The following is a 55,888-nucleotide window of genomic DNA, read 5'->3' as shown; positions in this document are numbered from 1 at the left end:
TGGATGCGCTTCTGCGCGATGATGCGCAGGCCGGCCTCCTCGAACTTGGCGTTGATCCTGCCGGTCAGGTTGCGACGGGTGGCGTCGGGTTTGATGATGCTAAGGGTGCGTTCCACAGCCATTTTCAGCCTCTTTTCAGGGTGATGCCACCGGGACACACCCCGCGCGGCTTGATCGCGGCTCCGATAGCATGGCGCTCTGGTCTTGAAAAGCCGCGATTGACTGTGCCCCGCGCATCGGGCATCCCGCGGCCATGCTGCGCATCGACGACATCACCTACGCCATCGCCGGTCACCGGCTGTTCGAGAACGCCTCGGCCCTGATTCCCGAGGGGCACAAGGTCGGGCTCGTGGGGCGCAACGGCACCGGCAAGACCACGCTGTTTGGCCTGATCCGGGGCGAGATGGCGCTGGAGGGGGGGGCGATCACCCTGCCGCCGCGCGCGCGGATCGGCGGCGTCGCGCAGGAGGTGCCGGGCAGCGATGTATCGCTCCTCGACACCGTGTTGAGCTTTGACACGGAACGCACTGAATTACTTGTACAATCCGAAGCCGAGACCGATGGCGCCCGGATCGCGGAAATCCAGACCCGGCTCGCCGATATCGACGCCTGGTCCGCCGAGGCGCGGGCGAGCGCGATCCTCAAGGGGCTGGGCTTTGACGATGCCGAACAGCAGATGCCGTGCAGCGCCTTTTCGGGGGGCTGGCGGATGCGGGTGGCACTGGCCGGTGTGCTCTTTGCCGCGCCCGACCTGCTCTTGCTCGACGAGCCCACCAACTACCTCGATCTCGAAGGGGCGCTGTGGCTCGAAAACTACCTCGCACGCTACCCGCATACCGTGCTGATCATCAGCCACGATCGCGGACTGCTCAACCGGGCCGTCGGCTCCATCCTGCACCTAGAAGACCGGAAACTCACGCTTTATCAAGGGGGTTACGACAGATTTGCCGAGACCCGCGCCGCGCGCATCGCGGCCGCGCAATCCGAAGCCAAGAAGCAGGAGGCGCGGCGCGCGCACCTGCAATCCTATGTCGACCGGTTCCGCTACAAGGCCGACAAGGCGAAGCAGGCGCAGGCGCGGATCAAGGCGCTGGCGCGGATGCAGCCCATCGCGGCCCCGCAGGAAGCGGCGCTGAGGCGGTTCACGTTCCCGGAGCCGGAGGCGCTCTCGCCGCCGATCCTGCGGCTGGAAGGGGCGGCTGTGGGCTATGACGGCAAGGCGGTGCTGAGCCGTCTCGATCTGCGCATCGACCAGGATGACCGGATCGCGCTTCTGGGTCGTAACGGCGAGGGAAAATCCACGCTTTCCAAGCTTTTGGCGGGCAAACTTGATCTTATGGACGGTCGCGTCCACAAGGCCGGACGGCTGCGTGCGGGGTATTTCGCACAGCACCAGGTGGACGAGCTGCATATCGACGAAACCCCCCTCGATCACATCCGCCGGATGCGCCCCACCGAGCCCCCCGCGCGGCTGCGCGCGCGGCTGGCGGGCTTTGGCATTGGCCCACAACAGGCTGAAACAATTGTGGAAAACCTGTCCGGTGGACAGAAGGCGCGGCTGTCGCTGATGCTCGCCACGGTGGATGCGCCGCATATGCTGATCCTCGACGAGCCGACCAACCACCTCGATATCGAGAGCCGCGAGGCGCTGGTCGAGGCGCTGACCGCCTATACCGGCGCGATCATCCTGGTGAGCCACGACATGCACCTGCTGAGCCTCGTGGCGGACCGGTTGTGGCTGGTGGGGGACGGCACGGTGACACCCTACGAGGGTGATCTCGACAGTTATCGGTTGATGCTTCTTGCCCCTCAGGACAACATGAGGAAAGCCGCGCAAAAGCCTGCAAAGAAAAAAGAAAAGCCGTCCCGCGACACGGTCCTCCGGCTGCGGCAGGAGGTGCGCGCCTGCGAGGCGCGGGTCGAGAAGCTGATGGAAATGGAGGGCAAGGTGGCCGTCAAGCTTGCCGATCCCGACATCTACGAGGACCCCGGCACGCTGGCCACATGGCAGCGCAAATACGCCGAGATCGAGGCCGGAATCGCCCGCGCCGAGAGCCTGTGGGAGACCGCCCTGTCGCGGCTTGAAAAGGCCGAAGGCTGAGCGCGATCCGCACGGTTCAAGGTGCGAACCGCACGGTTCAGAGCGAGCTGCGCGCGGTGCCGTCAGGATTCGGCAACCGCCGCCTTTGGGCGAATCCCAGGGCACCGACCATGACCGCCACGGCGAGCGCCGCCACCCGGCCGCCGGGCGTGACGATCCAGACACCGGAGAGGATCAGCGCGAGTGTCGCCGCCACCCAGATCGCGTCCCCAATGCTGAAGAACAGCACCTCCGCGCGCCGCGGCACGCGCCCGCCGCGCACACTCAGCCATAGGAGCGCGGCGTTACCGATGAGCCCCGCCCCGAGCACGGCGATGAGCCAGGCGGGCGGCGTGCCGAGCGCCGCCGCCACCACCCCCGGCATCGCCAGGAAGAGCATCCCGAATCCGAGGCACGACGCTGCGTTGAGGCGCAAGACGGTTGCAAGTGTCATGGCGGACCTCCATCATTGTCAACATGATTGACAAGATATCGGAGCGCCAGCGAATGTCAACAAAGTTGACGAGCGGAAAGGTGACGACGGACATGGCGGACAGCTTGACCCTGTCCCTCTACCACGCCGCGCGCGGCTATCAGGACCGGGTGACGCGGCGGCTGTCGGAGGTGCTGGCCCGCGCACACGGCATCGCGCTCAGCCCCGCGCAGCTCGGCTTTCTGGCGGCGCTGATCTGCGGCGAGACGACCACCTCGGAGGTTGCCCGCCGCACCGGGGTGAGCCGGCAGGCGGCGCACCGGCAGGCGGCGGCGCTGGCGGAGTTGGGGTATCTCGCGCTGACCCCCGATCCGGCCCGGCGCAACCAGAGCATTGTGACGTTTACCGGGACCGGCGTGCGGCTGATGGCGCTCTGCCGCGAGATCCTGGCGGGGTGGGACCGGGCGCTCGGGGAGGAGGCCGAAACGCTGGCGCGGGCGGCGGCGATCATGGCGACGGCGCTGACGGAGGGGGATGGCTGAGACCGGTGCCCGGGGGGCGGGATTTGGCCTGGAGGGGACATTCAGCGCGCCGGGTGAGGAGCCGCGCGAGGGTCCGACCGCGGGTGGGCGCTCCAACGATGAAACGGCGCGCTTTATGGTGCCATATACTCCTGCGTTATCAATAACTTGAGACGTAGAAAAGCGCCCGCCCGTCACGCCAAAGGCGTGCCGCTTATACCGGCGCACCTCCGGTGCGACGGGGCGGGTCATGCCGGAGGCATGCCTTCGGCATGACCGCTCGCGCGGCGGCGGGCAAGCCCGCCTTGATTCCGCGCGGGGTGGGTGGCGAATGGCAGGTATAGGCCATCCCCCCCCCCCCGCGCCGCCTCGATGGCCACGCCCGGCCCCGCCGCCGTCACGCTCCGGGCTCCCGGTGCCGGGGTCCGTGCGCTCTTTCCTCTTGTCCGCTTTCCCCCTATTCCGGCGGCATGATCCTGCGCGCCCTCCTCCTCGCCATGTCCCTCGGGCTCGCCGCCGCCCCGGCGCGGGCCGATTGCGTGGTGCTGCTGCACGGGCTGGCGCGCAGCGACGCCTCCTTTCTGGTGATGGAGGAGGTTCTGGAGCGCCGGGGCTTTGACGTCTATCGCCCCGACTATCCCTCCACCGAGGATCGCATCGCCCGGCTGGCCGGGGATATCCTGCCCTTTGCCTTCCGGGTCTGCGGCGAGACGACCACCCATGTGGTGACCCATTCCATGGGCGGCATCCTGCTGCGCTACTGGCTGGCCGGAACCCGCCCCGGCAACCTGGGCCGTGTGGTCATGCTCGCCCCGCCCAACCACGGCAGCGAGCTGGTGGACGAGCTGGGCGGGCTGGAGCTTTTCGAATGGCTCAACGGCCCGGCGGGGATGCAGCTCGAAACCGGCCCCGAGGGCCTGCCCGAGACCCTGCCGCCGGTGGATTTCACGCTCGGCGTGATCGCCGGAAACCGTTCGCTCAACCCGTATTTCTCGTCGCTGATCGAGGGGGCGGACGATGGCAAGGTCTCGGTCGCCTCGACCCGCGTGGCGGGCATGGCCGATCACATCACCCTACCGGTCACCCACACGTTCATGATGAACAATCCGCTGGTGATCGCGCAGGTGGCGGAGTTCCTGATCCATGGCCGGTTCGATCACGACCTGACGCTGCCGGACGTCATCTTCGGGCGCGGCGAATGAGCGGGCTGGAGATCACGCTCACCGGGGCAGACTTCCTCTGGCCCGGCGGCCCCGGTCCCGGCCCGCTCACGATCCGCGACGGGCGGATCGCCGACACGCCCGCGCCGCGCCGGGTGGACCTCGCGGGGTTTCTCGTGCTGCCGGGGATGGTGGACGCCCATGGCGACGGGTTCGAGCACCACCTCGCGCCGCGGCGCGGCGCGCTGACCGAACCGGCCCTCGGCCTGCCCGCCGCCGAGGCGGAGCTGGCGGCGAGCGGCATCACCACCGCCATGCTGGCGCAGTTCGTCAGTTGGGAGGGCGGGATGCGCGGGCCCGAATTCGCCGCCCGGATGCTCGCCGCGCTGGATCGGGCGCGCGACACCCTCGCCACCGACCTGCGCGTGCAGCTCCGGCTGGAGACCATGTTCCTCGACGCCTACCCCGCGCTTGAGGAGATGGTCGCGCGTCACCGCATCGGCTATGTCGTGTTCAACGATCACGTCCCCCACGCCGCATTGGCCGCGGGCAAGCGCCCGCCGCGCCTGACCGGTCAGGCGCTCAAGGCCGGGCGCAGCCCCGAGGCGCATCTTGCCCTGCTCCGGCACCTGCACGGCAACGCCGCCGGCGTGCCCGCCGCGCTCGACGCTCTCGCCGCGCGGCTCATCGCGCAGGGCGTGCGCCTCGGCAGCCACGACGACAGCACCGCGGCGGAGCGCCGCGCCGCCCATGCCCGCGGCGCGCATATCTCCGAGTTCCCCGAGAGCGTGGCCGCGGCCGAGGCGGCCCGCGAAATGGGCTGTGCGGTGGTGATGGGCGCGCCCAACCTGGTGCGCGGCGGCTCGCACAAGGGCAACGCGGGCGCGCGCGAGATGGTGGCCGCCGGTCTGGTCACCGCGCTTGCCTCGGACTACCACCCGCCGTCGCTGGCCCGCGCGGCCTTTGCCCTCGTCGATGCCGGTCTGTGCGACCTCGCGGCGGCGTGGCGCCTTGTGTCGCGCGGGCCCGCGCGGATGCTGGGGCTGGAGGATCGCGGCGCGTTGCGCCCCGGCCTGCGCGCCGATCTGACGGTGATCGAGCCCGCCACCCGCCGCGTCGCGGCCACGATCAGCGGCGGGCGGGTGAGCTATCTCGCGGGCGAGGCGGCGGCGCGGTTCCTTGGCTAGAGCGCGCCGGCGTTCAGGCGCAGTCACGCGACACGCTTGTCTTATGCTGAACCCGGCTCTTGTGCGAAGAAAGAGCCGGCGCGCGCCATGCCATTTATGGCGGTGGCGGTGGCCGGAGTGTCCGGACGTGACCGCGAACCCGACGGGCAGGCGAGGTGCCTCCACCGCAGCATGGGTTTTCGGGGTCGGGCCGTCTATGGAGCGGTCGAATTCGGCAGTTTCAGGCCGCCGTTTCGAGAGGTCGCGGCGACGTGCGTGGAGATATGCGCGACTGCATCGTGAGGGTTGCGATTGGCCTGTTGCGGCCATTCGCCTCCCTGGTCCCGGCGCGGAATCGAGGCCGAAGGCCGCCGCGCCCGATCCGCACCGGCAAACCCCGCCTGTTAGCGCCACCAAGATTGCAGGCCGCGCGCCCCTCGCCTAAGACGGCGGCAAATCACGAGGATCGAGGGAGTCGCCACCATGTCGCAGGCCGCGCAGAGAGAGCAGATCGCCATGGGCGAGGGATTCATCGCCGCGCTCGACCAGTCCGGAGGCTCGACGCCGAAGGCGCTGCGCCTCTACGGCATCCCCGAGGACCGCTACGCGACCGAGGCCGAGATGTTCGACCTCGTCCACGCCATGCGCGCGCGCATCGCGCAGGCCCCGGCCTTTGCCGGCGACAAGGTGCTGGGCGCGATCCTCTTTGAGATGACCATGGACCGCGAGATCGGCGGGAAACCCTCGGCGCGGTACCTGTGGGAGGAACGCGGCGTCGTGCCGTTCCTCAAGGTCGACAAGGGGCTGGCGGAGCCGGAAAACGGCGTGCGGCTGATGAAGCCGATGCCCGGTCTCGACGCGCTGCTCGACCGCGGCGTGGCGGCGGGCATCTTCGGCACCAAGATGCGCTCGGTGATCGACGCCGCCGACGCCGCCGGGATCGCCGCCGTCGCGGATCAGCAATTCGCGGTGGCGCGGCAGATCCTCGGCCACGGCCTCGTGCCGATCATCGAGCCGGAGGTGACCATCTCGATCCCCGACAAGGCCGAGGCCGAGACGATGCTGAACACCGCGCTCACCGCCCGGCTCGACGCGCTGCCCGAGGAGGCCGAGGTGATGCTCAAGCTCACCCTGCCCGAGACCGCCAATCTCTACGCCGGCCTCGTCTCGCACCCGCGCGTGCTGCGGGTGGTGGCGCTGTCGGGCGGCTACAGCCGCGACGAGGCCAACGCGCGGCTGGCGCGGAACAGCGGCATGATCGCCAGTTTCAGCCGCGCGCTGACCGAGGGGCTCTCGGCGGACCAGTCCGACGACGCGTTCAACGCCACGCTCGCGGCCTCCATCGACAGCATCCGAAGCGCTTCGATGGCGGGCTAGAGTATCCGCTTGATCAAGACGGATACTCTGGCTGTTTGATTTCGCATGTTCGAGGAGCTCAAAACCGGGTCCCGTTCCCGAGCAACATGCTCTAGCCGCGCACGAGGGAAGGTCCGCGTAGCCGGAATTTTCAAAAAATTCCGTTCAGGAAAGTTTTGAACTTTCCTGTCTGCCGCCAGTGGCGCGCCCCTCAGCCGCCCTTGAGCCGCTTGAGAAGCACCACCTCGCTGTCGGGCGCGATGGGCTGGAACCAGCTATCGTTATAGATGCGCCCGTCGATGGAGACCGATACGCCGCGTTCCAGCTCGGGGCGCAGGCCGGGGAATTTCTCCCCCAGCCCGTCGAGCAATTCGCGCAAGGTCCGGGCCTCGACCTCGACCTTGCGCGCGCCCTCCGCCTGATCGGCGAGCGAGCCCCAGAGCAGCACCTCGACCATCAGCCCTCCGCTTTGGCCTGAACTGCCGCAAGCACGCGCGGCGGCGACATCGGCAGTTGCGTCATCCGCACGCCCGCCGCCGCCGACACCGCATTGGCGATGGCCGCGAGGGGCGGCACGATCGAGGTCTCGCCCACCCCGCGCACGCCGTAGGGGTGGCCGGGATTGGGGATCTCCAAGATCACCGTGTCGATCATCGGCAGGTCCGAGGCCACGGGAATGCGGTAGTCGAGGAAGCCGGCGTTTTGCAGGATGCCATCCTCGCCGTAGATGTACTCCTCGTTCAGCGCCCAGCCGATGCCCTGCACGGCCCCGCCCTGAAACTGCCCCTCGACGTAGGAGGGATGCACCGCCTTGCCGGCGTCCTGAAACACCGTGTAGCGCAGGATCTTCGTCGATCCGGTGTCGCGGTCAAGCTCCACATCCACCATATGGGTGGCGAAACTCACCCCCGCGCCTTCGGCATTCACCTCGTGATGCCCGGCAATCGGCCCGCCGGTATTCGAGGCGATGGCGGCGATCTCCTTGAGCGTCATGGGCGGGAATTTCCCGGCATTGGGCCCGGCGGGGCGCGCGGCACCGTCTTCCCATTCCACGGCCTCTTCGTCGATGCCCCAGACCATCGCCGCGCGGCGGCACATCTCCTTTTTCGCGGCTTCGGCGGCCTTGATCGTGGCCAGCCCCACGGCAAAGGTCACGCGGGAGCCGTCCGTCACCTCGTTCTGCCCCAATGATCCGGTATCGGCGATGATCGTGCGGACCTGATCGTAGGGGATGCCCAATTCCTCGGCCGCCATCATCGTCATCGACGCGCGCGAGCCGCCGATATCGGGGTTGCCTTCCGACACGGTCACCGTGCCGTCGGGCGTGATGTTGAGCGACACGCAGGTATCGCCGCCGAAGTTGAACCAGAAGCCGCAGGCGACGCCCCTGCCCTGATTTTTGCCCAGAGGGGCGGACCAGTGCGGATGCGATTTCGCCGCCTCCAGCGTCGCCTTGAGGCCGATGGCGGGATAGGTCGGGCCGTAGGACGCCCTGGTCCCCTCATCCGCCCCGTTCATCAGCCGCACTTCCAGCGGATCGAGGCCGAAACCCCTGGCCGCCTCGTCAATCGCGCTCTCGATGGCGTAGGCGGCCATCGGCGCGCCGGGGGCGCGGTAGGCGGCGGCCTTGGGCCGGTTGGTGACCACGTCCCAGCCCACGGTCTTGACGTTTTCCAGATCATAGGGCGCAAAGCCCGACATCGCGCCCATGTCCACCGGAGAGCCCGGATAGGCCCCGCCCTGATAGCGCAATTCGGCGAAACCGGCGGTGATCTTGCCGTCCTTGGTCATGCCGATCCTGACGTCGATGGAGGTCGAGGAGGTCGGCCCGGTGGCGCGCAGCACCTCGGAGCGGCTCATCACCATCTTGACCGGGCGGCCCGCCTTCCCGGCCAGCATCAGTGCGACCGGCTCAAGGAACACCACCGTCTTGCCGCCAAAGCCGCCGCCGATCTCGGAGGCGGTGACGCGCAACTGCCCCTGCTCCATGCCCAGAATGGCGGCGCAGGTGTTGCGCACCATGTAATGCCCCTGGGTGCAGACCCACAGATCGGCGCGGCCATCCGAGCCCATCGTGGCGAGACAGGCATGCGGCTCGATATAGCCCTGATGGGTGGCCGCGGTGCGATAGGTGCGCTCGACCACGCGGTCGGCCTGTTTCAGCCCCGCCTCGATATCGCCATGCCCGAATTCCGAGCGCGCGATGACATTGGCCGACATGCCCGCAGGCACGGTTTCCTGTTGGCGGCCCTCGTGCAGCACCGGCGCGTCGGGACGGGTCGCCGCGTCCACGTCCGTCACATGCGGCAGCACCTCGTATTCGACCTCGATGAGCTTGAGCGCCTTGCGCGCCACCGCCGGGCTGCTGGCCGCGACGGCGGCCACCGCGTGGCCATCGTACATCGCCTTGTCGCCCGCCATGCAATTGTCCAGCACATCGGCCACGTCCTCGGGCACGTCGCCGAAATCGGCGCGCGTCACCACCGCCTTGACGCCCGAAAGCGCCTCGGCCCTGGACGTGTCGATCCTGACGATGCGCGCATGGGCGTGGGGGCTGCGCAGGATGCGCCCGGTCAGCATGCCCGGCAGAACCATGTCGGCACCGAAGCGCGCGCGCCCGGTCACCTTGTCGATCCCGTCGGGGCGGTCGGGGCGGGTGCCCACGACCTTGAATTCGCGGGGTTTCCTGGTGTCATCCAATGCCATTACGATGCCCTCCGCATGTCCGCCGCCGTTTCCATCACGGCGCGGATGATCTTGTCATAGCCGGTACAGCGGCACAGATTGCCCGCCAGCCAGTAGCGCACCTCCTCCTCGCTCGGGTCGGGGTTGCGCTCCAGCAGCGACTGCGCCGCGACGAGGATGCCCGGCGTGCAGATGCCGCATTGCAGGGCCGCCATCTCGATGAATTTCTGTTGCAACGGGTGCAGTTGATCGCCGGTGGCCATGCCCTCGATGGTGGCGATGTCGCGGCCCTCGGCCTCGGCCCCCAGCATCAGGCAGGAGCAGACCAGACGGCCATCGACGGCCACCGAACAGGCCCCGCAATCGCCGGTGCCGCAGCCTTCCTTGGTGCCGGTGAGGCCCAGCCGGTCGCGCAGCACGTCGAGCAGCGTGTCCTCGGCCTCGCACAGGAATTCGGTGTCGTCGCCGTTGATCCGGGTGGTTACGTGTAGCTGGCTCATGCTGTCTCTCCTTTCGCGCGCGCCGCCGCGATCACCGCCGCGCGGCGGGCCAGGACGCCCGCCACATGCTTGCGGAAATCGACCGTGCCGCGCTTGTCGTCTATGGGTGTGGCCGCCGCGGAACAGGCCGCCGCCAGATCGCTGAGTGCCGCCTCGTCGAGCACGCGGCGCGTGATCGCCTGCGCCGCGTCCCCGACCAGCATCACCTTGGGGCCGACCGCGCCGAGCGACACCCGCGCCGCGCTCACACGATCCTCCTCGTCGAGGCTCAGCGAGATGCCGCAGCCGACCACCGCGATATCCATTTCGGTGCGCGGGATGAAGCGCAGGTAGGCGTCGCCCGAGCGCTGCCCGCGCGCGGGCAGCAGGATCGAGGCAATGAATTCGCCCGGTTCCAGCGCCGTCTTGCCCGGCCCCTGCGGCACGTCGATGACGGCCAGATCGCGTGTGCCCTGCGGCCCGACGATCCGCGCCACCGCCCCGGCGGCGACCATGGCGGGCACCGAATCGGCGGCGGGCGAGGCGTTGCACAGGTTGCCCGCCAGCGTGGCGCGGCCCTGCACCTGCGTCGAGCCGATCAGCCCCGCCGCCTCGACCACGCCGGGCCAGTCGGCGACAAGCCCCGCATGCTCGGACATCTCGGCACCCGAGACCGCCGCCCCGATGCGCCAGCCGCCGTCTTCTGTGCGAATGTCCTTCATCCCGTCGATGCGCTTGATATCGACGATCATACCGGGCTCGATCATCTCCGAGCGCAGCTTTACCAGCAGGTCGGTGCCGCCCGCCAGAACATGCGCGCCCGCCTGACCCGCAAGGGTGGCGACCGCGTCCTCCACGCTCAAAGGCGCCTCGTATCGCATGGCTTGATCCTTTCGCTCTGCCGTCCGCACGGGCGATCCGTGCGGACCCGTCCGACCGCGACTATCCCGCAAACGGACCCCATGTGCAAACCGGTTCGTGCCACGATCCGGCCTGCAAACGGCAACGAAAAAATCACTTTTCGACGTTACCAGAGGTGAGAGACAGTCCCCGGGAGCGCCCATGCCACATCCGACCGACCGCTCTGTCACGCCGCCGCGCCATGCCCGCCTGTTCGAGTTGTTGCGCCAGCAGGAGTACGCCCGCGCCGTTGCCGCCCGCCTCGCCGCACGGCCACCGGCGACCGTCGAGGCGACCGCCCCGCTCGCCCGTCTGAACGGCCACAGCCTGTTGGGCCGCGCGGCGCGGCATGGCTGAGGCCGGCGGGACCGGCGGGACCGGCGCGGGCCGGCGCAGACGCCGTCGCGTTCACACGCCGTCCTGTTCCTTGAGCAGCCCCGTCAGGCGCGGCCCGCGCCAGCCGGTGCGCAGGCGGCCACGCACGCTCTCGTGGATGCGCTCGGACATGTCGCGCCCGACGGTGCGCGGCGCGCGCAGCAGCAGCACCTTGCTCCACCCCGCCCATGTGCCCAGCGAGGGTGCATCCACATCCTGCGGGAAGCGCGCGCGCCAGCCCTCGGGCAGCGCCAGGCCACAGCCCTCCATCCGCTCCAGCATCCACACCAGCGGGATGTTCGACAGCGGCCGCGCCGCGTGAAAGCCGCAAAGCTGCCCGCCGACATCCGAATGGCAGCCGCGGAACCAGACCTGCTCGACATGGCCGTCAAAGCCGGGCGGGCATTCCCAGAGCACCGGCGTGTAGGCGCGCCGCGTCTCATCGAGCGCCAGCGCGTGGTAGCCGTGCCGGGTGGTATGCCCGAGGTGATGGCTGTGAAAGCCGTGCCGGTCGGCGCGGAAATACCGCAGAAGCGGCACGCGCAGGCCCAGCGCCTTTACGGTGTCCCACACGCCGATCATCTCGACATGGGTGTCGGCATGGCAATGGACGCGCGAAAAATCGCGCGCGGCATCGTTGCCGGGGGCGCATTCGTAGTGCCGCCACGCGGCGCGCACGTTGCGTTCGGTCGCCATCTCCGAGCGCAACAGGCCGATCATGTCGATCACCCCCGCGAGCGAGCGCACCGCGTAGGCGCCGCGCGAATACCCGATCAGGAATATCCGGTCGCCGGGGCGGTGGCGGCTGGACAGGTAGCCATAGGCGCGGCGGATCTGCCGGTTGATGCCGCGCCCGAGGATGATGTCGCCGGTGGCGCGCCAGTCGCGCCACTGAATCCCCGCTTCGTAGAACAGCGACAGGTCCGGCCCCGCCACCTCGCGCAGCAGCTTGTAGGTCAGGCCGGCGTTGGTCTCGCAGCCGGTGGCCAGCGTCGACATGGTGCCGTCGAGAATCAGCACATGATCGACCGGCCCGCGCCGCGGCCCGGCAGCGGTATGCTCCTCGGTCGGGCCGGGGCGCAGCCAGTCATAGATCGCCCGTGTCCAGTCGCGCCAGACCATCGCTCACCCGTTCGCCAAGTCGCGGGGTCATGCCCCGCACGCCTTCAATATAGGCGAAGCACAGTGAAAAAATCCTGAAATACCGTCAAATTGATCGTGATCGCGCCATCACAGCCGCGCCACCGTCACCACGTCGCGCAGCCCGTAGCCGTTGAACGGCGTGCTCAGGCTGCGGGTATAGGCCCCCATCCCGTCGATCAGCAGGTGATCGCCCTCTTCGATGTCGCCGGGCAGCGGCAGCGGGTCGGGCAGCCGGTCGATGCTGTCGCAGGTGGGGCCGAACACCACCCGCCCGATCGCCGCGCCGCGCCGGTCGCGGCCATCGGGCGCGATCACCCGGATGCGGTCGGGCGCGCCGATGTCGCGGATCTCGGTCAGGCCGCCATAGACGCCGTCGTTGAGGAACACCGCGCCGTCCGCGCGGACCGACTTGACGCGCACCGCCATGCTGAACGCCTCGGCCACCATGGCGCGGCCCGGTTCGCAGACGAGCGTCGGGGCTCGCGTGCCGAACTGCCGCGCCACCTGCGCGCCGATATGGTCGAACACCGCCGCCAGGTCCGGCACCGCGCCGGTGCGGTGCGAGGCGAAACCGCCACCGACATTGAGCCGCATGAGCCGCACGCCCGCGGCCCGCGCCACATCGGCGGCGGCGGCGATATAGCTGCCCCAGGCGTTCGGGTCGGCGCATTGCGTGCCGGGGTGAAAGGTCAGCGACGGGGTGAAACCGCGCGCCATCACCGCGCGCAGCAGGTCCGCCGCCGGCTCCGGGGCCAGCCCGAACTTGGCCCCGAAATCATAGGCCGCGCCGGACACCGGCAGCGCCAGCCGCACGCTGATCTCCGACCCCTCCGGCACCGCGCCGCACAGCTTGTCGAATTCACGCGCGCAATCCACCGAATACGCGCGCACGCCCAGCCCCGCGGCCTCTGCCACCTCGGCGGGGCTGCGCACCGGGTTGTGGTAATGCAGCACCGCGCGGCCCGAGACCGCGCGCACCGCGTGCATTTCGGCGGGGCTCGCCACGTCGAAGGCGTCGATGCCCGCCGCCACCAGATTGGCCAGCACCTCCTCGCCCGGGTTGGCCTTGACCGCGTAGGTCACGAGGCCCGGAAACCCGGCCTGAAACGCGCGCGCCGTGGCCTGCAACCGGTCCGGCGAGAAATAGAGCACCGGCGCATCCGGGGCCAGCCGGGCCAGGTGGGTGACGGGATCGGGCCAGGGTTCGGCGTGCTGCATCGGGGGCCTCTTCGCTGTTTTTTTCCAAGTTTGCCCCAGGGACTTGTCGATTCATCGTGTCACTTCGTATAATATGGCAATCATGAATGGCGAAACGACGTTGCTGTTATGCAGATTGACGACACGGACCGCGCGCTGATCGCGCTCTTGCAGGAGAACGCCCGCGCGCCCGTGGCCACGCTCGCGCGGCGCATGGGGCTCGCGCGGACCACCGTGCAGGCGCGGCTCGACCGGCTGGAATCGGCGGGCGCGATCGCGGGCTACGCCCTGCGCCTCGGCGACGCCGCGCGTCCGGGCCTGCGCGCCACGGTGCTGCTGAGCATCGAGCCGCGCGCCGGTCCGGCGGTGCTCTCGCGGCTCCGCTCCCTGCCCGGCGTGCGCCGCGTGCACACCACGTCCGGCCGCTTTGACATGATCGTGACGCTGGAAGCGGACAGCACCGCGGCGCTCGACGACACGCTCGACCGCATCGGCGAGGCGCGCGGCGTGCGCGGCTCCGAGAGCCTCATCCACCTGGCCACAAAGATCGACCGGGGCGCATGACGGCGGGCCACCGGCCCTGGAGTATTTTTGCCAAGAAGAAACAGCGCCTGCACAGATTCGGCGGCGCTTTGGCTTTTCCTTCCCGCGCACATTCGTTAAGCCACGGCAAACCCGTGATCTTGCAGGGATGATACGTCATGGCGATGGACAAGACATTCAACGCGGCCGAGGCCGAGGCGCGGCTGTACCAGGCGTGGGAAGAGGCCGCGGCGTTTGCCGCCGGGGCCAACGCGCGGGAGGGGGCCGGGGCGTTCTCGATCATGATCCCGCCGCCCAACGTGACCGGCAGCCTGCACATGGGCCACGCCTTCAACAACACGTTGCAGGACATCCTCACCCGCTGGCACCGGATGCGCGGGCACGACACGCTGTGGCAGCCCGGCACCGATCATGCGGGCATCGCCACGCAGATGGTCACCGAAAAGGAAATGGCCGCCAATGGCGAGCCCACGCGCTTGGAAATGGGCCGCGACGCCTTTGAGCGCCGCGTCTGGCAGCAGAAGATCAAGTCGCGCGGCACGATCATCGGGCAGTTGAAGCGGCTGGGGGCCTCCTGCGACTGGTCGCGCGAAGCCTTTACCATGTCGGGCGCGCCCAACGCACCCGAGGGCGAGGACGGCAATTTCCACGACGCCGTGATCAAGGTCTTTGTCGACATGTATCACAAGGGGCTGATCTATCGCGGCAAGCGGCTGGTGAACTGGGACCCGCATTTCGAGACCGCGATTTCCGACCTGGAGGTCGAGAATACCGAGGTGCCGGGTCATATGTGGCACTTCAAGTACCCGCTGGCGGGGGGCGAGACCTATACCTACACCGAGCGTGACGAGGACGGGACTGTGCTGTTCGAGGAAGAGCGCGATTACATCTCGATCGCCACGACGCGGCCCGAGACGATGCTGGGCGACGGCGCGGTGGCGGTGCACCCAAGCGATGAGCGCTATGCCCCCATCGTCGGCAAGCTGTGCGAGATCCCGGTGGGGCCGAAAGAGCACCGCCGCCTCATTCCGATCATCACCGACGACTATCCCGACCCGGATTTCGGCAGCGGCGCGGTCAAGATCACCGGCGCGCATGACTTCAACGATTATGCCGTGGCGCAGCGCGGCGGCATCCCGATGTACCGGCTGATGGATACGCGCGCGCATATGCGCGACGACGGGGCCCCTTATGCCGAATGCGCCGCCCGCGCGCAGCAGATCGCCGAGGGTGCGGCGTTCACCATCGAGGAGGTGGACACGTTAAACCTGGTGCCCGATCACCTGCGCGGGCTGGACCGGTTTGCGGCGCGTGAACAGGTGGTCGAGGAAATCACCGCCGAGGGGCTGGCGGTGATGGTGCCCGTCCCTGACGCGTCATCCTCGCATGGGAATGACGTGGTCTTGGTTCCGCTGGTCGAGGCCAAACCCATCATGCAGCCGTTCGGCGACCGCTCCAAGGTGGTGATCGAGCCGATGCTGACCGATCAGTGGTTCGTCGATACCGCCCGGATCGTTCAGCCCGCGCTCGATGCCGTGCGCTCGGGCGAGGTGACGATCCTGCCCGAGGCGGATCGCAAGGTCTATTTCCACTGGCTGGAGAATATCGAGCCGTGGTGCATTTCGCGGCAGTTGTGGTGGGGGCATCAGATCCCGGTGTGGTACGGGTTCGACCTCAACTCGCCCGACTTCCGCGATGACGAGGGCGATGGCGCGCTCGACCTCGTGGAAATGCTGCGCGGTCTGAACGAGGGGCATACCGGCCACCTGATGCGATGCGGTGAGGATTTCGACGCGGTCTCCGACGCCTGGCACGACACGCTGGCGGCGCTGCCGGTGCCGCTCGCGGCGATGCCGGTGGTCGAGGTCGCAAGCCGCGAGGAGGCGCTGCATCGACTGGCCTCTGCGCTGGCCGATTACACGGCCTCGCAGGACCCGACGCACCTGATCTACCCGGTCTGGCGAGACGCGGATGTGCTCGACACCTGGTTTTCGTCCGGGCTGTGGCCGATCGGGACGCTGGGCTGGCCCGAGGACACGCCGGAATTGCGCAAGTATTTCCCCACCTCGGTGCTGATCACCGGCTTCGACATCATCTTCTTCTGGGTCGCCCGGATGATGATGATGCAATACGCGGTGGTGGGACAAAAGCCGTTCTCTCATGTCTATGTCCACGCGCTGGTGCGCGACGAGACCGGCAAGAAGATGTCCAAGTCGCTTGGCAACGTGCTCGACCCGCTGGATCTCATCGACGAATACGGCGCGGATGCGGTGCGCTTTACCCTCACGGCGATGGCCGCCATGGGGCGCGACCTGAAGCTCAGCAAGGAGCGCGTCGCGGGCTATCGCAACTTTACCACCAAGCTGTGGAACGCAGCGCGGTTTGCCGAGATGAACGCGGCCACGGGCTCGGGCGGGGCGGTGCCGGCGCCCGAGGCCACGGTCAACAAGTGGATCATCGGCGAGACCGCCAAGGCGCGGGTGGCGGTGGACGAGGCGCTGGAGAACTTCCGTTTCAACGATGCGGCCAACACGCTCTACAGCTTTGTCTGGGGCACGGTCTGCGACTGGTATGTGGAGTTTTCCAAGCCGCTCCTGATGGATGGCGACGACGCCACCAAGGCCGAGACGCAGGCCACCATGGCCTGGGTGATCGACCAATGCCTGATCCTGCTGCATCCGATCATGCCGTTTGTCACCGAGGAGTTGTGGGGCACGCTGGGCACGCGTCAAAAGATGCTGGTCCACGCAGATTGGCCCGGTTATGGCGCGGATCTGGTGGACAGTGCCGCCGACCGCGAGATGAACTGGGTGATTTCGCTGATCGAGCAGATCCGCTCGGCGCGGGCGCAGATGCATGTGCCTGCCGGGCTGCATGTGCCGCTTCTGGTGACGGAACTGAGCGAGGCGGGCCGTGCGGCCTGGGCGCGCAACGAGGTGATGATCAAGCGGCTGGCGCGGATCGAGAGCCTGACCGATGTGGACGCCTTCCCCAAGGGCTGTGTGACGGTGACGGTGGAGGGCGGCAGTTTCGGCCTGCCGTTGGCGGATATCATCGACGTGGGCGAGGAAAAGGCACGGCTGGAAAAGACGCTGGCCAAGCTGGAGAAAGAGCTGGGCGGGCTGCGCGGGCGGCTGAAGAACCCGAAATTCGTCGAAAGCGCGCCCGAGGCGGTGGTGGCGGAGACCCGCGAGAACCTCGCCCTGCGCGAGGACGAAGAGGCGAAGCTGCGCGCCGCCCTCGACCGGCTCGCCGAGCTTGGCTGACGGGATGCCTCCGGCGGGGATATTTAAGGCAAGATGAAGGGTTTATACGGCTTCATCTTGCCAAAAATATCCATGCTCCGAACGTTCGGACCCCTCAGAACGGCACGTCATCGGCACCGGTGATGAAGCGGGCGACGACCTTCTTGATGCCGGCCTTTTCGAATTCGATTTCCAGCTTGTCGCCCTCGATGCCGAGGATAGCCCCGTAGCCGAATTTCTGGTGAAAGACGCGCTCGCCCACGGTGTGTGAACTGAGCGCCTGGGCGTCGATCACCGGGGAGCGGGCCTCGGTCGGCTGGCTGATGGGGCGCGAGGCGCCGCGCGATTGCAGGCGGCGCCAGCCGGGGGAGTTGTAGACATTGGCCTGCGCCGCGCGGGTCTCGATGCCGCTTGCGGCCGCGCCGTAATTGCCACCGTAGAGTCCGGGTGGGGTCAGCACCTCGACATGCACCTCGGGCAACTCGTCAATGAAGCGCGAGGGCATCTGGGATTGCCACTGGCCATATACCCGGCGATTGCCCGCAAAGGAGATGGTGCAGACCTCCTCCGCGCGGGTGATGCCGACATAGGCGAGGCGGCGTTCCTCTTCCAGCCCGCGCGTGCCCGACTCATCCATCGAGCGTTGCGAGGGGAAGAGCCCGTCCTCCCAGCCCGGCAGGAAGATGACGGGAAATTCCAGCCCCTTGGCGGCGTGCAGCGTCATCAGGGTGATCTTTTCGCCCGCCTCTTCGGTCTCGTTATCCATGATCAGGCTGACATGTTCGAGAAAACCTTGCAGGTTCTCGAAGCCTTCCAGCGCCTTGACGAGTTCCTTGAGGTTTTCGAGACGGCCCGGGGCCTCGGGCGTCTTGTCGTTCTGCCACATGGCGGTGTAGCCGCTCTCGTCGAGGATGATCTCGGCGAGTTCCATATGGGTGAGGTCGGCGTCGCCGGTCATCCGGCCCCAGCGGGCGAGGCCCAGGATCAGGTCGCGCAGCGCCGCCGCGCCCTTGCCCTTGATCGCGCCCTGCTCGACCGCCAGCGCCGCGCCGTCGACCAGCGAAACACCATTGTCGCGGGCGATGCGCTGGATGGTCTGCTGCGCCTTGTCGCCGAGGCCGCGCTTGGGGGTGTTGACGATCCGCTCGAACGCGAGATCGTCGGCGGGCGAGACCACGAGGCGGAAATAGGCCATCGCGTCGCGGATTTCCATCCGCTCGTAGAAGCGCGGGCCGCCGATCACGCGGTACGGCAGGCCGATGGTCAGGAACCGGTCCTCGAAGGCGCGCATCTGGTGCGAGGCGCGCACGAGGATGGCCATGTCATCGAGGCCAAAGGGCCGCATCCCGCGCGTGCCACGCTGCATCGCATCGACCTCTTCGCCGATCCAGCGGGCCTCTTCCTCGCCGTCCCAGTGGCCGATCAGGCGGAGTTTTTCGCCCGCCTCTGCCTCGGTCCACAGCTCCTTGCCCAGCCGGTCGCGGTTGCCCGCGATCACGCCCGACGCGGCGGCGAGGATATGCGGGGTGGAGCGGTAATTCTGTTCAAGCCGGATCACGGCGGCACCGGGAAAATCCTTTTCAAACCGCAGGATATTGCCCACCTCGGCGCCGCGCCAGCCATAGATCGACTGATCGTCGTCGCCGACGCAGCAGATGTTGCGATGCCCGCCCGCGAGCAGGCGCAGCCACAGGTATTGGGCGACGTTGGTGTCCTGGTATTCGTCCACGAGGATGTATTTGAACCAGCGTTGGTATTGCGCCAGCACATCGTCGTGTTTCTGGAAGATCGTCACCACATGCAGCAGCAGATCGCCGAAATCGACGGCGTTCAGCTCCTTGAGCCGCGCCTGATAGAGCCGGTAGAGCGCGGGGCCCTTGCCGTCATAGGCCGACGCCTCGCTGCCGGGCAGGTTGTCGGGCGTCCAGGCGCGGTTTTTCCACTGGTCGATGATCCCGGCGAGCTGGCGCGCGGGCCAGCGTTTGTCGTCTATGTTGGCGGCCCGCACGAGTTGTTTCAGCAGGCGCAACTGGTCATCGGTGTCGAGGATGGTGAAATTCGATTTCAGATCAACAAGTTCGGCGTGACGGCGCAGCAGCTTGACGCAGATCGAATGGAAGGTGCCGAGCCACGGCATGCCCTCGACCCGCTCGCCCATCAGGCGGCTGACGCGCTCCTTCATCTCGCGCGCGGCCTTGTTGGTGAAGGTCACGGCGAGGATTTCATTGGGGTGCGCGCGACCGGTATTGAGCAGATGCACGATGCGGGTGGTCAGCGCCTTGGTCTTGCCGGTGCCCGCGCCCGCGAGCATCAGCACCGGGCCGTCGAGCGTCTCAGCCGCGCGGCGTTGCTCGGGGTTCAGGTCGTCAAGATAGGAGGCGGGCCGCGCGGCCATGGCGCGGGCGGCGAGGCCCGCGCCCTCGAAGGCGTCGGATTCGTCGAATGTGCTCATGCCCCTTGATAGCGCGCGTGCCCCACGAGATAAAGCCCGTGTTCGGGATATGTTCCGCGCGCGTCATCGCGCTGGACAAGCACCGGAAAACCCTGACAAATGCCGTGCATGAGCCTGCACGCACGATACCCCGCCCTCGCCGATCTGCGCGCCCGCGCGCGCACCCGCATCCCGCGTTTCGTCTGGGAGTATCTCGACAGCGGCACCGGGGCAGAGGCCACCAAGGCGCGCAACCGGTTGATGCTCGACCGGGTGATGCTCAGCCCCTCGATCCTGCATGGCGAGATCACGCCCGACCTCGGCACGACGCTGTTCGGGCAGGATCACGCGCTGCCGGTGGGGATCGCGCCGGTGGGCATGTCGGGGCTGATCTGGCCCGATGCCGAACGGATGCTTGCGCGCGCCGCCACGGCGACGGGTATTCCCTACACGCTCTCGACCGTGGCCGCCACGCGCCCCGAGGATGTGGGGCCGCATCTGGCGGGGCGCGGCTGGTTCCAGATTTATCCGCCGCGCGACCCCGACATTCGTGCCGACATGCTCAAACGTGCACGCGCCGCCGGGTTCTCGGTGCTGGTGATGACGGTGGATGTGCCGGTTGGCTCGCGGCGCGAGCGGCAGGTGCGCTCGGGGCTGACGACGCCGCCGCGGCTCACGCCGCGGCTGATGGCGCAGGTGGCGCGCTGCCCGGCCTGGGCGAGCGGCATGGCGCGGCTGGGGATGCCGCGGATGCGGATGATCGACGACTACGCCGGGCAGACCAAGGGCCTGCCGTCGAACAAACATGCGGGCTATTTGCTGCGCACCTCGCCGGACTGGGAGTACCTGCGCTGGCTGCGCGAGGCGTGGGACGGGCCGCTGGTGGTCAAGGGTGTGCTGCGCGCCGACGATGCGCGGCGGATCGAGGCCGAGGGGGCGGATGCGGTCTGGGTATCGAACCACGCGGGACGACAGTTTGACGCCGCCCCCGCCACGATCGAGGCGTTGCCGGAGGTGCGCGCCGCCACCACGCTGCCGGTGATCCTCGACGGCGGGGTCGAGGGCGGGCTCGACATCCTGCGCGCCATCGCGCTTGGCGCGGATTTCGTGATGATGGGGCGGGCCTGGCACTATGCGCTCGGCGCGCTTGGGGATCGCGGGCCGGCGCATCTTGCCGATATCCTTGCCGAGGACCTGCGCGCCAACATGGGTCAGCTTGGCACGCGGCACGTCCCCGATGTGCGCAGCCGCCTGATTGTGCCGGACTGGGTGGACAATCAGGCTTAGGATCAAAGCCTTGCGGGAAATGTATTGCAATGTATATACAAAGTATATGCGTTGTGCCACACTGCCAGCCGACAGGGAGGGCGCGGGATGCCGGCCGGTGAACGCAAGAAGAAGGATCGCAAGGACAGCCAGTTGATCATTCGTATCAACAAGGCCGACCGCGATGCGTTTCTCGACCTGTGCGAGGCGCTCGACACGAGTGCGGCGCGCGAGATCCGGCGCTTTATCCGCGAGTTCACCCTGTCGCATCAAGGCGCGGACCCCGACCCGGGGGGCGCGCGGGACAGCAGGGCAAAGGAGCCGGCAGAATGGCCAGGAAAGCGAAAATCAAAGAGCTCAAAAAAGAAGTGAAGCGGCGCACCGCCAAGGTGGCCCGTCAGAAAACCAAGCTGAAATCGGCGCGAAAGGCGCTCAGGAAGGCGGCCTGAACAGCCGCGCCCGCGGCGGGCTGCAACCGCACGCCCGCCGTCTTTCGCTCTTATCACGGACAGGAGATCGCCGTGTCTTCACTGACAGATATCCGCGGCATCGGCCCCGCCCTCGCGCGCGCCCTCGCCGCTCTTGGCATCGCCACGCCGGACGCTCTCGCACAGGCCGCCCCGGCAACGCTCGCGCAGGTGCGCGGCATCTCGCCGGGCCGCGCGCAAGGCTTCATCGACGCGGCGCGGGCGTTGAGCCAGGCTGCCCCGCCACAGACCGCCGCGCCAACCGCGCCCGCCGAGCCACCGGCAGACCCCGTAAATCAGACCCCGGCCAAGCCGGCCAATGCAACGACGGCCGGCAAGAAAAAGACCGGCAAGAAAAAGACTGACAAGAAAAAGGCCGGCAAAAAGAAGGCCGCGAAAAAAGACGGCAAGAAAAAGGCCGGAGCCGCCAAGACCAAACCGGACAAGAAGGCCGACAAGACGACAAAGAAGAAATCCGGCAAATCCGCCGCGAGCGCGGACAAGAAGACCGGCAAGACCAAATCCGGGTCGAAGAAAAAAAAGAAATAGGCGGCCGCCCCCGCCCCCGCGCGGCATCCCCCTGTCCGGGTAGGGCACCCCACCCGCCCGGTCAGGAAAATCCCCCACCCGGCGGATCGCGGCAATGCAAGATTGCGCAGGACGTTCACAAATCCTACAAGACGCCAGCGCTGCGGCGCGGCAAGGATCAAAGACCATCGGGGGAGAGAGCGTCAATGGCCGAATTCCGCAAAATCCTGATCGCCAACCGGGGCGAGATCGCCATTCGCATCATGCGCGCCGCCAACGAGCTTGGCAAGCGCACCGTCGCGGTCTTTGCCGACGAGGACAAGCTGAGCCTGCACCGGTTCAAGGCCGATGAGGCGTATCGCATCGGCGAGGGGATGGGGCCGGTCGCCGCCTATCTCTCGATCGAGGAGATCATCCGCGTGGCCCGCGACTGCGGGGCCGACGCGATCCATCCCGGTTACGGCCTGCTGTCGGAAAACCCCGATTTCGTCGATGCCTGTGTTGCCGCGGGCATCACCTTTATCGGTCCGAAGGCCGAGACCATGCGCGCGCTTGGCGACAAGGCGAGCGCGCGGCGCGTCGCCGTCGAGGCGGGCGTGCCGGTCATCCCGGCAACCGAGGTGCTGGGCGAGGACATGGCGGCGATCCGCAAGGAGGCCGAGGCGGTCGGCTATCCGCTGATGCTCAAGGCGTCCTGGGGCGGCGGCGGGCGCGGCATGCGGCCGATAGGCGGCGCCGATGAGCTGGAGGAAAAGGTGCTGGAGGGGCGGCGCGAGGCCGAGGCCGCATTCGGCAACGGCGAGGGCTATCTGGAAAAGATGATCCTGCGCGCACGCCATGTCGAGGTGCAGATCCTCGGCGACAAGCATGGCAACATGTATCACCTTTACGAGCGCGACTGCTCGGTGCAGCGGCGCAATCAGAAGGTGGTGGAGCGCGCCCCCGCCCCCTATCTGAGCGAGGCGCAGCGCGAGGAAATCTGCCAGCTTGGCCATCGCATCTGCAAGCATGTCGATTACGAATGCGCCGGCACGGTCGAGTTCCTGATGGATATGGACACCGGCGCCTTTTACTTCATCGAGGTCAACCCGCGCGTTCAGGTCGAGCATACCGTGACCGAAGAGGTCACCGGCATCGACATCGTGCAGGCGCAGATCAAGATCGCCGAGGGCAAGACCCTGACCGAGGCCACCGGCAAGGCGTCGCAATACGACATCACGCTCAATGGCCACGCGCTCCAGACCCGGATCACCACCGAGGATCCGCTCAACAATTTCATCCCCGATTACGGCCGTATCACCGCTTATCGCAGCGCCACCGGCATGGGCATCCGCCTCGATGGCGGCACCGCCTATTCGGGCGGCGTGATCACCCGCTACTATGACAGCCTGCTGACCAAGGTCACAGCCTGGGCCCCCACCCCCGAGGCCGCCATCGCCCGGATGGACCGCGCGCTGCGCGAGTTCCGCATTCGCGGCGTGAGCACCAATATCGCCTTTGTCGAGAACCTGCTGAAGCACCCGACCTTCCTCAACAACGAATACACCACCAAGTTCATCGACACGACGCCGGAGCTGTTCAAGTTCTCCAAGCGGCGCGACCGGGGCACCAAGGTGCTGACCTATATCGCCGATATCACGGTGAACGGGCATCCCGAGACGACGGGCCGCGCGAAACCGGCGGACGTCAAGCTGCCGCGCCCGCCCGCGCTGCAGGGCGAACCCGCGCCGGGCACCCGCACGCTGCTGGAGGACAAGGGCGCCAAGGCTGTCGCCGACTGGATGCTGGCGCAGGACCGGCTGCTGCTGACCGACACCACCATGCGCGACGGGCACCAATCCCTGCTGGCCACGCGGATGCGGTCCATCGACATGGTGCGCGCGGCCCCCGCCTATGCCGCCAACCTGCCCGATCTCTTCAGTGTCGAATGCTGGGGCGGGGCGACGTTCGACGTGGCCTACCGGTTCTTGCAGGAATGCCCGTGGCAGCGCCTGCGCGATCTGCGCGCCAAAATGCCGAACCTGCTGACGCAGATGCTGCTGCGCGCCTCCAACGGCGTGGGCTATACCAACTATCCCGACAATGTGGTGCAGGAATTCGTGCGGCAGGCCGCCGAGACCGGCGTCGATGTGTTCCGCGTGTTCGACAGCCTCAACTGGACCCCGAACATGCGCGTCGCGATGGATGCGGTGAACGAGGCCGGCAAGATCTGCGAAGGCACGATCTGTTACACCGGCGATATCCTCGACCCGGAGCGCGCCAAGTATGACCTGAAGTACTATGTCGGCATGGCCCGCGAATTGCAGGATGCGGGCGCGCATGTGCTGGGCCTCAAGGATATGGCGGGGCTGCTGAAGCCGGCCTCGGCCAGCGTTCTGGTCAAGGCGCTGAAGGACGAGCTGGACATCCCCGTCCATTTCCACACGCATGACACGTCGGGCATTGCCGGGGCCACCATCCTCGCCGCCGCAGAGGCGGGGGTCGATGCGGTGGACGCGGCGATGGATGCGTTTTCGGGCGGCACCTCGCAGCCCTGCCTCGGCTCGATCGTCGAGGCGTTGCGCAACACGCCGCGCGACACCGGGCTGAACATCGAACGCATTCGCGAGATGTCGAATTACTGGGAGCAGGTGCGCGCGCAATACGTGGCGTTCGAGAGCGGCCTTCAGGCCCCTGCGTCGGAGGTCTATCTGCACGAGATGCCCGGCGGGCAGTTCACCAACCTCAAGGCGCAGGCGCGCAGCCTCGGGCTTGAGGAAAAGTGGCCCGAGGTGGCCCGCACCTATGCCGATGTGAACCAGATGTTCGGCGATATCGTCAAGGTCACGCCGTCCTCCAAGGTGGTGGGCGACATGGCGCTGATGATGGTCAGCCAGGGCCTGACGCGCGCCGATGTGGAGAACCCCGGGACCGACGTGGCGTTTCCCGATTCGGTCATCGACATGATGCGCGGCAATCTCGGCCAGCCGCCGGGTGGCTTTCCCGAGGGCATCGTGAAGAAGGTTCTGAAGGACGAGAAGCCCAATACCGAGCGTCCGGGCAAGCATCTCGACCCCGTCGATCTGGAGGCCACGCGCAAGGACCTGGTCGAGCAACTGGAAGGCACGTCGATCGACAGCGAGGATCTCAACGGCTACCTGATGTATCCCAAGGTGTTTCTCGATTACATGGGGCGTCACCGGCAATACGGGCCGGTACGGACCCTGCCGACGCGCTGCTTCTTCTACGGGATGGAGCCGGGCGAGGAGATCAGCGTCGAGATCGATCCGGGCAAGATCCTCGAAATCCGCCTGCAGGCCGTGGGCGAGACCAACGAGGAAGGCGACGTCAAGGTGTTCTTCGAGCTGAACGGTCAGCCCCGGGTGATCCGGGTGCCCAACCGGCTGGTGAAATCGACCACCGCCGCGCGCCCCAAGGCCGAGCATGGCAACCCCAACCATGTCGGCGCACCGATGCCCGGCGTGGTGGCGAGCGTCGCCGCTCAGGTGGGCGCGAGCGTCAAGGAGGGCGACATGCTGCTGACCATCGAAGCGATGAAGATGGAGACCGGCATCCACGCCGAGCGTGACGCGGTGGTTCGGGCCGTCCATGTCCAGCCCGGCGGGCAGATCGACGCCAAGGATTTGCTGGTGGAGTTCGAGTAGGACGCCGGTCACCCGGCATGCACCGTCACCCCAGGGCGCGATCCGGGGGTCTCGCCGTCGGCAGATCCTCCGGTCAGGCCGGAGGATGACGGGTGCATGGCGGTCAACCCAGGGGCTTTTGCATCCGCGCGAATTCGGCCATTCTTCAGACCGCCCCCCCTCGAAGGCAAGCCCATGCAGAAAATCATCGTCTTCACCGATATCCACCTCGTCCCCGAGGGCGAGACGATCATCGGGCTCGACCCGTTCGCGCGCTTCATGCAGGGGCTTGCCCATGCGCTCGACAATCATCCCGACGCCGCGCGCGTGGTGCTGTGCGGCGACCTCACGCACAACGCCGCGCCGCCGGAATATGCCCGCCTGCGCACAGCGCTCGATACCTGCCCGCTGCCGGTCTCGCTGATGCTGGGCAACCACGACCGCCGCGCGCCGTTTCTCGGGGCGTTTCCCGATGCCGAGCGGATGGAGAGCGGCCATATCCAGCACCTTGCCGATATCGGGGACTATCGCCTGATCTGCCTCGATACGCTGAACGAAGAGGCCGAGGACACGCATTCCGGCTGGCTCTGCGGGGCGCGGCTCGACTGGCTCGACGCGGCGCTCGCCGGGGCGGGCGACCGGCGGGTGATCGTCTTTAGCCACCATCCGCCGATCGCGACCGGTTTCAAGGGGATGGACTGGATCGGGCTGAAGAACCGCGACGACCTCGTCGCGCGGCTCGGCACGGCGGGAAACGTCGCGCAAATCGTCTCGGGCCACATCCACCGCACGATCCAGGGGTCGGCGGGCGGTATCCCGGTGGCGATCCTCAAGAGCCCCTGTCACCAGATGCCGATGGCGCTGGGCTACCAGGATCCCAGCCTGTCCACGCCCGAGCCCGGGGCCTATGGCCTGCTGTTGCTGACCGACGAGGGCGTGATCGTGCACAGCGAGGATTTCACCCTGCCCCCCACCGGGGCGCAAATCTACACCTGAAATAAAGGGCCACCCATGTCGCTCACCGTTACACCGCTCTATGCGGGCCTTCTGGGCCTGCTGTTCGTGATCCTCAGCATCCGCGTCATCACCTCACGCTTCACCGCGCGGGTGACGCTTGGCGATGGCGGCGACAAGACGCTCGCCAAGCGCATCCGCGTCCACGGCAACTTTGCCGAATATGCGCCGATGGGGCTGATCCTGCTGGCGCTTGCGGAATTGCAGGGCGCGCCGCTCTGGGTGGTGCACCTGCTGGGGCTCATGCTGCTCGCGGGGCGGGTGATACATGCCATCGGGCTGGGGCGCGCGCCGCAGATCATGCTGTTGCGTCGGGCGGGCATGATCCTCACCTTCGCCATGATCGCCATCGCCGCGCTGGCCTGCCTCGGCCACGCGCTGACCTGACCGGAAGGGGCCGTCTTGCCCGACCTGCTCGCGGACCCGGGCGTCCGGGCGTCTTTTCTCACCCTTGCCGTGCGGGTGCCGACGCCCGGTCCGGTCTGCCAGACGCGGCGGCACCGGGGCTGAGCGCGCGGCAGGCTTCCCCGCGTGGAAAAAATCGGCCATGATGCTATCAGGTACTGAGGTCCGGCGCGCGGGGGGCCGCCTGCCGGACGAGGGAGGACCAAGACATGTGCCAACTCTTTGCCGGGCAGGACCCGGACCGCTACACGCTGGAAACCCGCCGGATGCGCCTGAACGGCCAGAGCACGAGCATCCGGCTGGAAAAATCCTTCTGGGAGATCCTCGACGAGATCGCCGGGGGCGAAGGGCTGAGCACCCCCGCCTTCGTGTCCAGGCTGCACGCCGAGGTGCTGGAGCTGCACGGCGAGCCGGCGAATTTCACCTCGCTGCTGCGCTGCACCTGCCTCGTGCACCGCGAAACCCCGCCCGAGGCCCGCACCGGGCAGATCGCGGCGGAGTGAGGGACGCGCGGAAGGCCCGCCGCCGCCACTGCCGCGGGCGATCCCTTTAAGGACGGTGGGCCGTCTCCTATGTCATGAGCAGACAAAGGAGGTGCCTATTGACCACCGATCACGCGAAACGTCCCCCGCTCGACCCGTCCCGCACCGCCACGATCGAAGCGTTCGGCGGCCGCATTGCCGCGCTGGAGCCGATCGGCGCGGAGGTCAGGGGCATCGACCTTGCCGCCGGGACCGCTCCGCCGCGCGCGGTGCTGGATGCGCTGGAGATGGAGATGGCGGAGCGCGGCTTTCTGGTGTTCCGCAACGAGGCCGAGATCGGGCACGAGGCGTTTCTGCGCGCAAGCTGCTGGTGGGGCGGGCGCGAGTTGCACAGCACCCACGGCGTCCACCCCGCCACGCCGGATGGCAATCCGCACATCTTTCGCCTGTCCAATGACCGCCGTCACGGCATCCCCGATGTCGGCCCGCAATGGCACAACGATGGCAGCTTCATCCCCGCCACCTTTTCGCATTCCGGCTATCACATCATCCGCCCGCCCGAGCGCGGCGGCGGCACGCATTTCGCGCATCAGGGTGCCGCGCATGACGCACTGCCCGAGGAGACGCGGGAGCGTTGGGCGCGCCTGTCGTCGGTCAATTCCGCCTCGGGCGTGGTGCATCCGATGGTGCACAGGCATCCGCTCTCGGGCCGCAAATGCATCTGGCTGCATCTCGGCATGACCGGCGCGATCATCGAGAGGCTGCCCGAAGGCGAGGGGTTTCGGCTGCTCGACGCGGATGAGATGAGCCGCGTTTGCCATACCTATAACGACATCCTCAATGCCGGGCTGGAGCACGGCTATGCCACCGCGTTCGAGTACCGGCGGAACGATTGCGTGTTCATCGACAACCTCGCCGTCGCGCATCGCGCCGCACCCGAGGCGCATATGCCGGTGGAACAGCAGGGCCTGCGCATCATGCATCGCAGCACCACGCGCGGCACGCAGCCCCTCGCCCCCGGATTCGGACTGCCGCAGCATGTCAATATCGACGGGGCCAACCCGTTCGGCCGCGGTGTGTGGCAGGGCGGCGGCATCGGCTTTCGCTGGGAGGACGGGATCCCGATGCGGAACTGAGGGGGAGGGGCAGATATGGCCTGAAGCGGTCGTTGGGGTGAGCCGCGCGGGGTGGGTGGCAAAGGGCAGGCATAGCCCCAAAAACCATCCCGAGCCCCCCCCTGTAGTAACCCCTTACTACCCGCCCCCTCCCTGCGCTGGTAACCTTTCCGGACCAACTGCAACGATCCGGAGGGCATGATGGCCAAAGCCATTCACAGCATGATCCGCGTTCTCGACGAGGCGCGGTCGGTTGATTTCTACAAACGCGCGTTCGGGCTCGACGTAGCCGACCGGCTGGATTTCGAAAAATTCACCCTTGTCTACATGTCCAACGATGAAAGCCCCTTCGAGGTGGAACTCACCGTCAACAAGGGCCGCACCGAGCCCTATGACCTGGGCGACGGCTATGGCCATCTGGCCGTTCTGGTCGAGGATCTGGAGGCCGAGCACGCGCGGTTCGAGGCCGAGGGCCTGACCCCCCGCAAGATCGTCGAATTCGCGCCCGATGGCAAACTGGTGGGCAAGTTCTTTTTCGTGGCCGACCCGGACGGCTACGAGATCGAGGTGTTGCAGCGCGGCGGGCGCTTCAAATGACAACACGGGCGCTGCCGGGGAGGGCCGCGCCCGTTTCATTTCATGGGAGGAGAACCAATGACCGATACCAAACCCCGCGAGGGGCTCTCACGGCGCGACTTGCTCGCGCGGTCCATGGCGGCGGGCGCAAGTTTCGTCGTCGGCAGCAGTTTCGTGGCAAGCCACGATGCGGCCTGGGCGCTGGAGACCACGGCGCTCAAGCCCGGGACCATGGCGACGCTCATTCAGATGGCGCGCGACATCTACCCGCATGATCATCTGGCCGACGAGTATTACGCCGTCGCCGTCAAGGGCTATGACACGCCCGAGGCCGCCGAAGACGTCGAGGCCGGGATTGCCGGGCTGAACGCGGCGGCGCAGGGCAAGGGCCATGCCGATTACCTGAGCATCGGGTGGGAGCGCGACCGCGCCCAAATCCTGCGCGGGATGGAGGACAGCGCGTTCTTTCAGCAGGTGCGCGGCGGGCTGGTGACCGGCCTTTATAACCAAAAGGCGGTCTGGCCGCTGTTTGGCTATGAGGGCGAGTCCTATTCCAAGGGCGGTTACATCAACCGCGGCTTCGACGACATCAACTGGCTCTGAGCCATGGCCAACTGAGGAGGAACCCAACTATGGCTGCACCTTTTGATCTGAACGACGACAACGTGATCGTCGTCATCGGCACCGGCGCGGGCGGCGGCGTGCTGTCGAACGAGTTGGCGCAACGCGGCGTGTCCGTGGTGGCGCTGGAAGCGGGCGGGCGCTACCTGCCCGAGGATTACGTCAACGACGAGTGGGAAAGCTTTGGCCAACTGGCCTGGCTCGACCCGCGCACCACCTCCGGCGACTGGCGCGTGGCGCGCGATTTTTCCGGGCTGCCTGCCTGGATCGTCAAGGCCGTGGGCGGCACCACGACCCATTGGGCGGGCGCGTCGCTGCGGTTTCAGGACCATGAGTGGAAGGCCGCGACCAACTATGGCCCGGTGCAGGGCGCCAACCTCGCGGACTGGCCCATCGACGGCGCGGAAATGGCCCCGTGGTACGACAAGGCCGAGAAGAAGCTGGGCGTGACCCGCACCAACGACATGCCCGGACTGCCCGGCTGCAACAATTACAAGGTGTTCGAGGCCGGGGCGAAAAAGCTGGGCTACGAGCAGGTCCATACCGGCCGCATGGCGATCAATTCCGAGGAATATGACGGGCGCATGGCCTGCCAGCAGACCGGGTTCTGCTTTCAGGGCTGCAAATGGGGCGCGAAATGGTCGGCGGCCTACACGGATATTCCGCGCGGCGAGGCGACGGGCAATCTCGAAGTGCGCGAAAAGGCGCATGTGGCGCGCATCCTGCACGACGATCAGGGCCGCGCCACCGGCGTCGAGTATTTCGACGCCGATGGCAATCTGCAGATGCAAAAGGCGCGCGCGGTCTGCGTCGCCGGCAACTCGTTTGAATCGCCCCGCCTGCTGCTGAATTCCGCGTCGTCGATGTTCCCCGACGGGCTTGCCAACTCCTCGGGGCAGGTCGGGCGCAACTACATGCGCCACCTGACCGGCTCGGTCTACGGCATCTTCGACAAGCCGGTGAAGATGTGGCGCGGCACGACCATGGCGGGCATCGTCCAGGACGAGGCACGGCACGATCCCGCGCGCGGGTTTGTCGGCGGCTATGAGCTGGAAACCCTATCGCTCGGCCTGCCCTTCATGGCGGCGTTTCTCGATCCCGGCGCGTGGGGCCGCGAATTCACCACCGCGCTCGATTCGTATGAGAACATGGCGGGGATGTGGATCGTCGGCGAGGACATGCCGCAGGAGACCAACCGTGTCACCCTCAACCACGAGGTCAAGGACCAGCACGGCCTGCCGGTGGCGAATGTGCATTACACCGACCACCCCAACGACATCGCGATGCGCACCCACGCCTACGAGCGCGGCGCGGCGATCTACGACGCGGTCGGGGCAACCCGCACGATGCCGACGCCGCCCTACCCGTCGACGCATAACCTCGGGACCAACCGCATGTCGGAAAACCCGCGCGACGGGGTGGTGAACAAGTGGGGCCAGACCCACGACGTGCCCAACCTGTTCGTCTCGGACGGGTCGCAATTCACCACCGGCGCGGCGGAGAACCCGACGCTCACCATCGTGGCGCTCGCCATCCGGCAGGCCGATCACATCGCCGGTGAGCTGTCGCGCGGCAACCTCTGAGGGGGCCGCCCTCCCCCGGCGCCTTCCTTTTCTCCCCGAGAGCGCCGGGGGAGCCGTCAGCGCCCCTCGCGGGCGTGCTGTGACAGCCGCGCGGCGTGGTCCGTCACGCGCACCAGCCAGCGCAGGGCATCGGTGCGCTCGAACACCTCGGTCACCGCCACAAGTCCGGCATGCTCCTGCAGCAGCACACCGCGGCGATAGCGGCGGCTGCGGCGCTCGATCAGGCCCGCCAGCCGCGGGCGCACCCGGTCCTGACGCAGGGCGGCGGCGACCGCCGCCACCTCGCGGGCCAGCCGCGTCTCCTGCCGCAGGGCGGCGAGGCGGTCGCGCTGTTCACAGCGCTCCAGCAGCCGCTGGAAATGGTCGATCTGGTGCAAGAGCGCGGCGTGGCGCGCCGCCTCATGGCTGCGGTCCGGCGCGATGCGCACCTGCGACAGGAACGTGCCGAGCGCGGCCACCGCCTCGCGCCCCTGCACCGTGACCGAGGACAGCGCCCGCAGGTCTCCCTCGGGCCCCAGCGCCTGCGCCAGCGCCGCGAACAGCTTGTGCCGCAGCCGGTCGGCCACCGCCTGCGCGGCATCGAGCGCCGCGCCCTCGTCGGCCAGCAGCCGCCGGTCCAGCCCCTTGGCCAGCGGCACCGGGCGCTCGGGCACCAGCCGCGCCACCAGCGCGGCAAAGTGCTCCGTCAGCGGCAGGAACACCGCCGCGCCAACGAGGTTGAAGCCGGTGTGAAACAGCACCAGCGCGGTCTGATCGTCGCCGCCCGGCCACGCGCCGTGCAGCAGCGGCGTGACCAGGTCGAGCAGCGGAAATGCCATGGCCGCCGTGCCGATGTTGAACAAGAGGTTCGCCAGCGCCGTCATCCGCATCGCGCGCCCGCCGCCCAGCGAGGCCAGCAGCCCGGTCGCCGTCGTGCCCATGTTGAAGCCGATCACCAGCGCCGCCGCCTGTGCAAATCCCAGCGCCCCCGCGCCCAGCAGCACCAGCACCAGCGCCAGCGCCGTCGAGGACGACTGGATCAGCGCCACGATCGCCGCCCCGATCAGCACCAGCAACAGCCGCCCGCCCCAGCCATCCCCCGGCAGCACCTCCGGCGACAGCCACGCGCCGAGCCCGCCGGTCGCCGCCTGCATCATGTCCAGCCCGATGAACAGCAGGCAGAACCCGGCCAGCCCGCGCCCCGCCCGCGCCACGCGGTCCCGCCCCAGCAGGATCAGCATCGCGGCCAGAAACAGCAGCGGCAGCGCCAGCGTCCCCAGCTTGAGCTTCAGCCCCAGCACCATGACGATCCAGCCGGTCATCGTGGTGCCGATATTAGCCCCGTAGAGCACGCCCAGCGACGCGCCGAAGCCCAGGATACCCGCCCCCACCGCGCCGATGGTAATGAGCGACACGGCGGTGGAGGACTGGATCACCGCCGTGGCCACCGCCCCCGCCGCCGCGCCGCGCAAGGGCGAGGCCGTCAGCCGCCCCAGCGCCTGCCGCAGCCCGCGTCCCGCCACCTGGCGCAACGCATCGGTCATGATTTCCATGCCCAGCAGGAAAAGCCCGACCCCGCCAAGCCCGGTCACGATATCGTTCAGCATCCCGGCCCCCTGCCCCGCGCCAGACTGCGCCGGGGCGGGATGATTGACAAGCTGCGCGCGCGGCGGGCGCGTTTCGAATTTTCTGCCCCGCCCCGGCAATTTTCCTCTTGCAGCCCCCGCCGAGGCTTTGTATCTCCCGGCTCACCCAAGGACGCGGGCGTAGCTCAGGGGTAGAGCATTACCTTGCCAAGGTAAGGGTCGAGAGTTCGAATCTCTTCGCCCGCTCCATTTTCTCACATCACGGATATCGGGAATACGGGGCGTGCCGCCTGCACGGGCGCGGTCGCTTGGCCCTTTCGCGCGGGCGCGCGCCGCAGTATAGAGCCTCCACGCAACAGCGGAGGCCCCATGCGCAACGCCCGGATCACCCGAAAGACCGCCGAGACCGATATCACCGTCGAGATCGCGCTCGACGGCACCGGACGCTATGACAACCGCACCGGCGTCGGTTTCTTCGATCACATGCTCGATCAGTTGGCGCGGCACTCGCTGATCGACATGACGGTATCCTGCGAGGGCGACCGGCATATCGACGATCACCACACGGTCGAGGATGTGGGCATCGCGCTCGGTCAGGCCCTCAGCCACGCCATCGGCGACAAGCGCGGCATCCGCCGCTATGGCGCGTGCATGTTGCCGATGGATGACGCGCTGGTGCGTGCCGCACTCGATCTGTCGGGGCGACCCTATCTGGTGTGGGACATGGACCTGCCCACGGACAAGATCGGCACGTTCGACACGGAGCTGGTGCGCGAATTCTTTCAGGCGTTCAGCACCCATGGCGGCATCACGCTGCACGTCGATGCGCTGCACGGCATCAACAGCCACCACATGGCCGAGGCGGCATTCAAGGCGGTGGCGCGCGCCTTGCGCGAGGCGCTGGAAAGCGATGCGCGCAAATCCGACGCGATCCCGTCGACCAAGGGCAGCTTGTAAATCATGACCACCGTCATCGTCGATTACGAGAGCGGCAACCTGCACTCGGCGGAAAAGGCGTTTCAGCGCATGGCGCGCGAGACCGGCGCGGGTGAGGTGAGCGTCACCTCCGACCCCGAGGTGATCCGGCGTGCGGACCGCATCGTGCTGCCGGGCGACGGGGCGTTTCCGGCCTGCCGTACCGAACTTTACGATCATCGCGGCGTCTTTGAGGCCATCGAGGAGGCGGTGATCGGGGGCGGTCGCCCGTTCATGGGCATCTGCATCGGGATGCAGATGCTGGCGACGCGCGGGATGGAATACGAGGAAACGCCCGGCTTTGACTGGATCGGCGGCACGGTCGAGCATATCGCGCCCTCTGACCCCGCGCTCAAGGTACCGCATATGGGCTGGAACGATCTGGTGATCGACCGGCCGCACGCCATCTTCGACGGCATCGAGACCGGCGATCACGCCTATTTCGTGCATTCCTATCATTTTCGGGTGGATGATCCGGCGCATCTGCTGGCGCATGCCGAGTATGGCGCGCCCGTGACCGCCGTTGTCGGGCGCGACACCATCGTCGGCACGCAGTTCCATCCCGAGAAGAGCCAGACCACCGGGCTGCGCCTGATCGCCAATTTCCTGACCTGGGCCCCCTGAATGGCCGCCGACCCGTTGCAGGCCATCCTCGACGAGATCACTGCCGAGGCGCGCGACGCAACCGAGCGCGGCAAGGTGGCCGATTACATCCCCGAACTGGCCTGTATCGACCCGGGCCAGTTTGCCATCGCCGTCGCCCGGCCCGGCCAGCCGACCCTGACGGCGGGAGATGCGGGCGTGCCGTTCTCGATCCAGTCGGTGTCCAAGCTCTTCATGCTGGCGCTGGCACTCGGACGCCTCGGCGACCGGCTCTGGTCCCGCGTCGGGCGCGAGCCGTCGGGGCAGGCGTTCGATTCGATGCTGCTGCTGGAGCTGGAAAAGGGCCGCCCGCGCAACCCGTTCATCAACGCGGGCGCCATCGTCACCACCGACGCCGTGCTCGAAGGCGCCACCCCGCGCGAGGCGCTTGGCGCGCTGTTGCGGTTCATCCGGGCGGCGGCGGGGGACGAGGCCATCCATATCAACGACCGCGTCGCCGCGTCGGAGACGGCGACCGGCCACCGCAATGTCGCGCTCGCGCATTACCTGCGCTCGCATGGCAACCTGCGCAACCCGCCCGAGATGACGCTGGGCACCTATTTCCACCAATGCGCGGTCGAGATGAGTTGCGCGCAACTCGCCGATGCCGGGCGCTTTCTGGTGGGCGGTGCGGGCGCGCCGCGTCTCGTGTCAAAGGCCCGCACCCGCCGCATCAATGCGCTGATGATGACCTGCGGGCATTACGACGGGTCGGGGGATTATGCCTTTCGCGTGGGCCTTCCGGGCAAGAGCGGGGTGGGCGGCGGGATCCTGTCGGTCGTGCCGGGGGTGGCGTCGGTGGCGGTGTGGTCGCCGGGGCTCAATCACTACGGCAATTCAAGGCTGGGGACAGAGGCGATGGAGCGGCTTGCGGCGCGCACCGGCTGGTCGGTGTTCGGGCCGGAGGGGAAGGGCGGGTGAGCGGCGCGGCGCCGGGATCATCATGCGACGGGTCGCGTGAAGGGGGGCATCGACGTGAAGGGCCTGTTGCGGCCGTTCGCCTCCCTGATCCCGGCGCGGAATCAAGGCCGAAGGCCGCCGCGCCAATGTCCCCTCCAGGCCAAAACCACCCCATCCCCCACCACCACCGACCGCTCACGACGCGCCAAGCGCCGCCTCCGCCGCCATGGCCACCCTCAGCAGCCGCTCCTCCTGAAACGGCTTGCCGCACAGCATCAGGCCGCAGCCCGGCACCCCGGTGGGCAGCGTCACCGCGGACAGCCCCAGCAGGTTACCCACCCGCGTGTTGCGCAGCGTCAGCAGGTTCTCGGTCACGTAGTAGTGCTCATCCTCCATCAGCCGGGCATGATCCGGGGGCAAGTTGGGGGCGGTGGGCATCAGCACCGCGTCATAGCCCGCCACACGGGCATTCCACGCCGCGCGCAGCCCGTCGAGCGTCTGCCAGCCCGCCACGTAATCCGCCGCCGAAATGGTCTTGCCGCCCCTGAACCGCTCGCGGATGGGGGCAAACATCTTGTCAGGGTCGGCCTCGATCACGTCGCGCCAGAGCCCGTAAGCCTCGCCGGAAAACAGCGCGGGCGAGAGCGGCATCGCGTCGGCGACCTCGGGGGCGTCGATCTCCTCGATCACCGCGCCCGCCTCGCGCAGCCGGGCGCAGGCCATCGCATAGCCCGCTGCCGGCTCTGACCGCAGGTCGTCCATCACCACCGTCTGCAACGCGGCAAAGCGCATCCCCGCCAGCGATGCGCCGCGCAGATCCGCCGGTCTTCCGCCCTCGAGCGCGGCCAGCATCAGCGCGGCATCCGCGACCGAGCGCGCCAGCGGCCCGACCGTGTCGAATCGCAGGCAGAGCGGCACGACGCCTTGCAGGGACACGCGGCCCGCCGTGGTCTTGAACCCCACCAGATCGTTCCACGCCGAGGGGATGCGCACCGAGCCGCCGGTATCCGACCCGATCCCGCAGGCCGCGAGGCCAAAGGCCACGCTCGCCGCCGCGCCGGAGGAGGAGCCGCCGGGCACGGCATCCGCATCGTTCACACAGGGCGGCGTCGCGGTCACCGGGTTGAGGCCCAGACCGGAGAACGCCAATTCGCTCATATGCGTCTTGCCGAGGCACACCAGCCCCGCCGCCGTCGCGTTGCGCAGCACCTCGGCGTCGCGCCCCGGCACCCGGCCCTTGAGCAGCGCCGACCCCGCCTCGGTCGCCACGCCCGCGCTGTCGAAGAGGTCCTTCCAGCTCACCGGCACGCCGTCGAGCGGGCCGCGCCGCTGGCCGGCGCGCGCCCGCGCCGCCGCCGCCGCCGCCTCGGCGCGGGCACGCTCCGCGGTCACCACGCTGTAGATACGGTCGCGCAGGGGATGCGCGGCGATCGCCGCGAGATAGGCGTCGGTCAGCGCCTCGGGGTCGATCTCTCCCCGACCGATCGCGCGCCCCAGATCGCCCGCGCTCATCCTCAGCCAGTCCCGCATCGCCCCGCTCCCTCCTGCTTATCAAATCCAGTGCTAACGGCAGAGCGACGCATGGACAATCCCGCGCGCGCGGACATATTGGGAAGCATGACCCATGACAGCGATCTCCTCATCACCGGCGGCGGCCTCAACGGCCCCGCCCTCGCGCTCGCCGCGGCACAGGCGGGGCTTTCCAGCACGGTGATCGACGCCCTGCCGGAACCGGCGCGCAAGGACGCCGGTTTCGACGGCCGCGCCTATGCGCTGGCGCTGGCCTCGGTGCGGCTGTTGCGCAATCTCGGGGTCTGGGAGCGGGTGGCCGACAACGCCCAGCCGATGCTGGAGATCAAGGTCTCGGACGGGCGCGCGGGCGAAGGGCCGTCGCCGTTTTTCCTGCATTTCGATCATGCCGAGATCGAGGAAGGCCCGATGGGCCACATGCTCGAAGACCGCTTCCTGCGCCGCGCGCTGATGGAGGCGATGACCGGGGAGCCCCGCATCGCGCAGGTCTCGGGCGATACCGTGACGGCGCAGGAGGTGGACGAGACCGGCACCACCGTCACCCTCGCCTCGGGCAAGACCCTCACCGGGCGGCTGCTGATCGGGGCGGACGGGCGCGCGTCGGGCACTGCCGCGCGGGCGGGGATCCGGCGCACCGGATGGGGCTACGGCCAGACCGCCCTTGTCGCCGCCATCGAGCACGAATTGCCGCATCACGGCATTGCGCACCAGTTCTTCATGCCGCCCGGCCCGCTCGCCATCCTGCCGCTGCCGGGCAATGTCAGCTCTATCGTGTGGTCCGAGACCGACGCCACCGCCGCGCGCTTTGCCGCGCTGTCCGACGCCGATTTCATGGAGGTGCTGCGACCGAGGTTTGGCGATTTCCTGGGCGATATCAAGCTGCGCGGCAAGCGCTACACCTACCCGCTCAGCCTGACGGTCGCCAACAGCTTTGTCGCGGACCGGTTGGCGCTGATCGGCGATGCCGCCCACGGAATGCACCCGATCGCGGGCCAGGGCCTCAACGCCGGGCTGCGCGACGTGGCGGCGCTGGCGCAGGTACTGTCGCAGGCCGCCCGCCGCGGCGAGGATATCGCCGCGCCAGATGTGCTCGCCCGCTACCAGCAATGGCGGCGCTTCGACACGGCGACGCTGGCGATGGCCACCGACCTCACCAATCGCCTGTTCTCCAACGACAACCCGATTCTGCGTGCGGCCCGCGATCTCGGCATGGGGGCCATCGGGCAGATGCCCGCCCTGCGCCGCGGCTTTATCCGCGAGGCGGCCGGGCTCACCGGCGAGTTGCCCGCCCTGATGAAGGGATGAGCGGCGGCCATCGCGCCCGCCGCCTGAGACGCACCACCCGGGGATGATCCGGTCGGCACGACCATGGCCGGAATGCGGGGCGCGTCTCGAATGGCCCAGAAATCCCTTGGCAAACGCGCCCCGGCATGGTGCAAGACCGCATACCCCCAAGGGACCCGCCCGTATGGACACCGCCTTTCTCGTCACCGCCTTCGTCGCGCTCTTTGTCATCATCGACCCGATCGGGATGACGCCACTCTTCGTGGCGCTGACGCAGGGCATGGACAGCGCCCGCCGTCGCGCCATCGCGATCCGCGCCTGCGTGGCCGGCGCGCTGCTGATCGCGGTCTTTGCCGCGTTCGGCGAGCAGGTGCTGGGCTTTATCGGCATTTCCATGCCCGCGTTTCGCATCGCGGGGGGCATCCTGCTGTTCCTGACCGCGCTCGACATGCTGTTCGAGCGGCGCGCGCGCCGCCGCAAGGGACAGGCCGATGCCTCGGAGGAGGACGAGGGCGACGACCCGTCGATCTTTCCGCTGGCGATCCCGCTGATCGCCGGGCCCGGCTCGATCACCACGGTGATCCTGCTGGTGGGGCAAAGGCCCGGCACAGAGGGGCTGCTTCTGGTGATCGCGGTGATGCTGTCGGTGATCGCGCTGGCGCTGGTGCTGTTTCTGATGGGCGGACTGCTGGAGCGGGCGCTGGGCAGCGTCGGGATCAACGTGGTGACGCGGCTGCTGGGCATGCTGCTGGCCGCGCTTGCGGTGCAGTTCGTCCTCGACGGGCTGCGCGGGTTTGGATTGGCGGGCTGAAGACCCATATACGCCGCATGGACAGCTTCGATTTCCCCCGCCTCGTGTATCTGTCGATCCTCGGATCGGTGCTGGTGCTGTGGTTCGTGGTGCAGGGCCGCGAGTCGCTGGGCAAGCTCTTGCAGCACGCCGCCGCCTGGGGGCTGATCTTTCTCGGCGCGATCGCGGTGGTGGGGCTGTGGCAGGACATCCGCCAGACCGTGCGCCCGACCCAGAGCGTCATCAGCGACAGCCGCATCGAGCTGCCGCGCGCGCCGGACGGGCATTACTACGTGACCGCGGAGGTCAACGGCACGCCCACCCGCTTTGTCGTCGATACCGGGGCGAGCCAGATCGTGCTCAGTCGGGACGATGCGCGCGCCGCGGGGATCGACACCGGGGGCCTGATCTACACCGGCCGCGCGCAGACCGCCAACGGCACCGTGCGCACCGCGCCGGTGCGCCTCGACAGCCTCGCCATCGGCCCGTTCGAGGACCGGGGCGTGCGCGCCGTGGTCAACGAGGGCGCGATGGACGGCTCGCTTCTGGGCATGGACTATCTGCGCCGCTTTTCCAGCGTCGAGATCACCGGCGAGCGGCTGGTGCTGACGCGGTGAGACCCGGCCGGGACATGCCCTGCCGCGCGCGCGAAGAAGGCCGTGGCAAGACGGCCGTGCCGGGCACTGTTGCCCCTCACATCCCGCCGAATTTCTCTTCGAGATAATCCAGCAGCGGCCCTGCCGTAGGCGCGGCCCCGCCACAGGCACGCGCGATCACCTCCGCCGGGTCGAACCGTCCGCCATGCACCTGCACCCGGCCCCGCAGCCACGCGGTCGCCCCGTCGGTCTCGCCGCGCGCAAGCTGCGCGTCCAGATCCGGCACCGCCCCGCGCATCGCCCGATACAAGCACCCGGCATAGACATTGCCGAGGCTGTAGGTTGGAAAATAGCCGAACAGTCCCACCGACCAATGCACATCCTGCAACACGCCGTTCGAGGCCCGATCCACCGCATGGCCGAAATCGGCCTCGAACCGGTCGTTCCACGCGGCCTCCAGATCATCAGTGCCCAGATCGCCCGCGATCAGCGCCTTTTCCAGATCGAACCGCAGCATGATATGCAGGTTGTACTGCACCTCGTCCGCCTCGGTGCGGATATGGCCGCGGTGTACCCGGTTGACCGCACGATAGAAGGTGTCGGCATCCTTGACCCCGAAATCGCCGAAGGTCTCGCGCATCCGTTCGAACAGCCAGCCGGTATAGGCGCGGCTGCGGCCAAGCTGGTTCTCGTAGATCCGGCTCTGGCTTTCGTGCACGCCCATCGACACGCCCTGACCCAGCGGCGTCAGGCGATAATCGGGGTCGATGCCCTGCTCATAGCAGGCGTGGCCGACCTCGTGGATCGTCGAATAGAGGCAGTTGAACGGGTCATGCTCGCTCACCCGCGTGGTGATGCGCACATCGTCGCCGCTGCCGGATGAGAACGGATGCACCGCCATGTCGAGCCGCCCGCGCGCGAAATCATAGCCGAAATTCCGCGCCAATTCGCGCGACAGGCGCAGTTGCGCCTGCTCGTCGAAATGCGCATCGAGCGCGGGCCAGTCGCGGTCCAGCGCGCGGGCGCGCAGATCGACCAGCCGGGGCCGCATCTCCGAAAACATCGCATCGAGCCGCGCCGCCGTCATGTCGGGCTCGAAATCTTCAATCAGCGCATCGTAGAGGTCGCGCCCGCGCGCCACGGCGGCGGCCTCCTCGCGCTTCAATCGGATCACCTCGGCCAGCACCGGCGCGAAGGCAGCGTAATCATCCGCTGCGCGCGCCTCGGCCCATTGCCCCTGCGCACGGCTGGTGAGACGCGCCAGCGCCACCGCCAGATCACCCGGCACCAGCGTCGCGCGGTCATAGTCGCGACGGACATGGCGAAGCTGCGCGCGGGCCACCTCGTCCGTCGCCTCTGCCTCTGCCTCGGCCAGCAGGTCGCCGCGCCGCGCATCCGTGCGCCGGGCGTGCAGCACCGCCTGCATCGCGCCTGTCTCCTCGGACCGTTGCCCGGCGGCGCCGCGCGGCATCATGGTTTCCTGATCCCATGCCAGCCGCCCGGCCACCTGCGCCAATCCTTGCGTGTCGCGCTCCTGCGCCATCAGATCGTCATAGGCCGTCATGCCGTCCCCCCCCGGATGGATGTGGCGCGCGGATACTGGCTCAGGAACCGCGCCCTGAGGATCAGCACCCAGAGCACCACCGCCACGAATTGATGCGCGATGGCCAGATGCCACGGCGCGATATAGAGCACGGTCATGATCCCGAGGCTCATCTGCAACACCAGCACCGCGAACATCGCGGTGAACGCGCCGCGCGTGACCCCGTGCGCAGAGCGCCGCCCGCGCAGCCAGACCACCACGGCAAAGGCCAGCAGCAGATAGCCGCTCACCCGGTGGATGAATTGCACGGTGCCGGGGTTCTCGAAGAAATTGCGCCACCACGGCGCAAGGTCCATCATGTCGGGCGGCAGGAGCCCCCCGGCCATCAGCGGCCAGTCGGTATAGGTGCGGCCTGCGTCGATGCCCGCCACCAGCGCGCCCAGCAGGATTTGCAGAAAGGCGAAATGCATGAGGCCGGTGGAGAGCCCGAACAGCCTGCCCTCGCGCCCGCGCCGGGCCTGCATCAATTCGCGCTCCTCGCGGCCCAATGCCATCACGTACCACGCGATCAGCCCGAGGATGACGAAGGCCAGCCCCAGATGCACGGCGAGCCGGTAGGAGGCCACGGCGATCATGCCGTCGCCCAGGCCCGAGGACACCATCCACCAGCCGATCGCGCCCTGCGCGCCGCCCAGCGCGCCAAGGCCAAGAAGACGCCCGGTCCAGCCCTTGGGGAGCTGCCGCGCCAGCAGGAAGCCGAAGAACCCCAGCGCCCAGACGAGGCCGATCACGCGGCCCAGTTGCCGGTGGCCCCATTCCCACCAGTAGATCGCCTTGAACTCGGCCAGGCTCATCCCCTTGTTGAGCAGTTCGTATTGCGGGATGGCGCGATACCTGTCGAATTCCTCCTGCCAGACCGTTTGGTCCATCGGCGGCAGCGCGCCGGTCACCGGCTTCCATTCCGTGATCGACAGCCCGCTGTCGGTCAGCCGCGTCAGCCCGCCCACGGCGATCATCACCGCCACGAGGGCAAAGAGCGCCATCAGCCACAGCCTGATCCCGCGCCGCGCGCCGCGCCGCCCGGCATCGATGACGCCGCCCCTCGGCGCGGTTTGCCGCTGTCCGGCATCCACATCCTCGAAAATACTGCGCTTCCCGCTCATGCCCCGCCCCTTGTCTGCGCGTCGCGGCAGAGATTAGGCCGCGCCCCGCGCGCCTTCAACCGCGCCCCGCCCGGCGGACCATCTGCCGCATGATCCCGTGCAGCATCCGCACATCCGCACCGGTAAGCGGCATCCGGCTCCACATGTTGCGCAGGCTGAGCCGCATCCGTGCCGCCTTGTGCGCGGGAAAGAAGAAGCCCGCCGCCTCCAGCCGTTCCTCGTAGTGATCGGCCAGCCGCTCGATCTCTTGCCGGTCGGCCCGGTCGGCGCCGGCCATGTCCATGCGCTCGGCCACCACCTCCGCCGTGGCGCGCCGCCACTCGTAGGCGCAGAGCAGCACGCATTGCGCGAGGTTGAGCGAGGGAAACTCCGGGTTCACCGGCACGTTCACCAGCGCATTGGCGCGCGCCACGTCCTCGTTCTCCAGCCCCGCCCGCTCGGGGCCGAACAGCATCGCCACGCGCTCTCCGGCGGCGAGACGGCGCGCGGCCTCCTGCATGGCGCGCTCGGGGCTCAGCACCGGCTTGGTCAGGCCGCGCGCCCGCGCCGTCGTCGCCATCACGAAGTGGCAATCGCCCACCGCGCCCGCCACGTCATCGAACAGGCCCGCGCCATCGAGCAGCCGCCCCGCGCCGCTCGCCATCGCGACGGCGGCTGGGTTGGGCCAGCCGTCGCGCGGGGCCACGAGGCGCATCCGGTCGAGGCCGAAATTCCACATCGCCCGCGCGGACGCACCGATATTCTCGCCCATCTGCGGCCGCACCAGCACGAAGGCGGGCTGTTTTCTGTCAGTGTCTGGGATCGTCGGGCCGGTCATAGGGGAGGGGGAATGCGCGCGCCCCGCGCACCTATTCCGCGGCCTCTGACGGGTCGGCGGAGAGGTCCGGGCCGCCGTCGCCGCCTTTGCCGCCCGTGCCACCCTTGCCCTTGTCGCCGCCCTGCCCGCCATTGCCACCGTCACCACCGTCACCACCGCCACCGCCGGACTTGGACGGCTTGCGGCTGCGCGGCTTGCGCGCGGGTTTGCGCGGCGCGCCGCCGCCCTCGCCGCGACCCTCGTCCTTGGTCTCGGGTGTCTCGACGAGGCCGCTGTCCTCGGTGCCCACGGGGTCGATGATGTCGGGCTGCGGGCCGCGGCCCGGATCGCCCTGTTGCTCCGCGCCCTGCCGGGCATCGCGGTCACGCGCACCGCCGCCACTGCCACCGCCGTCGCGCGGGCCGCGATCGCGATCGCGCTCGGATTGCCGCTCGCGGTTCTGGCGCTCGTGCTCCTCGCGCCGCGCCTCCTGCTCGCGCTGCGCCTCGTTGAGCATGCGCTGGTAATGCTCGGCATGCTGCTGGAAATTCTCGAACGACACGCGATCATTGCCAAGCTGCGCGTCGCGGGCAAGCTGGGTGTATTTGTCGATGATCTGCTGCGGTGTGCCGCGCACCTTGCCCTCGGGGCCGGAACTGTCAAAGACCCGGTTGACGACATTGCCGACGGACCGGTTGCGGTTCGACTTGTTCCGCGAACGTGACTTGGATGATCTCATGTGCTTGCAGTCCAGCCTTGTGGTCTGAGTGCCGCTTGATCCGACCGGCGCGCCGCGCGCCTGAAAATCCCGGATCGGACATATCTTGGCTTGATACCGCCCGAGACACCCGACGAGGGGTCCACCTGAGCGATACCCTGTCTAACCATGCCCGCCCCTGCCTTACAAGTGAAAACCACGGCATTTCGCCGGGAATCCCGGTATTTTCCCGGCCATCACCCGGTTTCGCCGGGATACCGCCCGGTTACCACCCGGTCGCGCCCGTCCATATCGGGCAGGATTCGCACCTCCGCCAGGCCGGCATCCGCAAACAGCCGGGCCACCTGCGGCCCCTGCCCCGCGCCGGTCTCGACCAGCACACGGCCGCCGGGGGCGAGATGCGCGCGTACCCCGGTCGCGATGGCGCGATACGCCCCCAGCCCGTCGGCGCCGTCGCTCAGCGCCGCGCGCGGATCATGCCCGCGCACCTCGGGGGCCAGCCCCGCCATCTCGGCCTCGGCGATATAGGGGGGGTTCGACACGATCAGGTCGAACCGGCCCGCCACGAGGTCGAACCAGTCGGCTTCCACCAGGTCGAGCCGCGCGGCCACGCCGTGCCGCGCGGCGTTGCCCGACGCCACCGCCAGCGCGGCACGAGAAATGTCGGTGGCCACGCCGCGCGCGCCCGGCACCTCCGCCAGCAGCGTCACCGCGAGACAGCCGCTGCCGGTCCCGAGGTCCAGCAGCCGCGCAGGCGCCGGCCCCGCCAGCGCCTCGGCCACCAGGCACTCGGTCTCGGGGCGCGGGTCGAGCACATCGGGCGTCACCGCGAAATCGCGGCCCCAGAACGCCCGCCGCCCGAGGATGCGCGCCACCGGCTCGCGCGCCAGCCTGCGCGCCAGCATCGCGTCGAGCCGCGCCCGCGCGCCCGGTGCCATTGCGTCTCCGAGATGCAGGGTCAGCCGGTCGCGCGCCACCCCCGCCGCCTCGGCCACGAGCGCGCGCGCGTCGCCCGCCGCGCCCTCGATCCCGGCCTCCGCCAGCGCCCGCTGCGCCGAGGCCAGCGCCGCGCGCAGGCTCATTCCACCTCCGCCAGCAGCCGCGCCTGCGCGTCGGCGGTGAGCGCGTCGGTCAGCTCGTCCAGATCGCCCTGCATCACCTGATCGAGCTTGTAGAGCGTGAGGCCGATCCGGTGATCGGTGACACGTCCTTGCGGGAAATTGTAGGTGCGGATGCGCTCCGAGCGGTCGCCCGAGCCCACCTGCGCCGCGCGGGTCGCGGCGCGGTCGCCGTGCGCCTTCTGCCGCTCCATGTCAAACAGCCGCGCGCGCAGCACCTCCATGGCGATATCGCGGTTGCGGTGCTGCGATTTCTGGCTGCTCGTGACCACGATCCCGGTGGGCAGGTGGGTGATCCGCACCGCCGAATCGGTGGTGTTGACATGCTGCCCCCCTGCGCCGGAAGAGCGCATGGTGTCGATGCGCAGGTCGTTCGGATCAACCGCCACATCCACCGCCTCGGCCTCGGGCAGCACCGCCACCGTTGCCGCCGAGGTGTGGATGCGCCCGCCCGATTCGGTCTCGGGCACCCGCTGCACCCGGTGCACGCCGGATTCGAACTTGAGCCGCGCGAACACCCCCTCGCCCTTCACCCGCGCCACCAGTTCGCGCAGACCGCCCAATTCACTCCACTGCTCCTCGACCACCTCGAAGGACCAGCCCCGCGCCTCGGCGTGGCGGGCGTACATGCGCATCAGATCGGCGGCAAAGAGCGCCGCCTCCTCGCCCCCCGTGCCGGGCCGGATTTCCAGGATCGCGGGGCGCGCATCGGCGGCGTCCTTCGGCAACAGCGCCAGCCGCAGCGCGTGCTCCATCCCCGGCAGCCGCGCCTCGATCCCGGCGATCTCCGCCTCGGCAAGTTCGCGCATTTCCGGCTCATCGAGCATCCCGCGCGCCGCCTCCAGATCGTCCAGCGCCCGCCGGTAGGCGCGGATTTCCGCCACCACCGGGCGCAACTCGGCGTATTCGCGCCCAAGACGCGCCAGATCGCCGCCGCCCTGCGCCATCTGCGCCTCGATATACTCGAAACGCTCGACGATCCGCTGCAATCTGTCCAAGGGCACCATGGGGCGATCCTCTGTCCCATCGCCGCGCCCCGGTCAAGGCCCGCCTCACCCGCGCGCCGCGCTTCTTCCTGGCAAAAATACTCGATTGCGCGGCCTCCCCGCCGGCGCGACGCTTTATCCCGCATCCTTGACTTGGTGAGCGGCCCATGCGCGTGCTATGATCGCTCCATGCGGTACCTTCTGCCCCTCATCCTCGCGGCCACGCCCGCGCTGTCGGATGCCACCATCGGCGGCCAGACGGTCGAGTGCTACTGCACCGACACCAGCGGCGCGCGCGTGGAGATGGGCGAGATGACCTGCCTTCGGGTGGACGGGCGGATGTTCATGGCGCGCTGCGCGATGTCGCTCAACGTGCCGATATGGCGCAAGGTCTCCGACGGCTGCCTGTCATCCAGCCTCGGCCAGACGCCCGAGCCAGCCGTCGATGCGACCGGCGTTCACACCCATATCTGAGCGGCCAAAGCGCAGCCGCCCGTAGATCTCCAGCATCTCGCCATCCTGCCGCACCGTGGTGTAATCGGGAAAGCCGAACACGCGGCTGCGGGTGACATAGGTCACCATCCCCTGATCCACCGACCCCGCCAGCACCCGCGTGCGCGGGGTGTCACGGACGATCGCATCGAGCGCGGCCAGATCGCCCTCGGCGCGGCGCATCGCGCCGCCCTCGATGTCGCGGTTGCCGACCGTCTCGGGCATCTGATGCCAGCGCGCGGGATCGGACGGGGCCAGCCGGATAAAGGCGAGCACCCCGGCCAGCGCGGCAACGACCGCGATTACGGCGATGCGGCGCAGCATGGACTCAGCCGCCCGTGCCGGGGGGATCGACGGTATCGGCCAGCGCTTCGGCGCGGGCGGCGATCTCGGACAGGGTGTCCACCACCGTGTCGGGGACCACCGGCACCTCCACCCTCTCGGGTTCCGGCGCGGGGGCGGCGCGCAGCGCCTCCAGTTCGGCCTCCGCCGCGGCGAGCCGGTCCTGCAATCCTGCGGTCTTGTCCGCGAGCATCAGCCCCGCCATCAGCAGCATTCGCGCCTCGGGAACCCGGCCCACCTGCGCGCTCAGCACCGCGGCCTCCTCGTCGAGCATCTTCGCGGCGGCGTGCAGATAGCTCTCCTCGCCGTCCTGGCAGGCCACCTCGAAGGGTCGGCCGCCGATCTCGATGGTCACCTCGGGCATCACGCGTCCTCCGTCTCGTCCGCCGCGCCGGGGGCGGCCCCGGCCACGGCGCTGTCGATCTCGGCCAGCACGGCGGCGACCTCGTCGCGATCCGCCTCCCGGGCCGCGCGCAGCGCGTCAAGCTCGGCCTGCAGCGAGGCGTTGATGGCCCCGGGATCGACCACCCCCGCCGCGTGCGCCGCGCGCAGCGCCGCGTTGCTCTCGCGTAGCTGCGCGTTGGCGGCGCGCAGCGATTGCAGGTCGGCGTCGAGCCGCGTCAGCGTCTCGCCTCTCGCCTCCTGACCGTCGTCCGGTGCCGCATCCCCGTCCTTGCGTTCCTGCGTGGCGGCGAGGGCCGCCTCCTTTTCCTCCAGCCGGGAATGCAGCACGCGGATACGCTCCTCGAGCTGCGCGGTCACCAGCCGCTCATCCTCCAGCTCCTGCTGCAGCGTGGCAACGTCCGCACCTTCCGCCGCGGATTGCGCGTCTTTTGCCGCCGCGGCGTCGGCTCGGGCCGCCTCCGCCGCCGCCTCGGCCTCGGCGCGGGCCTCCACGCCCTGATGAATGCGCTCCAGCGCCGCGGTGATCCGGGTCTGCAACTCCTCGATCTGGCTCATCTCCCCGATCCCTCGTTTCTTTCTGGCGTTGACGTCAACGAATCGCACGACTGGCCCGTGTCGATCAAGTCTAGACGCATCGGCCCGGAAATGCGCCCCCCATCGGGCGCGCGGGCCGCCATCCGCGGGCCGCGCGGCGCTTGAATTCCCGGTGCGGGCTGGTATTGAGCGGGCACTCGTCACATCGCTCAAAGGACGCCCCCTTGGATATCGCAGCCCTGCGTAAATCGCATCCCGACCACTGGACCAAAGCCGCGGCCATCCGCGCGCTCACCCTCGACGCCGTCGCCGCCGCCAAGTCCGGCCATTCGGGGATGCCCATGGGCATGGCCGACGTCGCCACCGTGCTTTATGAAAAGCACCTCAGGTTCGACCCGCGCAATCCCGACTGGCCCGACCGCGACCGCTTCATCCTGTCGGCGGGGCATGGCTCGATGCTGCTCTATTCGCTGCTGCACCTGACCGGTTATGCCGACATGACGATCGACGAAATCCGCAATTTCCGGCAATGGGGCGCGCGTACCGCCGGCCACCCGGAATACGGCCACGCCAGCGGCATCGAGACCACCACCGGTCCGCTCGGGCAGGGCATCTCCAACGCCGTCGGCTTTGCCATCGCCGAGGAGAGCCTGCGCGCCCGCTTCGGCCCCAGGCTGATGGATCACCGCACCTACGTGATCGCCGGCGACGGCTGCCTGATGGAGGGGGTGAGTCAGGAGGCGATCACCCTCGCGGGGCGCCAGCGCCTGTCGCGGCTGATCGTGCTGTGGGACAACAACAACATCACCATCGACGGCAGCGTCGATCTCGCCGACCGCACCGATCAGGTCGCGCGCTTCCGCGCTTGCGGCTGGGAGGTGATCGAGATCGACGGCCACGACCCCGATGCCATCGACGCCGCCCTCACGGCGGCGAGGGCGAGCGATCTGCCCACGATGATCGCCTGCAAGACCCATATCGCGCTCGGCCATGCCGCGCAGGATACCTCCAAGGGCCACGGCGCGCTCACCGACCCCGATCAGCTCGCTGCCGCGAAACAGGCCTATGGCTGGTCCCACGGCCCGTTCGAGATCCCGTCGGACGTCAAGGCTGCGTGGGAAGAGATCGGCCGCCGCGGCGCGTCCGGGTTCGACGCATGGACCGCGCGGCTCGAAGCCACACCGCCCGCACGCCAGGCCGAAATCGCCCGCATCTTCGCCCGCGAGGTGCCGAAAAAGCTCACCGCCCGCATCCGCGCGCTGAAAAAGCAGGTCAGCGAGGAGGCCCCCAAGGTGGCCACCCGCAAGTCGAGCGAGATGGTGCTGGAGGTGGTCAACCCGATCATGCCCGAGACCATCGGCGGCTCGGCGGATCTGTCGGGCTCGAACAACACGCGCACCGGCGACATGACCGTGTTCGATGTGGAGAACCGCAAGGGCCGCTACATCCATTACGGCATCCGCGAGCACGGCATGGCCGCGGCAATGAACGGCATGGTGCTGCATGGCGGCATCCGTCCCTATGGCGGCACCTTCATGTGCTTTACCGACTACGCCCGCCCCGCCATGCGCCTGGCGGCGCTGATGAAGGTGCCGACCGTCTTCGTCATGACCCATGACAGCATCGGTCTGGGCGAGGACGGCCCCACTCACCAGCCGGTGGAACACCTGGCGATTTCACGCGCCACGCCCAACACCCATGTCTTCCGCCCCTGCGACACGGTCGAAACAGCCGAGGCGTGGGAGCTGGCCCTGCAATCGAAGGACACCCCCTCGGTGCTGTCGCTGACCCGGCAGGGCCTGCCGACCCTGCGCACCACGCACAAGACGAAAAACCTCAGCGCCCAGGGTGCCTACGTTCTGGCCGACGCGGAGGGCAAGCGCCGCGCCATCCTGCTGGCAACCGGCTCGGAGGTCGAAATCGCGATGGCGGCGCGCGACCTGCTGCAGGCCGAGGGCATCGGCACGCGCGTCGTCTCCATGCCTTGCTGGGAACTGTTCGAGGCGCAGGACGAGCGCTATCGCCGCCGCGTCCTGCCCGCCGGTCCGGTGCGCGTGGCGGTCGAGGCGGGGATCCGCTTCGGCTGGGACCGCTGGCTCTACGGCGAGCGCGGGCGGCGCGAGAAGGGCACCTTCGTCGGCATGCACGAGTTCGGTGCCTCCGCGCCCGCCGGGGTGCTGTATGAGCAGTTCGGCATCACGGCAGAGGCGGTGGCCGCCGAGGTGAAATCGCTGCTCTGAGTGAGGGATCGGGGGGCAACATGCCCCCCGCCGCTTCGGCCCCGGTTGCGCATCGCAAGGCAGGGCGGGGCGGTATTGGCCTTAAGCGGACGTTGCAGTGAGCCGCGCCGGGGCCAAATCCCAACCGTCCGCCCAAGGCAATACCCCCCCCTTGCATCCTTACCCCCGGCACGGCACGCTTCGCCGCGACCCGCCAGCCCGGAGGCCCGCCCATGTCCCGCGATCCGCTCCTTCAGCCCTACACGCTGCGCCATCTGACGCTGAAGAACCGCATCATGACCACCAGCCACGAACCCGCCTATGCCGAGGACGGGCTGCCCAAGGACCGCTATCGCGCCTACCATGTCGAACGCGCCAGGGGCGGCGTGGCGCTCACCATGACCGCCGGATCGGCGGTGGTCAGCCGCGACAGCCCACCCGCCTTCAACAACATCCTCGCGTATCGCGACGAGGTGGTGCCGTGGCTGCGCAAGCTCGCGGACGAATGCCACAATCATGGCTGCGCGGTGATGATCCAGCTCACCCATCTGGGCTGGCGCACCCGCTGGGACCGGGGCGACTGGCTGCCCTCGCTCGCCCCCTCTCCCTTGCGCGAGCCCGCCCACCGCGCCTTTCCCAAGGTGATGGAGGACTGGGACATCGCCCGCATCATTACTGACTACGCCGACGCCGCCGAGCGGATGCAGGCCGCCGGGCTCGACGGGATCGAGCTAGAGGCCTACGGCCACCTGATGGATGCCTTCTGGGCGCCGCGCCAGAACGCGCTCGACGCGCCCTGGAACGGCGATCTGGAGGCGCGGATGCGCTTCTCGCTCGACGTGCTGTCGGCCATCCGCGACCGCACCGGCCCCGATTTCATCGTCGGCGTGCGCTACACCGCCGACGATCTCGCCACGCACGGCATCACGGCCCGTGACGGGCTCGCCATCGGTCACCGCCTCAAGGCCAGCGGCATGGTCGATTTCCTCAACGTGATCCGGGGCCGGGTCGATACCGACGCCAACCTCACCGACGTGATCCCGGTGCAAGGCATGAAATCGGCCCCGCATCTCGATTTCGCGGGCCGGGTGCGCGCGGAGATCGGCCTGCCCACCTTCCACGCCGCGCGTATCCCCGACGTGGCCACCGCGCGGCACGCGGTCGCCACCGGACAGCTCGACATGGTCGGCATGACCCGCGCCCACATGGCCGAGCCGCGCATCGTGGCCAAGATTGCCGAGGGGCGCGAGGACGATATCCGTCCTTGCGTCGGTGCCACCTATTGCCTCGACCGAATCTACCAGGGCGGCGAGGCGCTGTGCATCCACAACGCCGCCACCGGCCGTGAACTCGACTTGCCGCACGAGATCACGCCCGCGCCCGTTCCCCGGCGCGTGGTGGTGGTCGGCGCAGGGCCCGGCGGGCTCGAAGCGGCGCGCGTGGCGGCCGCGCGCGGGCACGCTGTGACGGTGTTCGAGGCCGCCGACCGGCCCGGCGGGCAGGTGCGCCTCGCCGCGCAATCCCGCCGCCGCGCCGAACTCATCGGCATCATCGACTGGCGCATGGCCCAATGCGCGGCGCGCGACGTGGAATTCCGCTTCAACGCCTGGGCCGAGACGGCAGACGTGACCGCGCTCGACCCCGATGTCGTGATCATCGCCACCGGCGGGCTGGCGCAGCAGGATATCCTCGACGCGGGCAATGACCTGACGGTGACGGCATGGGACATCCTCACCGGCGACGTGAGGCCGGGGCGCGAGGTACTCCTCTTTGATGACGCGGGCGACCACGCCGCATTACAGGCGGCGGAGGTGATCGCGGCATCGGGGGCGACGGTCGAGGTGATGACCCCCGACCGCGCCTTCGCCCCCGAGGTGATGGGGATGAACCTCGTGCCCTACATGCGCAGCCTCCAGGACAAACCGGTGACCATGACGGTCGCGCGCCGCTTGCGTTCGGTCGCGCGCGCGGGCAACCGGCTGCGCTCCATCATCGGCACGGATTATTCCGATCACAGCTATGAGGCAGAGTTCGACCAGGTCGTGGTCAATCACGGCACCCTGCCGCTCGACGATCTCTACCACGAGCTGCGCCCGCTCTCGCGCAATGGCGGCGCGGTGGATCACGACGCGCTCATTGCCGGGCGGCAACAGGCCCTCGCCGCCAACGCGGGCGGCGCGTTCCAGCTCTTCCGCATCGGCGACGCGGTCAGCGCCCGCAACATCCACGCCGCGGTTCACGATTCGCTGCGGCTGATGTGCGCGCAGTGAACGGGTAAGGAAAGCGCGAGGGCGCACGCGGGGCGGTCTGACCTGTTGCGAACGCCGCAGGATCGCCCCCGCTCACCCCGCCTCGGCAAGCCGCGCCACGTAGCGCGCCAGCGTGTCGATCTCGAGGTTGACGAGATCGCCCGCGGCGACATCGCCCCATGTCGTCACCTGCTGCGTGTGGGGGATAAAGTTGATGCCGAATTCGCGCCCCGCCACTTCGTTGACGGTGAGAGAGGTGCCGTTGAGCGCCACCGACCCCTTGGGCGCGATGAACCGCGCAAGCCCCTCGGGGGCGCGCAGGGTGACGCGGGTGCTGTCACCTTCCTCGGCCACCGAAACCACCTCGGCCAGCCCGTCGACATGGCCCGACACGATATGCCCGCCCAGCTCGTCGCCGACCTTGAGGGACCGTTCCAGATTGACGCGGCGCCCGTCCGTCCATTGCGACAGGTTGGTGCGCGACAGCGTCTCGGCGGAGATGTCCACGTCGAACCAGTCGGGGCCGAGGCCGACAACCGTCAGGCACACGCCGTCGCAGGCGATGGAGGCACCCGTTTCTATGGTCGCGGTGTCGTAGCCGGTTGCGATCCGCGCGCGCACGTCGCCGCGCTGCTCGACCGCGCGGATCCGGCCGATATCGGTGACGATGCCCGTGAACATGCGTGCCGCTCCCTTTGCTCGCCTGCCCCCGAGGGCCTAGCGCCCCCGCCGCGCCAAGACAAGGCGGTGCCGCGCATCGTGGCTTATTTTCGTCGGTATTTCCTGCTAGACGCATTCCCTGAGACCAGTGAGCGGAGACATGCGGACATGCCGGGGCTGACCGGAGAGGGGCGCTCTTTCCTGTTGCTGCAGGGGCCGCACGGGCCGTTCTTCTACCGGCTGGGGCAGATGCTGCGCCGGTCGGGGGCCGAGGTGCGGCGCGTGGGCTTCAACGCGGGCGACCGCGCGTTCTGGCCCGACGCCGCCACCTACATCGCGTTTCGCGACGCGCCTGACCGCTGGCCCGAGACCGTCCACGCCCTGATCGCCGCGCATGGCGTGACCGACCTCGTGCTTTACGGCGACACGCGGCCCGTCCATGCCGAGGCCGTGGCCATCGCCCGCGCGACGGCGATCACGGTGCATGTGTTCGAAGAGGGTTACATGCGCCCCTACTGGATCACCTACGAGCGCGGCGGCACCAACGGCCATTCGCGGCTGATGGAGCTGGGGATCGCCGAGATGCGCGCGGCGCTCGCCGCCTCGGACATGGACACCGCCCTGCCCCCCGCAAGCTGGGGCGACATGCGGCAGCACATCTTCTACGGCGCGCTCTACCACGGTTGCGTGCTGGCGATGAACCGGGGCTACCGCCGGTTCCGCCCGCACCGCGCGATCGGGGTGGGGCGGGAGTTCGCCCTCTACCTGCAGCGATTGCTGTTCATGCCCGCGCTGGCACTCGAACGGCGGCTGGCGACCTGGCGCATTCGAACCGGCGGCTTTCCTTACCACGTCGCGCTCCTGCAGCTCGAACACGACGCCTCGTTCCAGGCGCATTCGCCGTTCGCGTCGATGACCGGGTTTCTGGAGGTGGTTATCAAGGGCTTTGCCGAGGGGGCTCCGCCACATCATCACCTCGTGGTCAAGGCGCACCCGCTCGAGGACGGGCGCGCGCCGATTCGCGTCGCGCTGCGTCGGCTGGTGGCCGAACACGGGCTGACCGGTCGGGTGCATTTCCTGCGCGGCGGCAAGCTCGCGCCGCTGCTCGACGAGGCGCGCAGCGCCGTCACCGTCAATTCCACCGCCGGGCAACAGGTGCTGTGGCGCGGCATCCCCCTGCGCACCTTCGGCGCGGCGGTCTATGCCAAGCCCGAGTTCGTGTCGGACCTGCCGCTGCCCGCATTCTTCGCGCGGTCCGAGCGCCCGGACCGGCGCGCCTATGCCGATTACCGCCGCTACCTGCTCGAGACCAGCCAGCTTCCCGGCGGGTTCTATTCGGCGCGCGGGCGACGGCAGGTGCTGCGGCAGGTTGTCGACATGATGCTTGCGGCCGATGATCCCTACGACGCGCTGAGCCGCGGCACCGCGGCACCGCGGCAACAGTTGCGCGTCGTCCCCTGAGGCAGACCACAGGAAAAGCTGGATTTTTCCGGCCTCATACGGTAACTTTCATAAAAAAATCCGAGGCAGAACCAGAACAGGTCGAGGAGACCGAGCAGTGACATCCCGACAGTTCCGATGGGTCCGTCCCGTCGCCTTTCTTCTGGTGGCGAGCCTTGTCGCGGGCTGCGGCCTGCCGCGCGTGGGCCCCAACAAGCGCGAGATCTACGCCGGATCGGTGCAGCGACAGGGCGATGCCTTCATCGTGACAGTCAACGACCGCGTCACCCGCGCCACGGCGGTACAGCCCGCGCTTGGCTTTACCGATAATTTCCTAAATGCCGGGCTGCTGGGATCTGACACGATCAGCCCCGGCGACACGCTGGGCCTGACGATCTGGGAAAACGTCGATGACGGGCTGCTGACCGGGGCAACCGCGAACCAGACCATCCTCGAAGAGGTGCAGGTTGACGGCTCGGGCTTTATCTTCGTGCCGTATGCGGGCCGGATCCGGGCTGCGGGCAACACCCCCGAGGGCGTGCGCCGGGTCATCACCGCGCGGCTCGATCAGCAAACCCCCGATCCGCAGGTCGAGGTGCGGCGCGTCGCGGGCAACGGCTCGACCGTGTCGGTGACCGGCGCGGTCAGCGGCCAGGGTGTCTATCCGATCGAGGCACCGACGCGGCGGCTCTCGGCGATGATCGCGGCGGCGGGCGGCATTGCCATCGAGCCCGAGGTGGCGCAGATCACCGTGATCCGTGGCAACAAGCGCGCCAAGGTCTGGTTTCAGGACCTATTCAAACACCCCGAATTCAACATCCCGCTGCGCGGCGGCGACCGTATCCTCGTCGAGGCCGACACCCGCTCCTACACCGCGCTCGGGGCCACCGGCACGCAGGCGCGCGTCACTTTCGAGACCCAGACGCTCAGTGCGCTCGAAGGCATCGCGCAGGTCGGCGGGCTGACCGTTTCGGCCTCCGACCCCACCGGCGTCTTCGTCATGCGCAACGAACCCGCCGAGATCGCCAACCAGGTGCTGGGTCGCGACGATCTGGTGGGGGCGCAGCGCATGGTCTACGTGCTCGACCTGACCCGGCCCAACGGCATGTTCATGGCCCGCGATTTCGCCATCCGCGACGACGACACGATCTACGTGACGGAAGCGCCCTTCGCGCAATGGGCCAAGGTGATCTCGGCGCTCACCGGCACACTGGGCGCGGTCGGCTCGGTCTCGACCGCTTCGAGCACGCTCTCGGGCGACGTATGACGCCATCGCGGGACGACGCACCCGCCGGGGCCGATACGCCCCGGCGGGTTTTCCATTTCAACGGCGGGTTCCTGTGGCAGCGCCGCGTGCGCCGCATCCTGCATCTCGCCGGGTACAACCTGCGCGTCGGCTGGCCCTCTGCCGGGGATCTCGTGGCGGTCTGGGGCCGGAGTCCGGCCGCCGCACGCGGCGAGCGGATTGCGACCCGCACCGAGGCCGGGCTCTTGCGTATCGAGGACGCGTTCCTGCGCTCGGTCCTGCCGGGGCGCGCCGGCGCGCC

52 protein-coding genes and 1 tRNA gene (2 of these 53 cut by a window edge) are annotated in these 55,888 nt (G+C 68.5%); 32 read left to right on the top strand and 21 right to left on the bottom strand.

Annotation, left to right across the window (positions count from 1 at the left end; translation table 11 throughout):
• A protein-coding gene (gene ndk, locus ACFFU4_RS00520; RefSeq protein ID WP_377065948.1) for a nucleoside-diphosphate kinase crosses the window boundary here: on the bottom strand, positions 1-122 show its beginning. The gene continues 301 nt to the left of window position 1, outside the view; 122 of the gene's 423 nt are visible here — the first part of the coding sequence; the start codon lies at positions 120-122; the stop codon falls past the left edge of the window.
• A gap of 131 nt (positions 123-253) precedes the next feature.
• On the opposite strand from ndk, the gene ACFFU4_RS00515 reads away from it, so the two are divergent.
• On the top strand, positions 254-2,101 hold the full coding sequence (locus tag ACFFU4_RS00515) for an ABC-F family ATP-binding cassette domain-containing protein (protein WP_377065946.1): 1,848 nt from the start codon (positions 254-256) through the stop codon (positions 2,099-2,101).
• A gap of 37 nt (positions 2,102-2,138) precedes the next feature.
• On the opposite strand, the gene ACFFU4_RS00510 is transcribed toward ACFFU4_RS00515, so the two are convergent.
• Positions 2,139-2,534: a hypothetical protein gene (locus ACFFU4_RS00510; protein WP_377065944.1), complete on the bottom strand. Its 396-nt coding sequence runs from the start codon at positions 2,532-2,534 to the stop codon at positions 2,139-2,141.
• 92 nt (positions 2,535-2,626) lie between these two features.
• Here ACFFU4_RS00510 and ACFFU4_RS00505 point away from each other — a divergent pair, with 92 nt between their 5' ends.
• The 4 genes from ACFFU4_RS00505 to ACFFU4_RS00490 all read left to right on the top strand — a co-directional run bounded on the left by ACFFU4_RS00505 (position 2,627) and on the right by ACFFU4_RS00490 (position 6,737).
• Positions 2,627-3,055: a MarR family transcriptional regulator gene (locus ACFFU4_RS00505; protein WP_377065942.1), complete on the top strand. Its 429-nt coding sequence runs from the start codon at positions 2,627-2,629 to the stop codon at positions 3,053-3,055.
• A gap of 449 nt (positions 3,056-3,504) precedes the next feature.
• Positions 3,505-4,236 (top strand): alpha/beta hydrolase, encoded by a 732-nt coding sequence (locus ACFFU4_RS00500; RefSeq protein ID WP_377065940.1) that lies wholly within the window; start codon positions 3,505-3,507, stop codon positions 4,234-4,236.
• Complete coding sequence (locus ACFFU4_RS00495; RefSeq protein WP_377065938.1) at positions 4,233-5,381, top strand: alpha-D-ribose 1-methylphosphonate 5-triphosphate diphosphatase; 1,149 nt, start codon at positions 4,233-4,235, stop codon at positions 5,379-5,381. Before ACFFU4_RS00500 ends, ACFFU4_RS00495 begins: the two co-directional genes overlap by 4 nt.
• Positions 5,382-5,843: 462 nt before the next feature.
• Positions 5,844-6,737, top strand: a complete 894-nt coding sequence (locus ACFFU4_RS00490) for a fructose bisphosphate aldolase (RefSeq protein ID WP_377065936.1) — start codon at positions 5,844-5,846, stop codon at positions 6,735-6,737.
• 190 nt (positions 6,738-6,927) lie between these two features.
• Here ACFFU4_RS00490 and ACFFU4_RS00485 read toward each other — a convergent pair whose 3' ends face one another.
• Genes ACFFU4_RS00485 through ACFFU4_RS00470 form a run of 4 tightly spaced genes read right to left on the bottom strand, consistent with a single transcriptional unit; the run spans position 6,928 to position 10,761 of the window.
• On the bottom strand, positions 6,928-7,173 hold the full coding sequence (locus ACFFU4_RS00485; protein WP_377065934.1) for a MoaD/ThiS family protein: 246 nt from the start codon (positions 7,171-7,173) through the stop codon (positions 6,928-6,930).
• Positions 7,173-9,422 (bottom strand): xanthine dehydrogenase family protein molybdopterin-binding subunit, encoded by a 2,250-nt coding sequence (locus ACFFU4_RS00480; protein ID WP_377065932.1) that lies wholly within the window; start codon positions 9,420-9,422, stop codon positions 7,173-7,175. The genes ACFFU4_RS00485 and ACFFU4_RS00480 overlap by 1 nt, the downstream gene beginning before the upstream one ends.
• Entirely contained in the window at positions 9,422-9,901 is a 480-nt protein-coding gene (locus tag ACFFU4_RS00475; protein ID WP_350136469.1) for a (2Fe-2S)-binding protein, read from the bottom strand. The genes ACFFU4_RS00480 and ACFFU4_RS00475 overlap by 1 nt, the downstream gene beginning before the upstream one ends.
• Entirely contained in the window at positions 9,898-10,761 is an 864-nt protein-coding gene (locus ACFFU4_RS00470; RefSeq protein WP_377065929.1) for an FAD binding domain-containing protein, read from the bottom strand. The genes ACFFU4_RS00475 and ACFFU4_RS00470 overlap by 4 nt, the downstream gene beginning before the upstream one ends.
• A 181-nt stretch (positions 10,762-10,942) precedes the next feature.
• Between ACFFU4_RS00470 and ACFFU4_RS00465 the strand changes: the two genes are divergently transcribed.
• Positions 10,943-11,137, top strand: a complete 195-nt coding sequence (locus tag ACFFU4_RS00465; RefSeq protein WP_377065927.1) for a hypothetical protein — start codon at positions 10,943-10,945, stop codon at positions 11,135-11,137.
• Positions 11,138-11,188: 51 nt separating this feature from the next.
• On the opposite strand, the gene ACFFU4_RS00460 is transcribed toward ACFFU4_RS00465, so the two are convergent.
• Positions 11,189-12,277, bottom strand: coding sequence for a T6SS phospholipase effector Tle1-like catalytic domain-containing protein (locus ACFFU4_RS00460; protein WP_377065925.1), 1,089 nt, complete (start codon positions 12,275-12,277; stop codon positions 11,189-11,191).
• A gap of 108 nt (positions 12,278-12,385) precedes the next feature.
• Positions 12,386-13,516 (bottom strand): type III PLP-dependent enzyme, encoded by a 1,131-nt coding sequence (locus tag ACFFU4_RS00455; RefSeq protein WP_377065923.1) that lies wholly within the window; start codon positions 13,514-13,516, stop codon positions 12,386-12,388.
• Positions 13,517-13,624: 108 nt separating this feature from the next.
• On the opposite strand from ACFFU4_RS00455, the gene ACFFU4_RS00450 reads away from it, so the two are divergent.
• Both ACFFU4_RS00450 and ACFFU4_RS00445 read left to right on the top strand, forming a co-directional pair.
• Positions 13,625-14,059 (top strand): Lrp/AsnC family transcriptional regulator, encoded by a 435-nt coding sequence (locus ACFFU4_RS00450; RefSeq protein ID WP_377065921.1) that lies wholly within the window; start codon positions 13,625-13,627, stop codon positions 14,057-14,059.
• A gap of 137 nt (positions 14,060-14,196) precedes the next feature.
• The gene (locus ACFFU4_RS00445) at positions 14,197-17,304 is read left to right on the top strand and encodes a valine--tRNA ligase (RefSeq protein WP_377065918.1); all 3,108 of its coding nucleotides are present in this window, start codon (positions 14,197-14,199) and stop codon (positions 17,302-17,304) included.
• A 94-nt stretch (positions 17,305-17,398) separates the two neighbouring features.
• On the opposite strand, the gene ACFFU4_RS00440 is transcribed toward ACFFU4_RS00445, so the two are convergent.
• Positions 17,399-19,735, bottom strand: a complete 2,337-nt coding sequence (locus ACFFU4_RS00440; protein WP_377065916.1) for an ATP-dependent helicase — start codon at positions 19,733-19,735, stop codon at positions 17,399-17,401.
• Between the two features lie 108 nt (positions 19,736-19,843).
• Between ACFFU4_RS00440 and ACFFU4_RS00435 the strand changes: the two genes are divergently transcribed.
• From ACFFU4_RS00435 to ACFFU4_RS00385, 11 genes are all read left to right on the top strand, one after another.
• Positions 19,844-21,001: an alpha-hydroxy acid oxidase gene (locus tag ACFFU4_RS00435; protein WP_377065914.1), complete on the top strand. Its 1,158-nt coding sequence runs from the start codon at positions 19,844-19,846 to the stop codon at positions 20,999-21,001.
• Between the two features lie 87 nt (positions 21,002-21,088).
• Positions 21,089-21,352 carry a hypothetical protein gene (locus ACFFU4_RS00430; protein WP_377065912.1) on the top strand — a complete coding sequence of 88 codons (264 nt, stop codon included), beginning with the start codon at positions 21,089-21,091 and terminating at the stop codon, positions 21,350-21,352.
• Between the two features lie 149 nt (positions 21,353-21,501).
• Positions 21,502-21,996: a helix-hairpin-helix domain-containing protein gene (locus tag ACFFU4_RS00425; protein WP_377065910.1), complete on the top strand. Its 495-nt coding sequence runs from the start codon at positions 21,502-21,504 to the stop codon at positions 21,994-21,996.
• A gap of 185 nt (positions 21,997-22,181) precedes the next feature.
• The gene (locus ACFFU4_RS00420; protein WP_377065908.1) at positions 22,182-25,619 is read left to right on the top strand and encodes a pyruvate carboxylase; all 3,438 of its coding nucleotides are present in this window, start codon (positions 22,182-22,184) and stop codon (positions 25,617-25,619) included.
• 174 nt (positions 25,620-25,793) lie between these two features.
• Positions 25,794-26,594, top strand: a complete 801-nt coding sequence (locus ACFFU4_RS00415; RefSeq protein ID WP_377065906.1) for a phosphodiesterase — start codon at positions 25,794-25,796, stop codon at positions 26,592-26,594.
• Between the two features lie 15 nt (positions 26,595-26,609).
• Entirely contained in the window at positions 26,610-26,999 is a 390-nt protein-coding gene (locus tag ACFFU4_RS00410; protein WP_377065904.1) for an MAPEG family protein, read from the top strand.
• Between the two features lie 227 nt (positions 27,000-27,226).
• Positions 27,227-27,520, top strand: a complete 294-nt coding sequence (locus tag ACFFU4_RS00405) for a ribbon-helix-helix domain-containing protein (RefSeq protein ID WP_377065902.1) — start codon at positions 27,227-27,229, stop codon at positions 27,518-27,520.
• A 98-nt stretch (positions 27,521-27,618) separates the two neighbouring features.
• Positions 27,619-28,635, top strand: coding sequence for a TauD/TfdA dioxygenase family protein (locus tag ACFFU4_RS00400; RefSeq protein WP_377065900.1), 1,017 nt, complete (start codon positions 27,619-27,621; stop codon positions 28,633-28,635).
• Between the two features lie 180 nt (positions 28,636-28,815).
• Complete coding sequence (locus tag ACFFU4_RS00395) at positions 28,816-29,211, top strand: VOC family protein (RefSeq protein WP_377065898.1); 396 nt, start codon at positions 28,816-28,818, stop codon at positions 29,209-29,211.
• 57 nt (positions 29,212-29,268) lie between these two features.
• The gene (locus tag ACFFU4_RS00390) at positions 29,269-29,793 is read left to right on the top strand and encodes a Twin-arginine translocation pathway signal (RefSeq protein WP_377065896.1); all 525 of its coding nucleotides are present in this window, start codon (positions 29,269-29,271) and stop codon (positions 29,791-29,793) included.
• Between the two features lie 29 nt (positions 29,794-29,822).
• Positions 29,823-31,394, top strand: a complete 1,572-nt coding sequence (locus tag ACFFU4_RS00385) for a GMC family oxidoreductase (RefSeq protein WP_377065894.1) — start codon at positions 29,823-29,825, stop codon at positions 31,392-31,394.
• A gap of 56 nt (positions 31,395-31,450) precedes the next feature.
• Here ACFFU4_RS00385 and ACFFU4_RS00380 read toward each other — a convergent pair whose 3' ends face one another.
• Entirely contained in the window at positions 31,451-32,980 is a 1,530-nt protein-coding gene (locus ACFFU4_RS00380) for a Na/Pi cotransporter family protein (protein WP_377065892.1), read from the bottom strand.
• A gap of 153 nt (positions 32,981-33,133) precedes the next feature.
• On the opposite strand from ACFFU4_RS00380, the gene ACFFU4_RS00375 reads away from it, so the two are divergent.
• From ACFFU4_RS00375 to ACFFU4_RS00360, 4 genes are all read left to right on the top strand, one after another.
• Positions 33,134-33,208: transfer RNA gene (locus ACFFU4_RS00375), tRNA-Gly, on the top strand.
• A 120-nt stretch (positions 33,209-33,328) separates the two neighbouring features.
• Complete coding sequence (gene hisB / locus ACFFU4_RS00370) at positions 33,329-33,916, top strand: imidazoleglycerol-phosphate dehydratase HisB (protein ID WP_377065890.1); 588 nt, start codon at positions 33,329-33,331, stop codon at positions 33,914-33,916.
• A 3-nt stretch (positions 33,917-33,919) separates the two neighbouring features.
• Positions 33,920-34,558 (top strand): imidazole glycerol phosphate synthase subunit HisH, encoded by a 639-nt coding sequence (hisH, locus tag ACFFU4_RS00365; RefSeq protein WP_377065888.1) that lies wholly within the window; start codon positions 33,920-33,922, stop codon positions 34,556-34,558.
• Positions 34,559-35,497, top strand: coding sequence for a glutaminase (locus ACFFU4_RS00360; protein WP_377065886.1), 939 nt, complete (start codon positions 34,559-34,561; stop codon positions 35,495-35,497). It abuts the gene before it with no gap.
• 174 nt (positions 35,498-35,671) lie between these two features.
• On the opposite strand, the gene ACFFU4_RS00355 is transcribed toward ACFFU4_RS00360, so the two are convergent.
• Positions 35,672-37,006, bottom strand: a complete 1,335-nt coding sequence (locus tag ACFFU4_RS00355; RefSeq protein ID WP_377065884.1) for an amidase — start codon at positions 37,004-37,006, stop codon at positions 35,672-35,674.
• Positions 37,007-37,057: 51 nt separating this feature from the next.
• Here ACFFU4_RS00355 and ACFFU4_RS00350 point away from each other — a divergent pair, with 51 nt between their 5' ends.
• From ACFFU4_RS00350 to ACFFU4_RS00340, 3 genes are all read left to right on the top strand, one after another.
• Entirely contained in the window at positions 37,058-38,311 is a 1,254-nt protein-coding gene (locus ACFFU4_RS00350) for an FAD-dependent monooxygenase (protein ID WP_377065882.1), read from the top strand.
• Positions 38,312-38,474: 163 nt separating this feature from the next.
• Positions 38,475-39,101 carry a MarC family protein gene (locus ACFFU4_RS00345; RefSeq protein WP_377065880.1) on the top strand — a complete coding sequence of 209 codons (627 nt, stop codon included), beginning with the start codon at positions 38,475-38,477 and terminating at the stop codon, positions 39,099-39,101.
• Positions 39,102-39,118: 17 nt separating this feature from the next.
• Entirely contained in the window at positions 39,119-39,697 is a 579-nt protein-coding gene (locus tag ACFFU4_RS00340; protein ID WP_377065878.1) for a retropepsin-like aspartic protease family protein, read from the top strand.
• A 76-nt stretch (positions 39,698-39,773) separates the two neighbouring features.
• Here ACFFU4_RS00340 and ACFFU4_RS00335 read toward each other — a convergent pair whose 3' ends face one another.
• The 6 genes from ACFFU4_RS00335 to prfA form a co-directional block, all read right to left on the bottom strand.
• Positions 39,774-41,240, bottom strand: coding sequence for a carboxypeptidase M32 (locus tag ACFFU4_RS00335; RefSeq protein ID WP_377065876.1), 1,467 nt, complete (start codon positions 41,238-41,240; stop codon positions 39,774-39,776).
• A complete protein-coding gene (gene ctaA, locus ACFFU4_RS00330; protein ID WP_377065874.1) occupies positions 41,237-42,382 on the bottom strand; it encodes a heme A synthase in 1,146 nt (381 codons plus the stop codon). The genes ACFFU4_RS00335 and ctaA overlap by 4 nt, the downstream gene beginning before the upstream one ends.
• 55 nt (positions 42,383-42,437) lie before the next feature.
• Positions 42,438-43,199, bottom strand: coding sequence for an RNA methyltransferase (locus ACFFU4_RS00325; RefSeq protein ID WP_377065872.1), 762 nt, complete (start codon positions 43,197-43,199; stop codon positions 42,438-42,440).
• A gap of 31 nt (positions 43,200-43,230) precedes the next feature.
• Positions 43,231-43,917: a DUF4167 domain-containing protein gene (locus ACFFU4_RS00320; RefSeq protein ID WP_377065870.1), complete on the bottom strand. Its 687-nt coding sequence runs from the start codon at positions 43,915-43,917 to the stop codon at positions 43,231-43,233.
• A 215-nt stretch (positions 43,918-44,132) separates the two neighbouring features.
• On the bottom strand, positions 44,133-44,978 hold the full coding sequence (gene prmC / locus ACFFU4_RS00315) for a peptide chain release factor N(5)-glutamine methyltransferase (RefSeq protein WP_377065868.1): 846 nt from the start codon (positions 44,976-44,978) through the stop codon (positions 44,133-44,135).
• A complete protein-coding gene (gene prfA / locus ACFFU4_RS00310) occupies positions 44,975-46,021 on the bottom strand; it encodes a peptide chain release factor 1 (protein ID WP_377065866.1) in 1,047 nt (348 codons plus the stop codon). Before prfA ends, prmC begins: the two co-directional genes overlap by 4 nt.
• A 168-nt stretch (positions 46,022-46,189) precedes the next feature.
• On the opposite strand from prfA, the gene ACFFU4_RS00305 reads away from it, so the two are divergent.
• Entirely contained in the window at positions 46,190-46,474 is a 285-nt protein-coding gene (locus ACFFU4_RS00305; protein WP_377065864.1) for a hypothetical protein, read from the top strand.
• On the opposite strand, the gene ACFFU4_RS00300 is transcribed toward ACFFU4_RS00305, so the two are convergent.
• From ACFFU4_RS00300 to ACFFU4_RS00290, 3 genes are read right to left on the bottom strand one after another with little or no spacing between them, the layout of a single operon-like run.
• Positions 46,409-46,816 carry a DUF1499 domain-containing protein gene (locus ACFFU4_RS00300; RefSeq protein WP_377065862.1) on the bottom strand — a complete coding sequence of 136 codons (408 nt, stop codon included), beginning with the start codon at positions 46,814-46,816 and terminating at the stop codon, positions 46,409-46,411. The two genes, ACFFU4_RS00305 and ACFFU4_RS00300, sit on opposite strands and share 66 nt — an antisense overlap.
• Positions 46,817-46,820: 4 nt before the next feature.
• The gene (locus ACFFU4_RS00295; RefSeq protein ID WP_377065860.1) at positions 46,821-47,198 is read right to left on the bottom strand and encodes a cell division protein ZapA; all 378 of its coding nucleotides are present in this window, start codon (positions 47,196-47,198) and stop codon (positions 46,821-46,823) included.
• Entirely contained in the window at positions 47,198-47,794 is a 597-nt protein-coding gene (locus tag ACFFU4_RS00290; RefSeq protein WP_377065858.1) for a hypothetical protein, read from the bottom strand. Before ACFFU4_RS00290 ends, ACFFU4_RS00295 begins: the two co-directional genes overlap by 1 nt.
• 203 nt (positions 47,795-47,997) lie before the next feature.
• Here ACFFU4_RS00290 and tkt point away from each other — a divergent pair, with 203 nt between their 5' ends.
• Positions 47,998-50,013 carry a transketolase gene (gene tkt, locus ACFFU4_RS00285; protein WP_377065856.1) on the top strand — a complete coding sequence of 672 codons (2,016 nt, stop codon included), beginning with the start codon at positions 47,998-48,000 and terminating at the stop codon, positions 50,011-50,013.
• Positions 50,014-50,225: 212 nt separating this feature from the next.
• Positions 50,226-52,262: an oxidoreductase gene (locus ACFFU4_RS00280; protein ID WP_377065854.1), complete on the top strand. Its 2,037-nt coding sequence runs from the start codon at positions 50,226-50,228 to the stop codon at positions 52,260-52,262.
• 72 nt (positions 52,263-52,334) lie between these two features.
• On the opposite strand, the gene ACFFU4_RS00275 is transcribed toward ACFFU4_RS00280, so the two are convergent.
• On the bottom strand, positions 52,335-52,922 hold the full coding sequence (locus tag ACFFU4_RS00275; protein ID WP_377065852.1) for a riboflavin synthase: 588 nt from the start codon (positions 52,920-52,922) through the stop codon (positions 52,335-52,337).
• 147 nt (positions 52,923-53,069) lie between these two features.
• Here ACFFU4_RS00275 and ACFFU4_RS00270 point away from each other — a divergent pair, with 147 nt between their 5' ends.
• The 3 genes from ACFFU4_RS00270 to ACFFU4_RS00260 form a co-directional block, all read left to right on the top strand.
• Complete coding sequence (locus tag ACFFU4_RS00270; protein ID WP_377065850.1) at positions 53,070-54,362, top strand: capsule polysaccharide biogenesis protein; 1,293 nt, start codon at positions 53,070-53,072, stop codon at positions 54,360-54,362.
• A gap of 97 nt (positions 54,363-54,459) precedes the next feature.
• Positions 54,460-55,608, top strand: a complete 1,149-nt coding sequence (locus ACFFU4_RS00265) for a polysaccharide biosynthesis/export family protein (RefSeq protein WP_377065848.1) — start codon at positions 54,460-54,462, stop codon at positions 55,606-55,608.
• Positions 55,605-55,888, top strand: the beginning of a protein-coding gene (locus tag ACFFU4_RS00260) for a capsule polysaccharide biogenesis protein (protein ID WP_377065846.1). It continues 1,729 nt past the right edge of the window; 284 of the gene's 2,013 nt are visible here — the first part of the coding sequence; the start codon lies at positions 55,605-55,607; its stop codon lies off the right edge, out of view. The genes ACFFU4_RS00265 and ACFFU4_RS00260 overlap by 4 nt, the downstream gene beginning before the upstream one ends.

Source organism: Roseovarius ramblicola (assembly GCF_042430665.1).
Lineage (GTDB): Bacteria > Pseudomonadota > Alphaproteobacteria > Rhodobacterales > Rhodobacteraceae > Roseovarius > Roseovarius ramblicola.
The sequence above is the reverse complement of the archived record's forward strand: the minus strand, read 5'-3'. Positions and strand labels throughout refer to the sequence as shown.

Coding starts and splice junctions, on each gene's coding strand:
- ACFFU4_RS00515 (WP_377065946.1), top strand. CDS start 254: ATGCTGCGCATCGACGACATCACCTACGCCATCGCCGGTCACCGGCTG.
- ACFFU4_RS00510 (WP_377065944.1), bottom strand. CDS start 2,534: ATGACACTTGCAACCGTCTTGCGCCTCAACGCAGCGTCGTGCCTCGGA.
- ACFFU4_RS00505 (WP_377065942.1), top strand. CDS start 2,627: ATGGCGGACAGCTTGACCCTGTCCCTCTACCACGCCGCGCGCGGCTAT.
- ACFFU4_RS00500 (WP_377065940.1), top strand. CDS start 3,505: ATGATCCTGCGCGCCCTCCTCCTCGCCATGTCCCTCGGGCTCGCCGCC.
- ACFFU4_RS00495 (WP_377065938.1), top strand. CDS start 4,233: ATGAGCGGGCTGGAGATCACGCTCACCGGGGCAGACTTCCTCTGGCCC.
- ACFFU4_RS00490 (WP_377065936.1), top strand. CDS start 5,844: ATGTCGCAGGCCGCGCAGAGAGAGCAGATCGCCATGGGCGAGGGATTC.
- ACFFU4_RS00485 (WP_377065934.1), bottom strand. CDS start 7,173: ATGGTCGAGGTGCTGCTCTGGGGCTCGCTCGCCGATCAGGCGGAGGGC.
- ACFFU4_RS00480 (WP_377065932.1), bottom strand. CDS start 9,422: ATGGCATTGGATGACACCAGGAAACCCCGCGAATTCAAGGTCGTGGGC.
- ACFFU4_RS00475 (WP_350136469.1), bottom strand. CDS start 9,901: ATGAGCCAGCTACACGTAACCACCCGGATCAACGGCGACGACACCGAA.
- ACFFU4_RS00470 (WP_377065929.1), bottom strand. CDS start 10,761: ATGCGATACGAGGCGCCTTTGAGCGTGGAGGACGCGGTCGCCACCCTT.
- ACFFU4_RS00465 (WP_377065927.1), top strand. CDS start 10,943: ATGCCACATCCGACCGACCGCTCTGTCACGCCGCCGCGCCATGCCCGC.
- ACFFU4_RS00460 (WP_377065925.1), bottom strand. CDS start 12,277: ATGGTCTGGCGCGACTGGACACGGGCGATCTATGACTGGCTGCGCCCC.
- ACFFU4_RS00455 (WP_377065923.1), bottom strand. CDS start 13,516: ATGCAGCACGCCGAACCCTGGCCCGATCCCGTCACCCACCTGGCCCGG.
- ACFFU4_RS00450 (WP_377065921.1), top strand. CDS start 13,625: ATGCAGATTGACGACACGGACCGCGCGCTGATCGCGCTCTTGCAGGAG.
- ACFFU4_RS00445 (WP_377065918.1), top strand. CDS start 14,197: ATGGCGATGGACAAGACATTCAACGCGGCCGAGGCCGAGGCGCGGCTG.
- ACFFU4_RS00440 (WP_377065916.1), bottom strand. CDS start 19,735: ATGAGCACATTCGACGAATCCGACGCCTTCGAGGGCGCGGGCCTCGCC.
- ACFFU4_RS00435 (WP_377065914.1), top strand. CDS start 19,844: ATGAGCCTGCACGCACGATACCCCGCCCTCGCCGATCTGCGCGCCCGC.
- ACFFU4_RS00430 (WP_377065912.1), top strand. CDS start 21,089: ATGCCGGCCGGTGAACGCAAGAAGAAGGATCGCAAGGACAGCCAGTTG.
- ACFFU4_RS00420 (WP_377065908.1), top strand. CDS start 22,182: ATGGCCGAATTCCGCAAAATCCTGATCGCCAACCGGGGCGAGATCGCC.
- ACFFU4_RS00415 (WP_377065906.1), top strand. CDS start 25,794: ATGCAGAAAATCATCGTCTTCACCGATATCCACCTCGTCCCCGAGGGC.
- ACFFU4_RS00410 (WP_377065904.1), top strand. CDS start 26,610: ATGTCGCTCACCGTTACACCGCTCTATGCGGGCCTTCTGGGCCTGCTG.
- ACFFU4_RS00405 (WP_377065902.1), top strand. CDS start 27,227: ATGTGCCAACTCTTTGCCGGGCAGGACCCGGACCGCTACACGCTGGAA.
- ACFFU4_RS00395 (WP_377065898.1), top strand. CDS start 28,816: ATGGCCAAAGCCATTCACAGCATGATCCGCGTTCTCGACGAGGCGCGG.
- ACFFU4_RS00390 (WP_377065896.1), top strand. CDS start 29,269: ATGACCGATACCAAACCCCGCGAGGGGCTCTCACGGCGCGACTTGCTC.
- ACFFU4_RS00385 (WP_377065894.1), top strand. CDS start 29,823: ATGGCTGCACCTTTTGATCTGAACGACGACAACGTGATCGTCGTCATC.
- ACFFU4_RS00380 (WP_377065892.1), bottom strand. CDS start 32,980: ATGCTGAACGATATCGTGACCGGGCTTGGCGGGGTCGGGCTTTTCCTG.
- hisB (WP_377065890.1), top strand. CDS start 33,329: ATGCGCAACGCCCGGATCACCCGAAAGACCGCCGAGACCGATATCACC.
- hisH (WP_377065888.1), top strand. CDS start 33,920: ATGACCACCGTCATCGTCGATTACGAGAGCGGCAACCTGCACTCGGCG.
- ACFFU4_RS00360 (WP_377065886.1), top strand. CDS start 34,559: ATGGCCGCCGACCCGTTGCAGGCCATCCTCGACGAGATCACTGCCGAG.
- ACFFU4_RS00355 (WP_377065884.1), bottom strand. CDS start 37,006: ATGCGGGACTGGCTGAGGATGAGCGCGGGCGATCTGGGGCGCGCGATC.
- ACFFU4_RS00350 (WP_377065882.1), top strand. CDS start 37,058: ATGGACAATCCCGCGCGCGCGGACATATTGGGAAGCATGACCCATGAC.
- ACFFU4_RS00345 (WP_377065880.1), top strand. CDS start 38,475: ATGGACACCGCCTTTCTCGTCACCGCCTTCGTCGCGCTCTTTGTCATC.
- ACFFU4_RS00340 (WP_377065878.1), top strand. CDS start 39,119: ATGGACAGCTTCGATTTCCCCCGCCTCGTGTATCTGTCGATCCTCGGA.
- ACFFU4_RS00335 (WP_377065876.1), bottom strand. CDS start 41,240: ATGACGGCCTATGACGATCTGATGGCGCAGGAGCGCGACACGCAAGGA.
- ctaA (WP_377065874.1), bottom strand. CDS start 42,382: ATGAGCGGGAAGCGCAGTATTTTCGAGGATGTGGATGCCGGACAGCGG.
- ACFFU4_RS00325 (WP_377065872.1), bottom strand. CDS start 43,199: ATGACCGGCCCGACGATCCCAGACACTGACAGAAAACAGCCCGCCTTC.
- ACFFU4_RS00320 (WP_377065870.1), bottom strand. CDS start 43,917: ATGAGATCATCCAAGTCACGTTCGCGGAACAAGTCGAACCGCAACCGG.
- prmC (WP_377065868.1), bottom strand. CDS start 44,978: ATGAGCCTGCGCGCGGCGCTGGCCTCGGCGCAGCGGGCGCTGGCGGAG.
- prfA (WP_377065866.1), bottom strand. CDS start 46,021: ATGGTGCCCTTGGACAGATTGCAGCGGATCGTCGAGCGTTTCGAGTAT.
- ACFFU4_RS00305 (WP_377065864.1), top strand. CDS start 46,190: ATGCGGTACCTTCTGCCCCTCATCCTCGCGGCCACGCCCGCGCTGTCG.
- ACFFU4_RS00300 (WP_377065862.1), bottom strand. CDS start 46,816: ATGCTGCGCCGCATCGCCGTAATCGCGGTCGTTGCCGCGCTGGCCGGG.
- ACFFU4_RS00295 (WP_377065860.1), bottom strand. CDS start 47,198: ATGCCCGAGGTGACCATCGAGATCGGCGGCCGACCCTTCGAGGTGGCC.
- ACFFU4_RS00290 (WP_377065858.1), bottom strand. CDS start 47,794: ATGAGCCAGATCGAGGAGTTGCAGACCCGGATCACCGCGGCGCTGGAG.
- ACFFU4_RS00280 (WP_377065854.1), top strand. CDS start 50,226: ATGTCCCGCGATCCGCTCCTTCAGCCCTACACGCTGCGCCATCTGACG.
- ACFFU4_RS00275 (WP_377065852.1), bottom strand. CDS start 52,922: ATGTTCACGGGCATCGTCACCGATATCGGCCGGATCCGCGCGGTCGAG.
- ACFFU4_RS00270 (WP_377065850.1), top strand. CDS start 53,070: ATGCCGGGGCTGACCGGAGAGGGGCGCTCTTTCCTGTTGCTGCAGGGG.